Genomic DNA, 57,671 nt, shown 5'->3' with positions numbered 1-57,671 from the left:
GAGGTACGGTTATCCTGGCGACCTCTGCCTTTGATGTTCATCTACAGGGAAGGCTTGCAGCGGTTGAGAAGACAAGCGGATTGGAGGACTGGCTTGCCAGCTATGGCCTGACTCTGGGGCACAGTATGGTGCTTGATCAACAGAATGCGGCTTTTCCCGTACCGGTTGATCGGCAGGTCGGTGGATTCAGTGTACGTGAGACGCATCTAGTGAATTATCCCTACTTTGTTGATATCCGACCTGACGGCATGAATCGAAAAAACGGCCTGCTTTCTGGAATAGATCAGCTCTCCATGACCTGGGCCTCCCCCGTGACTATTGATCCTGCCAAAAATGCAAAGCGCAAGGTGGTGAAGCTGCTGCAGAGCTCGGAAGGAAGCTGGGTTTCCGATCGGAGTGAGATACAACCCGATTTTCGTCGTTATGGTGAGAATGGATTCGCCCAGGGCAAGGCCGTGGGGCGGCAGGTCCTCGGGGTGATGGTGGAAGGGGAGTTTGATTCCTGGTTTAAGGGGAAGACTTCTCCTCTGGTTGTTGCTGCGCGAAAACAGGCTGAAGAGGTAAAGGAGAAAGGTGACGAGCAGGGGGACACAAGCTCCAAAGAAGACAAACCCGCAGTGATTGGGCGCGTCCTCGGACATTCCCCGAATTCAGCCCGCATCATTCTCATTTCCTCAAATACCTTTTTAGCTGATACCAGTCTGGAGCTTGCCTCCGGTGCCGGCGGCACCCGTTACCTCAATCCCTTGCAACTGATGGCCAACTGTATTGACTGGTCACTTGAGGATCGCGATTTGCTCTCTATTCGGGGGAACGGGCATTTCGCTCGAACCCTGGTGCCAATGAGTCAGGAGATGCGAGTCTTTTGGGAATACCTTAATTATGGATTGGCCGCCTGCGGATTATTGATAGTCTGGTTGGTTCGAAAAATGATAGCAAACAAGGTGAGAACGCATGAGCTGGCACTGCTGAGCGGGAGGTTGAACTAATGAAACGATGGATAACGCTCTTTGCTCTCGTCATTCTGGTTCAGGTTGGGCTGACTGTTTACACGCATTGGAATGCAACAGTCCCGCAAGGGATAGTGACTAATGGGCCACTTATCACGATCAAATCTGCTGAAATAGATGGTCTTCTTTTTGAAGATGACCAAGGGAAAAAACTGCATATACAAAAGGTGAATGGTCAATGGCTCCTGCCGGATTCTTTGAATTTTCCCGCTGATTCCATCCGAGTGCAGGCTCTCATTGAGAAAATTACGCAACTCAACCGAGAATGGCCTGAGGCCAGTACCACTGAGGCTGCGTCACGGTTTAGGGTTGCTGCAGACGACTATGCGCACCGATTGAGCCTGGTGGTGCAGGGAAAGACACAGCAGGTTCTTTACTTTGGCACCTCTCCTGGACTGCGAAAATTGTACCTGCGCCTTGAAGGCGACAGTGAAATTCATTCCATGAAAATAGCTGCCCATGATCTTGCGGTTGATCCCGGGGATTGGATTGATACTACCGTTCTGCACCTCAAAGAAAAACAGTTGGCCGAAGTCAAGCTGCCAGAGGTCGTGCTCAAGAAGGGAAAGGAGGGGTTGCTTCCCGTTGGCCTCAAGGAAGGGGAAGAGGTAAATACCAAGAAACTCGGTTCATTGGTGAATCGTTTGACCGGCTTGTCGATCTCCGCTATTCTCGGAACAGAACGCAAACCCGAATACGGACTGGACCGCCCTGTATTGACCTACAGTGTCATCTTGCAAGACGGAAAAACTCTTACCTATAGCTTTGCTCAAAAGGTGCAAACTGCGGCAGAGCAGGAGAAGACACCTCCCGAAGACAACAGCTATATTCTGGAGGTCTCGAGCCTGAAACAACTGGTTCAGGTAGATGGTTGGCAAGTTGAGGTCATTAAAAACGCTAAGCGGGAAGAGCTTGTCCAGATGAAGGCAAAAGCAGCAGATGAACAGGAGAGTGTTCAACCTCCTTCCAATACTGTGCCCAATTAACACAAAATTTAAGACGCGGACGTAAACAAAAATAATGCCTATGTTTCGTCGCAATCACAGTCGACCCTCTGCTTTCTCGGTTCGTCGAGGGAGCAGGGGGTGGTTCGCCCGCCTGTTCAGGCGACTTTTTATTTTTACCCTGGTTGTTGTTCTTCTCCCTGTTTTTACGATTATCGCCTTTCGCTTTTTTCCCGTTCCAATTTCGACTTTCATGGTACTCAGGCAACTGGAACGGTTGCAGCCGGAGAGTTCTCTCCCTCCTTTGCGCTATCAATGGGTGAGCTTGGATAAAATGTCCCCCTTGATGCCTATGGCTGTCATCGCTGCGGAAGATCAGCTTTTTGCCAAACATTGGGGGTTTGATTTTGCCGCGATCAAAAACGCTCTCAACTACAATAAAACCCATAGCCGCCGAATGCTTGGGGCAAGTACGCTTTCGCAGCAAACCGCGAAAAATCTCTTTCTTTGGGGAGGCCGCAACATGGTACGTAAGGGACTTGAAGCCGTACTGACCTTGTGTATTGAGCTGTTCTGGCCTAAAAAGCGTATTCTTGAAGTCTATCTCAATATCGCCGAGTTTGGCGACAATATTTATGGCGTTGGTGCTGCAAGCACCCATCTCTTCAAGACCACACCTGAGCGCATCACCAAGCGGCAGGCTGCTCTCTTAGCCGCCGTTTTACCCAACCCACGTCGCTTCCACGCCAATCATCCGGGTTCATATACACTTTCCCGTGCCCGTTGGATCGAAAAAAACATACGCCGACTTGGAGGCACAAACTATCTTAAAAAACTTTAGGATGTCTTGAATAATTAGATTTTTCAATCAAGGCCAGATAAGCGCAGACTTCGAGGATTGTGCAAAATTTTACCGCAGGCATATATATGATATCGGAGTCTTCGCTCACCTCCGAGGATAAAATTTTAAGCATGACGCTGGGATTGGCAGAAAAAGCAATTATTCAAGATGCCCTCTAGGGTGTGATCGGGGAAGTATTACCCCATCCAACCAAGCGTCACCGAGACCAAAACCAGATAACGACCAAATTTAGCCACGCCTACAAGGACGAGAAAACCGGGTAAGGGTTCGCCCAGAACGCCAGCCACCACAGTGAGTGGATCACCAATTATTGGTGCCCAGGAAAGAAGCAAAGACCAACGTCCATAGCGGTGGTACCAGTTTTCTGCTCGTAAAAGTTGTTTTTCGTCGGCTGGAAACCACCGACAGTGACGAAATCGATCAATTGATCGCCCAAGCCACCAGTTGATCACGGACCCCAGAATATTGCCGCAGCTTGCAATAAGAAGCAAGGCCAGCGGAGAATAACCGTCACTGACAAGAAGGCCAACAAGTACCGCCTCTGACTGCATGGGAAAGATGGTGGCTGCAACAAGGGCTGAGGTAAAGAGTGTGCCGTAGGGGAGCAGATGGGCGTAAGGCAGGGGATCCATGATTATGGTGAGAATGAATAATTTATGCGCTGACGCAGGTGATCGGGCAGTCCCCTGTCGGCACTGTTGCCAATAGCGGCCTAGGTATTCGCCAGGAAAAACGATCAGTCGAATGCAGGTATTATATCGGGGAGAACAGTCAGGGGCAACCAGCCGGAGGGGGAATCTGGCTTTGGGGGACATGATGCAGCGCACCGTCGTACTCCACCGTTGTGTGATCGCTCTTAGTGAAAACCCCTCCTGGCTGAATTGTTATTTCAGCACGGTTTCCGGAAAAGGATCCGGACTTGAGGTGGAGCAGTTGTCATCTACCTGATTTGTGGAGTCTCCGCTTCTCTGTTTTTGCCTGAAAATGTCGGCTGAAGAGGAGAAACAGAGACTCCATTATCCTATACCTAAATCACGGATTCGGGTGATGAAAAAGGTGACAACGATTGGAGCGCGCGAGTTACGCGTCTACGAGGCAGGACTCATCTTTGAGTTGTTTTTTCAGGCGAATGTAATCTCTGATGACATCTCCGGCTAAAAGTTTGGCTTCGACCTTGTGCTCCACAGCCTTTTGACAGGAGCCATCTTTAAGTCGGCTTTGTGTGCGTGTGCCTCCGCCATGTCCTGTGCCTTTACCGTTTCCTGCCCAGACCGGGAGTGCCAAACTGACAATTGCTGTAGTGATAAGTACTGCTAAACAACCAGTTTTAATGGAACGCATTTGAGTCTCCTTACGTCTAATCTGAATGAATGGTCTTGTGTCATGATGCGCATCATGGTGTTAACGATTGAGCCTGTGTTTGGTTACGAAAAAAATACACTGCCTTTCTGGATAATGAAAACCTGAATCCGTGACGGCGGGTGCGACTAAACATATATGAATTTGTAAAAATACGTCGTCTTATTAAAAAGATGCGTTGTTCAGTAACCACCCACCGTCACGGATTCGGGGAAAAATGAGAATTGTGGTAACCTTTTGCCTTAAATAACGTTAATCTCCCAAGCAATGGAAACGTTTCGTCAATTTTATCAGGTGCACAAGGAAAAGCTTTTCGGATATTTAGTTCGAAAATCAGGCAATGGTCCACTGGCTGCGGATCTGGTACAGGAAAGTTTTACCCGCTATATGGAGCGGTACAGCCACCGTGAAAAAAGCGTGGCCCTCCTCTTTACCATCGGGCGTAATCTTCTCTACGATCAGATGCGACGAAACCGTAAAGATGTTGAGCTGCAGGAAGAGACTCTCATCGGTGAGGGGGATGAAGAGGAAAAATATATTCAACGGGAAGAATCGCAAAAGGTCTTGGAGGCTATGCAGCAGCTATCAGAGGAAGATCGCGACATTTTAGCGCTTGTCGTCAGTAGCGAGCTCAGTTATCAAGAGATTGCTTCAATTCGTGGCTGCACTGTTGCGATTATCAAGGTACGAGTGCACCGTGCACGCCAAAAGCTCAGACAGCTGCTTGTTCGGGGTAAGGTATGAATAAAGAAATTCTCATTAGTCAGTATATAGATGATGAACTCTCCTTGGATGAAAAGATCACCTTTGTCAGAACCGTTCATGTTGATTCTGACTTTACCGAGGAGACTCTGGAATTGTTGGAGTTTGAAAAACAAATACAGCAATTACCTGCGCATTATTTGCCCCCTGCACCCGTTGTTGTGCACTCCGCCCCTCAAAGAGACCGGTTATTTGGGCTGGCATGGTGGAAGCCTTTTGCAGCATTTGCCGCCGCCGGTGCAGCAGCGTTGTTTTTTTTCATCTCTCCTCAGCCAAAGCCGATGATCACACAGGAATCGCATCGATTTGTGGTCTATCTCCCGGATGTTGAACAGGCACAAATAATGGGGACATTTACCGATTGGCAACCCAAAGCCATGACTCCCATCGGTGAGAGCGGTTACTGGACCCTGACGCTGAAATTACCTGTTGGGGAACATCGATACAGTTATCTGGTGGGACAGGATAGACAAATTCCCGATCCCACGGTTGCACTGCGAGAGCAGGATGATTTTGGTGGGGAAAACTCAGTTCTGGAGATAGGGAGGGCTGCTATCTAATGGTGCGAATCATCGTGATGTTCCTGGCACTCTGCACAGTAGGATGTACTCCTCAGCATAGAGTTGTGATCCAAAAAAATACAGTGAATATAACCCTTCACCTTCATGAGGTTGATGAGGTGGCCTTTGCCTCTTCGCTTGACCAGTTTCAAATGCATCAGGCGCATCAGGGAAAGCACGGTCGATGGTATGTCTCTGGCTTGCCCAACCAGGAATTTGAGTATTTTTTTCTTGTTGATGGCAACGTGATGGTGCCTGAGTGTCGCTACACTGTGCAGGATGATTTTGGCGCCATGAACTGTCGCTACCTGCCTTGAGGATAATTTCAACTATTCATTGTTACAGGAAAAAAAGCACAATGAACAAATTTATACGGCTACTAATAATCCTGATGATCATCCCGGTTGGTACTATGGCTGGAGAAAATACGGGGATCCAGGCTCGGCATCAGGTCATGAACCGGGAACTGACGCAGGCAGGGCTCAGCGCCACACTGGCACAAGGGGTAACAAGGGCTATGATGCAGGCACAGTTCTCTGAGAATGCGACGCAGCAGATTATAGCTCAGTTTCGCCTGGCCAAACAGAATCAACAGGCGCTGGGCGCCATGGCTGAAAAAGTACATGAGGGCCTGGCAAAACATGCAAATGCAGGGACTATTGCCCGTGCGTTGGCTCGAGTTCGTTCACGACATGCCCTGGCTGCGACCACGGCAAGTACACTTGCCGTCACAAATCGGATGCGCCTTCGACCGGTGATTGCAGATGCCATGGTTTCAGGCCTGTCTACAAATGATCTGGGCCGAGTTGCTCAGGGACTTCATTCTCGTGAGAAGACGATTGGTAAAAAGACTTTAAGTAAACTCTCTCTAGAAACAATGCTGACGGTTCGCGATATGGTCAGGTATGGATTGGATTCCGAAACTGCAACAGCGGTTACGACAACGGCACTTGCAAAAGGCTACAAAGCCGGAGATATGCGCGTTCTCCGCCAATTGATCAGTAATCAGCGTATGCATGTCACTATGAAAACATTGGGGCAGCGTCTACTCCAGGGGCTCAATGAAGGGGTGCGAGCAGGTGATATGCAGGGGTATGCCCAACGAGGAAAGGCCAGCGGTGTTGGTGGAAAACGAGGTGGTTCCGGTGGATCGGGCGGCGGTAGTGGATCAGGGGGCCATGGCGGAAGCGGCGGCCACGGTGGGAGTGGCGGCCATGGCGGTGGACGCTAGAGAGTAGCGAGAGTATTGTGGTTCAAGGAAGAGAGGCCGATGAACAAACCGCAAGATAAGCGTTTACGGTTGGCTCGTAGATTTCGTAAGCAACAAACTTTTTCGCAAAAGAGTTCACCACTTTCTGCTTTTATCTGCGGTTTGGTGGCAGATTTGCTCTCCCCGGAGAGCCAGGACGAAGAGATCGCCTCCTGGCTCCTTACCGCAAGTGAGGGGCAGACCTCATTTGCGGTCCCCATGCTCCTGCTCGCATCAATCCACTATGAGATATTACGCGGTAATCCAGTATTTTCCCGCCTTGCCCGGTATTATCCAACTGTTGGTGGCTACAGAGAAATTGAGCCTGATATCTTTGTCACTGAACTGTACCGTGTACTGCGGGCTCAACAGGAAATTTTAGGAGAATTTATAGCCTCCTCTTCAGTGCAGACCAACGAAACTTCGCGGGGGGTATGTTGGGTGCTTCCTTTGAGCTATGTACACTGGGCAGAGGTGGCGCTAGTAGATCTTGGATGTAGTGCAGGGTTAAACCTTATTGCTGAAAAACGGCGGTATGCTTTGCATGAACTGGACGGAAACCAGCGGCTCAAAGTATTTGGTTATGGGCAATCACCTGAGTTTTCGGTTGTTTCCGAGGGGGAGGTGTTCATGCCTGTTCAGACGCAGCTTCCAAAGATTTCCGCACGTATCGGATGTGATTTGCACCCGTTTTTGTTGCATAACCCTTCGGATGAAATCCGGCTTGCCTCATTTGTCTGGGGTGATCAGCCAGAACGTCTGGACCGATTACAAGAGGCTATTAACGCCTTCCATGTTGTGGCGCAGACTCAAAATCCTGTTCAGCTGTTCGGGGCCAAGCTTCCTGATGAACTCTCTTCGTTTTTATATAGTTCTCTGCCAAAACCGACTACACCAGTTGTTGTCTATAATACCTATCTACGGCCATATATTCGCGAAGGGTGGGAGTCGATTGAATATTCACTCAAAGAGTGGTCAAAAAATCACGAACAACCTTTGCTTTGGCTGCAGTGGGAGTTGGCTCCCAATGGTGTTCAGGGACCGCAATTAGGGTGGCTTGCCTGGACCGCAGAGTTGGTTGAAAATGGGCAATCACGCAAATGGTTACTTGGCTGGGTTCATCCACATGGGGGCCATGTGCAATGGGAAAAAGGAATGAGGGGATGGAACGATTTTTGGACAAAAGAAAAAGGGAAGGTCGAGAAAAAAAAGATTGTAAGTGGATTAATGCAAGATCGTACAGGTGTTTAAACGTCCTCTGTTATTCAATATAAAAAAAAGCCCCCTCAATGAGGGGGCTTTGATCGGCATGTTCTAATTACTCGAATTAGAACATGAAACGTACAGAAGCAACGATGTTGTGACCGTCGAAGCTATCGGTCAGATCATTGTCGGCAAGGCCGAGGTACTCGTAGCCCAAGTCACCAGCAATTTCTTCGGTGAACATGTAACTTACACCAACACCAATTTTGTAGGCGATAGTGTTTACTGATTTCACGGATGCGTCAGCGTAACCATAACCAATACCAACCATGCCGTAGACACTGAAACCATCCTGAATAGGCAGGTCGTAGTAGAGGTTGCCCATGACAGTGGTCAGGTCAGCATCGTCAAAATCGTCGAACTCAAGATCCTCATAGGCAAGTTCCAACTCATAACGGAGTTCATTATAGGTTCGGCCAACAGCAATGGCAGCACCCCAGCCTGTGTCGGAATCGTCACTACCACCACCAATGCCGTTATCAAAATCAGCCTCCGCCCAAGCAAGGCGACCGCCAATACGAACATAATAACCTGGCAGAGCTTCCAGAGCGGTGATGCGGGTCTCGTGGTTGTCAAGCTGCTGACCATGGGCACCCAGTTCTTCATTTTGCTGTGCCTGAGAAGACTGGAGGTCATCGATCTGCTGCTGACATGCTTCCGGGCAAGCAGGATCTACCGGACCAGGTCCACCTGCAAAAGCAACGCCTGCGGTCATTACGAAGGCAGAAACAGCCATTACGCTCAGTACTTTCTTCATATTCTTTTCTCCTACGAAATCTTTTTATGTACTTCAGGCATTATTGCCTATCGAAAAGCCTTTACTTGGTGCAATTTAGAGAGGTTGAAGGTTTCCTCATCTTGTCAGAACAAACTATAACAAAGCTGATGTTGATACGCAATATCCTTGAGTAAAAAAAATACAAATTTTTGAACGTAAAAAGGTGGTAAATTTTTTAACTCGTTGATTTTTTTAAATAAAACATATAAGTAAAAAAGTTGCATTATTTTGTTAAAATGGATGGGATTTTTCTATAAAAATAACATAAAGACGAAGGGATCAGTTGAAATATGCTGTAAATAAAAGAAAATTTAAAATTTTATTGTATGTGTAAAAATTTTTACTCTCAGGGTATATCACTCATTATCCTTTGGTAACAAGGCCCCGCGAATATTTAGGGTAAGATAATATACCCAAAATCTATCCAATATTTCTGGAGGATCTGTGATTCAAATCGGACTGGAAAAAATATGCTGTCAACAGGATCATCGACTGATTGGCAAACGTCTTGCCCTGCTTTCTAATCAAGCATCCACCAATCGTTTTTTTGTGCATGGTCGTGATCTTGTTCGTCAAGCCTATCCGGGGCAACTTGTTTGCCTTTTTTCTCCCCAGCATGGGTTTTTTAGTGAGAAACAGGATAACATGATAGAATCAGAACACCAAATCGACGCTGTGAGTGGCTTGCCGGTTTACTCACTGTATGGCGAGACACGAAAACCGTATCCTGCCATGTTTGAAGGGGTGGATGTCTTACTCATAGATTTGATCGATGTAGGCACTCGCGTCTATACCTTTATCTGGACAGTTCTTTACTGCCTGCAAGTTGCAAAAGAAATAGGACTTGAAATCGTTATGTTAGACAGGCCCAATCCCATTGGTGGGAAGGCAATGGAAGGCAACGTCCTCAATATGGAGTGCAGTTCTTTTGTTGGGCTGCACTCCATCCCCATGCGACATGGACTCACTATAGGTGAAATGGCGCTGTTGTGTAACGAAGAGCTGCAGATAGGAGCACAACTTGAAGTTGTTCGAGTGGAAGGGTGGGATCGCAGCATGCTTTTTCCAGAAACCGGTTTTCCATGGGTGTTTCCATCGCCAAACATGCCAAGCTTTGCAACTGCACTCGTCTATCCTGGCCAGGTGATCTGGGAGGGAACCAACATCTCTGAAGCCAGAGGCACCACTTTACCTTTTGAGCTTTTTGGTGCTCCTTTTGTTGATCATCGGGAAATACATAACTTTCTGGAACAGATTGAATTGCCCGGCTGTCTGCTTAGACCCCTTTGTTTTGAACCGACTTCAGGGAAATGGCAACACCAAACATGCACAGGGTTTCAGGTCCACGTGACAGACCCCGTAGATTTCCTACCGTACAGAACCAGCCTCGCTCTGCTGCAAGCCATGCTGACGCTTTATCCGGAACAGTTCAAATATAAGGAACCTCCCTACGAATATGAATATGAACGCTTGCCTATGGATCTGATTCTTGGGGACCAGCAGGTTCGGCAGGCCTTAGAGCAGGGGGTTCCACTCAAGGAGATTGAACAGGGATGGAAAGATGGACTGGACCGATACAAGGATCGTGCTCAGGCTGTTTTTCTTTACGAGTAAGTTAAAAAGCAGTATTCTCGCCTGCCCGAGGGCCGTGTTAGTGCGTGGATGCATCAGAGGTTTGTTCGACTTCTGGTCAGTCCGGCAGTTTCGTTTATCCCCTGTTGATTGTCACCCAACAGTTTTTACGATTTTCATTATTTCAGGGTGTCTTGAATAATTAGATTTTTCAATCAAGGTCAAGGATTGTGAAAAATTTTACCACAGGCATATAGCTGATATCGGAGTCTTCGCTTACCTCCGAGGATAAAATTTTGAGTATGACGCAGAGATTGGCAGAAAAAGCAATTATTCAATATTCCCTTCAATTCTTCCCACGGAGTGTCACTCAAAGTGGAGCAACAATATACTTTACAACAGCTCGCAGAAATGGTCGGCGGGCAGGTTCAAGGCGACCCCAATGTGCGAATTCATGGGTTGAATGGCATCGAATACGCAACAGAAGGTGAGATAACTTTTGTCCTGGAGTCAAAGCAGTTTCCACTTCCTGATACCTGCAAAGCCTCGGCCTGTATAGCGCCAGCAGCGAGTGATGAAGCCTCGCTTCCTCTCATCCTTTGCGAAAACCCTTCGGTTGCAGCAGCAAAGATTCATTTAGCTCTGGTTACCGTGCCCTTTACAGCGACAGGCATTCATCCCTCTGCGGTTATTGGGCAGGGTTGCACAATCCCTGAGGAGGTGAGCATTGGCCCGCTGGTCAGTGTGGGAAATAATGTGTGCCTGGGGCAACACGTTACCCTTCATCCCGGTGTCGTCATCGAAGATGGTGTCAGTATAGGTGATGATACGGTCCTGTATGCCAATGTAACAGTTACCCATGACTGCATTATAGGAAAACGGGTGATCTTGTATCATGGCGTAGTCATTGGCAGTGATGGTTTTGGTTTTGCCACTGATAAAATGGGGTTTCATCACAAAAAACCACAAGTCGGTATCGTACGTGTGGATGATGATGTTGAAATCGGTGCCAATAGCTGTGTTGATCGTGCGGCCTTTGGTGTAACCTGGATTAAATCCGGCACACGAATTGATAACCTGGCCATGGTCGGACATAATGTGGTCGTAGGCGAAAATTCAGTGCTTGTTGCCCAGGTGGGAATCGCCGGGAGCACAACTTTGGGGCGCAATGTCGTCCTTGGGGCCAAAACCGGAGTTGCCGGCCACCTCCGTCTTGATGACCAGGTGATGGCGGCAGCCATGAGCGGTATCCACAACAGCCAGCCACGGGGAGCGATGCTTGGAGGAATTCCTGCAATTGATGTTAAAAAATGGGGGCGTTCAGCAGCGGCTTACAATCGATTGCCTGAAATGATGAAAGAAATGCGTCGTTTGCGTAAAGAGGTGGAGCAACTGAAAACAATCATTGAGTCCACTGAGCAACCAACAGATACTTAAGGATAAAGCAGAATATGGAAATAGAACTGCCTGTTGATATAAAACAAATTATGGAAATTTTACCCCATCGCTATCCTTTTCTCTTAGTGGATCGGATTGTCGAACTGGACCAGGGGAAAACCATAACCGGAATCAAAAACGTCACGATAAATGAACCTTTTTTCCAAGGGCACTTTCCTGGAGAACCAGTAATGCCCGGGGTCCTCATTTTGGAGGCCATGGCGCAGGTTGGGGGGATTCTCGCCTGTCTTACCGATGAGGCCATGATCGGTCGTCTGGTGTACTTTGCGGGATTGGACAAAGCTCGTTTCCGCCGCGTTGTCCGACCTGGCGATCAGTTGGTACTCAAACTTGAGATGCTCAAGCAGAAAGGAAAAGTAATTAAAATGGCGGGCAAGGCCTATGTAGATGATCAGGTGGCTGCAGAGGCCGAACTGATGGCAAGTTTTGCTTAATGAACGTCAGGCTCTTGATTGGTTGTACCAGTTGAGCGTCGAATATTGAAAACGGAGCCGAGACAAAAGAGCTTCTTCTTGTTTATTTTTAAGGATTTTTTATGACTATACATCCGACAGCGGTCATTGACTCTCAAGCGGAACTTGATTCATCTGTCATCGTTGAACCCTATGCGGTGATTGAAGGACCGGTTAAAATAGGGGCGAATTCACGTATCGGAGCCCACGCAGTCGTCTCCGGCAATACCACCATGGGGGCGAATAACACCATCGGTTCCTTTGCAACAATAGGGGCCCCCCCCCAGGATATCCATTATAAAGGGGAGCCTACCGAACTGATCATCGGTGATGGCAACCAGATTCGTGAATACGTCTCCATTCACCGTGCCACAGTCAAGGCCGATGGCAAGACCGTGCTGGGGAATAATAATATGATCATGGCCTATTGCCATATTGCCCATGATTGCATTCTTGCTGATCACGTTATTATGGCAAATGTTGCAACTCTTGCCGGACATGTTGAGATCGGGAGCCATGCCAATTTAGGTGGTCTGGTTGCTGTGCATCAATTTTGCCGTATTGGTGATTATGCCTATATAGGCGGTATGTCCGGTATTGGTCTTGATGTTCCTCCATTCGTCATCATGGAAGGAACCCGTAACCAGATGAGAATTTCCAGCATCAATAAAATTGGTTTGCGCCGTGCCGGTATTAGTCGTGAGACCATCAAGAAGCTTGAAGAAAGCTTTCGTCTGCTCTTTAGATCACCAGAAATTCTCCTTAAAGATGCTTTGGCGCAGCTTGAGGATGAAATGAAAGACTGTGCAGAAGTCCAAAAAATGGTTCAGTTTTTCCATTCCAGTAAACGTGGTGTTGTTAAACGTACCCTGGATGACTGATCAAGAAAACATGCCCCCCATAGGGCTGATAGCAGGTGGTGGACAGTTTCCTCTTTTGTTTGCAGAGGCTGCCCGTGCTCGTGGGCGCAAGGTTGTAGCCATTGCCCATCAGCATGAAACCGATGTACAGATTGAGGGCAAGACGGACAAACTTTGTTGGGTTAAGCTCGGGCAATTAGGGAAAATTATCAAATTTTTTCATCAGCAGGGAGTCGAGGAAACTGTTTTTGCCGGTACTATTACCAAAACCAGAATTTTTCGTGATATCCTCCCTGATTTCAAAGGATTAACCCTGTGGAACAAGATAGATGCCCGCCAGGATGATGCCATCCTCCGCTCTGTAGCCGGAGCCCTTGAAGCAGAAGGAATTCAGGTGATTCCTTCAACCTGCTATTTGGAACACTTGTTTTTTCCTCGGGGAATACTCACGCGCAAAAAACCCACCGAAAGTCATTGGGAAGATATCAAATTCGGTTGGAAGATTGCCCGCGAAATTGGCAGGCTTGATATCGGACAATGTATCGTGGTCCGTGATCGAAGCGTGCTCGCTGTTGAAGCCATAGAGGGAACCGACGCTACAATACGGCGTGGGGGTGAACTGGGAAAAACCGGAGCCGTGGTTGTTAAATTAAAGAAACCAGGCCAGGACTTTCGCTTTGATCTGCCTGCAACCGGTATACAAACCATCAAAACTTTGGCTTCTGTTCAGGGAGCGCTTCTGGCGGTCGAGGCAGGGCAATCGCTGCTTTTTGACCGTGAGGCTATGGTCAAGGCGGCCAATGATGCTGGGATCATTGTCGTTGGCTTAGTGGAAGATGAGACAGGTAACCTGCTCTCTGTATAAGGATACCGCCCATTTCTAAAAAAGGGCGAAACAAAGAATGAGGGCGCTATGAAACTGCTAGGGCAACAAATAGCCGATATTCTTACGCAGCAACCAGTTGACTCTTCGGTGGTTGTCCAGGGGTGGTTACGTACGCGTCGGGATACCGGCGCATGTTCTTTTCTTGAACTCAATGATGGTTCCTGTCTCAAATCCTTGCAAGTCGTGGTGGATGAGGGGATAGAGAATTACGTATCAACAATCAAAAAACTCACTACAGGCTGTTCGTTGCGAGTGCATGGGATCTTGGTCACTTCTCCTGCCAAAGGACAGACAGTCGAACTTCAGGCGAGTGAGGTCGAGGTCTTAGGTTGGGCAGAACCTGCGACCTATCCGTTACAGAAAAAACGGCATAGCTTAGAGTTTCTTCGTTCTATCGCTCATTTGCGACCAAGAACCAATGCATTGGGCGCCGTGACTCGTGTACGGAGTGTGCTCAGCCATGCTGTACATCGTTTCTTTCAGGAACAGGGGTTTATTCAGGTACATACTCCCATAATAACCACTTCGGATTGTGAAGGGGCTGGGGAGATGTTCACGGTAACGTCTTTGGAGCCGTCTGTTTTTTCAGGCAATGATCCTTTTGGGCAAGATTTTTTCGGGCGTCGAGCTGGACTCACGGTCAGCGGTCAGCTGCAGGCTGAAATTTTTGCCCAGTCACACGGGCGTGTCTACACCTTTGGGCCAACATTCCGCGCTGAGAATTCAAACACAAGTCGTCATCTCGCAGAGTTTTGGATGCTGGAACCTGAGATGGCCTTCTGCGATCTGACTGGCGATATGCAAGTCGCAGAGGCTATGATTAAATTCCTTGTCAGCGCGGCATTGGACGAGTGTGGTGATGATCTTGGCTTATTTGATCAACATGTCTCTCGGGGACTCATTGATCGACTCACACAGGTACGGGACCAACCCTTTGTTCCTATGACCTACACAGAGGCGGTGGACACCCTGTTACAGTCCGGCCAGTCTTTTGAATACCCACTCCATTGGGGAAGCGACCTGCAGGCCGAACACGAACGCTTTCTTTGTGAGCAGGTTGCCAAGGCACCAGTCATCGTTACAAACTATCCATCTGAAATCAAGCCATTTTATATGCGGCTCGATGATGGCGGCAACACGGTTGCCGCTATGGATATCCTGGTTGCAGGTATTGGTGAACTGGTCGGTGGTTCACAGCGTGAAGAACGTTACGATGTGTTGGCTGGACGTATGCAAGCCTCTGGGCTTAATTTGGAGGAGTATGGCTGGTATCTTGATCTGCGTCGCTATGGCTCTGTGCCCCACGCCGGTTTTGGACTTGGCTTTGAGCGTTTAGTTCAGTTTGTCACCGGCATGCAGAATATTCGCGATGTTATAGCTTTCCCAAGGACTCCTGGAAGTGCCCCCTGTTAGTTTTTTTCTGTTAACCGAATAATACTGGGGGGCAGGGGAGCGCTGCAACCAGACGAAGCTTTGTTTATTTTGTTTATATAGAGGAGTGTTTCTCATCGCAACTGTTACTGGCAACACCGGCGGGCTCAAACCCAAGCAACTCAAGGACCTTGAACGGCTTGCCCAGAAAAAGGGGACACCGGATGAAATATTGGGCAGGGAAACCGCCCGTTCTCTTGCTTCCATCTCAACAGCACTCAACCGCCGTATAGGCCTGCTGATTCATCGTTCAGGACAGATAGAATCCGTCATTATTGGGGACTACGATCGCATAGTTATTCCCGCCCTTTCCACTATTCGAACCTCGGGTGGTCGACTTCGTGGTCTTCGCTGTGTTCATACCGTTCTTGGTCCATCCACACCGATCAATGAAGAAGACATTATGGACCTGGCCTGTTTACGCCTTGATCTGATGTCTTCTCTGACGCTGCGTGATGGATTGCCTGACCTTCTGCACACTGTTCACCTCATCCCTAAGCAGATAGATGGGAAAGATTGGGCAAGTCTTGCACCTGTACACCCCGCCCACCAACAGCTCTCCTGCCTTGAACTTATTGAGGCTCTGGAAGAGGAATTTGTGCGTGAGCGCCCCACTCGTCAAGTTGATATGGGGAAGGATCGAGCTATTCTGATTTCGGTGACCACAGGGAATCGATCGCAGGCGGAAGACTCCATGGATGAATTGGTCGAACTTGCTCGCTCTGCCGGGGTTGAAGTGTTGGGGCAGGTCATACAACGCAGAAAATCTATACATCCTCGTTTTATTCTCGGCCGAGGAAAGCTGGTTGAGATTGTTTTAATGAGTTTGCGTTTAGGAGCTAATTTGCTTCTTTTTGATCAGGAACTCAGCCCGTCCCAGATACGCTCGGTCACCAATCATACTGATCTACGGGTTATTGACAGGACGCAGCTCATTCTCGATATTTTTGCCCATCGTGCTCGCTCCCGTGAGGGCAAGCTTCAAATTGAGATGGCACAACTCAAATATATGCTGCCTAAACTTACCACTCGTGACGATGCTCTCTCCCGCCTCACAGGTGGAATCGGCGCTCGTGGCCCCGGTGAAACCCGGTTGGAAATTGATAAACGCCGGATTAACGACCGAATTGCCCGACTGGGGAAAGAGCTAAAATCCGTGGGAGCGCAACGGTATCATCGGCGCAATCGTCGTCGTAAACGAGATGTACCTGTCATTTCTTTGGTCGGGTATACCAATGCCGGAAAGTCAACGTTGCTTAACACACTGACAAAGTCCGATATTCAAGCAGAAGACCTGCTGTTTGCCACGCTGGACCCGACCTCCAGGCGATTGCGTTTTCCCGAAGACATGGAAGTAATCATCACGGATACGGTTGGGTTTATTCGTAATCTGCCCAGTGAACTCCTTAAGGCCTTTGAATCGACCCTGGAAGAACTCTTTGAGGCTGATCTGCTGTTGCATGTAGTTGATGTTTCCAATCCACTTTGGCCGCAACAGGTTGATGTCGTTGAAAAGCTTCTGGCTGAATTGGAACTCGACACCATTCCTTGTTTAAAGGTGTTTAATAAAATTGATCAACTTCCAGCAGATGAGGTGCAAAAATTTTCCCATTTGCAAGATGGAGTGGGGATCAGTGCAATTGATGCTTCGACTTTGGATATACTCCTGCTTCGCGTCGAGCAAGAGCTGCGGCTGATTGTAGGCAAAGAGCTACAAACGAGTTGGGAGACAAAACATGAAGAAGAGAGGAAGGAAGAGTAACTAAAGAGAAGTTGTGAAAAAAAAGAGTTTAAAAAATATCAGTTTTGTAGAAAAAAACCAAGCGCCTTGTCCGTGTCAGTGTTGTAGCAGAACTCACAGCCAATAGAGTTTTTATCAACCGTACGGATTACCGCCTGTTTGTTCAGCACTGTTTTCTTTTTATCGTTGAGCTGAAATTCAACCTGGACCAGTTGCCCTTTTTGAATATCATGCAGGCCTGACACGGTAAATCCCAATCCTCCCCGAGAAATATTGGTAATGTGAATGATTCCCCCTCCATGGGCGCCTTTATTGAGTACCTCATACGTACCATGGAGACTGGTCTGTTTACGAAAGTTCCGACGAAAATCAAGCTGAACGGTAAAAACATTCTGACAGCGGCAACGCACAGAAAATTTATGCCGCTGATGTCGATATTTTCCTGCATCAAAATGTTTGGTCGCTCTACATTTCGGGCAAACAATTGTTGCGATGTTGTTTTCGCGTACGTAAACCTTAATCATTGAAATTCGGATCAATCATAGATTATGCAGGTATAGCGCTCAAGGAGGGCTTCAGTCTCCGGATCCAAATCAGCAGCTACCTCATGGATTTGATACTCTTTATGACAGCCTTGGCAACGGAGCCGCACCTGGCGGCACCGTCGCTCGACCTCTAATCGTTCACCACATTCTCGACAGTTCACGTCTGATTGGCCTTTCCTATGAGTTGTTCGCGGGTAAATACCGCCTTTAAGGGATATCCCTTCTCTGCAAGCACTTCAGCTCCACCTTCCTGGCGATCAACAATCGTTGCCACCAGGCCGACTTTGAAGCCTTCATTTTCAACCCGTTCGATTACTTTGATCAAGGTTCCACCGGTGGTGACCACATCTTCAACAAGGGCGACAAGGCCTCCGGGGTGAAGATTGCTTTTTCCCTCAATGTAGTTGCCGGTACCATGCCCTTTGGCTTCCTTGCGGACAATAAAAGCGGGAATTGGCGATTTTTCCAGGTAACTGACCAGTGATACAGCCGTCACCAGCGGATCGGCCCCTAAGGTCATGCCACCAACACCCAGAATAGGCTCTGTATGCTCTTGAATGAGTTCGTAGAGAAGACGACCACAGAGGTAGCTCCCCTCAGCATCAAGTGTGGTTTGTTTTCCGTCCACGTAAAAGTCAGAAGTTTTACCGGAGGTGAGGGTGAAAGTGCCCTCTCTGTAGGATTTCTGCAGTAAAAGTTCTTTGAGTCGTTGTCGTTCGTCCATAATCCATCCAGTGGCAAAAAAGTATAAATATAAAAAGAGGGTACCCTTTTTGGCGACGAAATCAAATTTTTTTGTATGATTATGCCAAATGGGGAGTTCTTTTACCGTGAATGCTGCTTATATGCACCCAAAAAGGCCAGGATAAACCAAAAAATCTCTATGATTTGTTTGGAAATAATCCTCCTCAGGAGGTGTCGTACTTCTTGCATTTTTCGCGCTGCTCGTTGATAGTGCAAAAATATCAACAAATTCAATACGACCTTTACCAAAGGAATGACTTATGTGTGGAATAGTTGGATACGTTGGCCCAAGAAGAGTTGTGCCGGTTCTCCTTGAAGGATTACGCCGTCTTGAATACCGTGGTTACGATTCAGCCGGGCTTGTCTACCAGCATAATGGCGAACTTGTTCGGCATCGAGCAAAAGGCAAACTGGTCAACCTTGAAGGGGTTGTTGATGAACACATAGGTGTCGCCAGCGGTACCGGGCTTGGTCACACTCGCTGGGCCACCCACGGTGCGCCCACGGAAAACAATGCTCATCCCCATACCGATTGCAAGGGTGAGATTGTGGTTGTGCATAATGGGATTATTGAAAATTACAATGCCTTGAAAAATGAGCTTATTGCCAAAGGCCATACTTTCGTCTCTGAGACGGATACCGAGGTTCTTGCTCATCTGATCGAAGACTGCCTAGATGGGGATTTGGTTGCTGCCGTGCGCACCGCACTTTCTCGAGTTGACGGATCCTATGCAATCGGGGTCCTCTGGGCTCGGGAGCCTGAACTGTTGGTTGCTGCGCGCAATCAAAGTCCTCTAGTGATGGGAGTGGGGGAGGATGCATGTTACATCGCCTCGGATATCCCAGCACTGCTACCTTATACAAGAGAGGTTATCTTTCTTGATGACCAGGAAATGGCGGTACTCCGCAGGGGAGAATACTCCATCCTTCAAATTGAAGATGGGGTACCACTGACAAAAGAAGTGACGACCATAGACTGGAATGCCTCAATGGCTGAAAAAGCCGGCTACCGTCATTTCATGTTGAAAGAGATTTTCGAACAACCCCAGGCGATTCTTAATACGGTCAGCGGCCGAATCGTCCCGGATACTGGTGTGGTGGATCTCCCTGAAATTGGACTTGACCCTGCGACCATTAACACCATCGATCGCATTGCGCTTGTCGCCTGTGGCACTTCATGGCATGCGGCGTTGGTAGCCAAATATTGGATCGAAAAATATGCCGGTATTCCTGTTGAGGTGGATATTGCATCAGAGTTTCGCTATCGGAAGTTGCTCGTCAACGAACGTGTATTAACCGTTGCTATTTCTCAATCCGGCGAAACCGCTGACACTCTCGCCGGTATTCGTCGGGCAGCTGAACTGGGGTCCAAAGTCATCACCGTTTGTAACGTAGTTGGTTCCACAATGACCCGCGAGGCAGATGGCGTTATTTATACCCACGCAGGCCCAGAAATCGGCGTGGCTTCAACAAAGGCCTTTACCTGTCAGTTGGCAGCGCTCTTCCTGCTGACTCTGTATTTAGGCCAAGTCCGTGGCGTCATCGACCCGGTAACGCAGAAAAAATTGGGCAACGCTCTGATCGATGTGGCCAATCTCATTGAGAGTGATCTCCCACGCATGCAGAAGGATGTGCAGGAACTGGTAGAGCGGTACTATGCAGCCAAGGATTTTCTCTTTGTCGGCCGCGGTTTGAATTTTCCCATTGCCCTGGAGGGGGCCCTCAAACTCAAGGAGATTTCTTATATTCATGCAGAAGGGTATGCCGCAGGTGAGTTGAAGCATGGCCCCATAGCGCTAATTGATCAGGAAATGCCTATTGTCGCCTTGGTGCCCAAAGACACGGTGTACCAGAAAACCATTTCCAATGTTGAAGAAATTAAAGCTCGACAGGGCCGTTTGGTTTTAATCGGAACAGAGGGCGATGAACACCTGGCAAGCTTGACGGAAGATGTTGTCTACCTACCTCACGTTCGTGAAGACCTCATGCCAATACTCTACACGATTCCCTCCCAACTGCTTGCGTATGAAATCGCCAATCGTCGAGGGTGTGATGTTGACCAGCCTCGGAATCTCGCTAAGAGTGTAACAGTTGAATAAGAGCCAATCGTCTCCGAGTTCATCCTAAAAGAACTCTTGAATAATTGCTTATTGTTCCAGCCTCCGAATAATGCACTAGATTTTCTCATCGGAGTTTTGCCCGCACCTGACATCGATTAAGATATCTAATTGTTTAAGACACACTAAAGCCCGGGGTACCCCCCTGGGCTTTTTCATTTCTTCACAATATTTGGTTCTTTTTCGCATGCGAAATTGGACCACATTCCCATGAAGAAAGGTTCTGTTTTGCTCATTATTAAGATTTCATTCCCTTTTTCAGGGGGAATGAAAATTATTCTTGCAATATTTTACTCTATGCATAAAATCTGTTTGCATACATTCGTAAATGTATGTATAAAGGCCGCTGTTTGAAATTTGCTTACATTGTCCACTCGCTTAAAAAGATAGCAAATATGGAGTTAGAAGGAACTCAATGGAAAAGATACAGAAACATACAATGATTTGGGTGGTTGCTCTTGCTTTTGGGCTTCTCCTCAGTAGTTGTGAAAAAGGGGATGAGTCGAAACAGTTGGAACAGCCTCCTCAGGAAGTCGGAGTTGTGACCCTGAAAAAAGAACCTGTCGAGCTCTCAGTTGAACTGCCAGGGCGAACGGCCGCATTTCGCATTGCCGAAGTTCGGCCACAGGTAAGCGGTATTATACAAAAACGACTATTCACCGAAGGATCTGTGGTGGAAGCCGGACAGCTCTTGTATCAGATTGATCCGGCAACCTATCAGGCAGCGTACGATAGCGCCAAGGCGGCTCTTGCAAAAGCAAAGGCGAAAGAGCGCTCCGATAAAATCAAAGCCGATCGCTACCGGGTTTTGGTACGAACCAAGGCGGTCAGTGAACAGGAGCAAATAGAGATGGAGGCCACATGGAAGCAGTCGGTCGCCGATGTTGCTGCCGCAAAAGCTGCTTTAGACGCAGCCAAAATCAACCTGAACTATACCAAGGTGACGGCACCTATTAGCGGTCGTATTGGTAAATCCCAGGTGACTGAAGGTGCACTAGTGACTGCCCAACAGGGCTCGGCATTGGCAACAATTCAGCAACTCGATCCCATGTATGTTGATGTGAACCAATCCAGCACCGAATTAATCCGCCTGAAAAGAGAAGTAGCGGCAGGACTGGCCGAAGGTGGAGAACAACCGCATTCCGCTGTCACTGTTATTCTTGATGATGGAACAGAATACGGTGAAACGGGAAACCTGGAATTTTCCGATGTCACTGTCAATCAAACCACTGGAACCGTAACCCTGCGTGCTCTTGTTGCCAATCCACAGCAAGAACTGCTGCCAGGAATGTTTGTTCGCGCGCGTATTGATAAAGGGTTGAAACCGGATGCATTGTTGGTTCCCGCCGTCAGTATCCAGCGGAATGCAAAAAGCGAAGCGACTGTCATGGTTGTCGATAAAAATTCCATGGTTGCCACTAAAATTATCGAAACCGATCAAAACATCGGCAAACGCGTTCTGGTCACAAAGGGATTGCAAGCAGGTGAGCAGATTATTGTCTCCGGTTTGCAAAAAGTTCGTGTTGGTATGCCGGTTAAACCCGTACAGGAGGAAATGAAACCCTCCATCGTGCAAACCGGGCCAGTTCAAACAGGCACACATACGGAGTAAGCCATGGCTCGATTTTTTATAGATAGGCCCATCTTTGCATGGGTTATTGCCATTGTCATTATGTTGGCTGGGGCATTGTCAATCCTTCGTCTGCCCATAGCCCAGTATCCTGAAATTGCGCCACCATCGGTACAGATTTCAGGAAAGTATCCTGGCGCCTCTGCCCAGACCATTGAGGATAGTGTCACCCAAATCATTGAGCAGAACATGAACGGACTTGATCATCTGCTCTATATGAACTCGCAAAGTTCCTCTTCAGGAACCGTGACCGTGACACTCACTTTTGAAGCCGGTACCGATCCCGATATTGCTCAGGTGCAGGTACAAAATAAACTGCAGCAGGCGACCAGCCTTCTCCCCCAGGAAGTACAGCAGGAAGGGGTACAGGTAACAAAATCAAACTCCACCTTCCTCATGATCGTGGGGTTGATCTCCGAAGATGGAACCATGGGAAAAAACGATCTCTCGGATTTCATGGTTTCCACTCTACGGGATCCTTTGAGCCGTACTCCTGGGGTTGGATCAATACAGATTTTTGGGAGCCAATACGCCATGCGCATTTGGCTTGATCCCCACAAACTCAATGCCTATCAGCTGACACCTTCAGATGTAAGCGCAGCGATCCAAGCACAGAACAACCAGGTCACGGTTGGCGACCTCGGTGGTGTTCCCTCTGTTTCCGGGCAGTTGGTGACAGCGAGTATGATGGCCCAAACCAAAATGAAAACACCGGAAGAATTTACCAATATTCTCCTCCGGGTGAACAGCGATGGATCCCAGACCCGCCTGAAAGACGTGGCCCGTGTTGAAATCGGTGGGGAGAGCTACGATACGCAGACCACCTTTAACGGAAAACCCGCGGCTGGTATGGCGATCATGCTGGCGACCGGGGCAAACGCTCTGGATACTGCAGATGCGGTTCGGGCGAAGCTCCAAGAACTCAAGCCCTATTTTCCTGCCGGTGTCTCCATTGTCTATCCCTACGACACGACAACCTTTATTCGTTTATCCATTGAGGAAGTCGCCCATACCCTTGTAGAGGCCGTTATTCTGGTCTTCTTGGTAATGTTTCTCTTTTTGCAGAATTTTCGGGCAACCCTCATCCCGACCATTGCTGTTCCTGTCGTACTTTTAGGAACCTTTGGCGTTATGTCCGCATTTGGCTTTTCCATCAACACGCTGACGATGTTCGGCTTGGTTCTGGCCATTGGGCTCTTGGTTGATGATGCCATTGTTGTGGTTGAAAACGTAGAACGTATTATGGCCAGTCACGGGTTGTCCCCCCTTGAGGCCACGCGTAGGTCCATGGACCAGATTACCGGCGCTCTTATAGGTATTGCCCTGGTGCTTTCGGCAGTTTTTGTGCCCATGGCTTTTTTTGGTGGTTCCACCGGTGCCATTTATCGTCAGTTTTCGCTGACCATTGTCTCGGCCATGGTACTTTCCGTGCTGGTCGCCCTGATTCTTACTCCAGCGCTCTGTGCAACTATTCTCAAACCGGTGAGCAAAGAGCAGCATGCACAGAAAAAAGGTTTTTTTGGCTGGTTTAATCGTAATTTTGAACGCAGTGCCGATACCTATAAGTCAACCGTTGGCTATGTCCTCAAGCGCGCTGGGCGTTTTGGCGTCATTTATCTCTTGCTGATCGGCTGCATGGGATTTCTTTTTACCAAGCTTCCCACCTCCTTTTTACCATCCGAGGATCAAGGTGTCTTTCTGACCATGGTGCAACTCCCAACAGGAGCAACCCTGGAACGAACCCAGACCGTGCTGAACCGGGTTCGGGATTATTATTTGGTTGAGGATAAAGAAAACGTCAAATCCGCCTTTACCGTTGCCGGTTTCAGTTTCGCGGGTACAGGACAGAATATGGGAATGGTCTTTGCCCAGCTACACGATTGGAGTGAACGCAAGGGAGAAGGGCAATCCGTTTTTGACGTGATTCACAGAGCCTTTGGGGCTTTTTCAGGGATTAAAGATGCGATGGTCTATCCCTTTAACCTCCCTTCGATTCCTTCGCTTGGTACATCTTCCGGGTTTGACTTTTACCTGCAGGATCGAGGAGGATTGGGACACGAGAAACTGATCCAGGCAAGAAACATGTTTCTTGGGATGGCAGCACAAAACCCCAATCTTGTACGGGTACGCCCCAATGGCATGGAGGATACCCCCCAGTATAACGTTGATATTGATTTCGAAAAGGCCATGGCTTTAGGGGTATCTGTCAGTGATATCAACACCACCCTATCGACTGCCTGGGGGTCCAACTATGTAAACGATTTTGTGCACAGGGGACGTGTGAAGAAGGTCTATGTTCAGGCCGATGCACCGTATCGTATGCAGCCTGAGGATTTGAAACTCTGGTATGTGCGTAACAGCAGCGGGGGAATGGTCCCCTTTACTACATTCAGCTCTGGGCACTGGAGCATTGGTTCACCACGCTTGGAACGGTATAACGGTAACTCCGCCGTTGAAATCGTGGGTGAGGCTGCTCCCGGAAAATCCAGTGGTGACGCCATGCGGATTGTCGGAGAGTTGGTCGGAAAATTGCCTGCCGGTGTGGGCTATGAATGGACCGGTGCCTCATTTCAGGAACAACAGGCCGGTGCTCAAGCACCTGCACTTTATGCGATATCAATTCTTGTGGTCTTCCTTTGCCTTGCAGCCTTGTATGAGAGCTGGTCGGTACCATTTTCAGTCATTCTTGCTGTCCCGCTTGGCGTTCTCGGCGCCCTTGCCGCAGCCTATTTCAGGGGCATGGAAAACGATGTTTATTTCCAGGTCGGATTGCTCACAACTATTGGGCTCTCAGCTAAAAACGCCATCCTTATTGTCGAGTTTGCCAAACAACGTTATGACAAGGGGGCAGAACTTGTGGATGCAACCATCAAGGCTTGTCGGTTACGTCTGCGGCCTATTATCATGACCTCCATGGCATTTATGCTTGGTGTACTTCCCCTGGCAATCAGTACAGGTGCTGGCGCAAACAGTCGCCACGCCATTGGCACCGGTGTGCTGGGAGGTATGTTTTCCGCCACAGTGCTGGCGATTGTGTTTATACCTTTGTTCTTTGTTCTTGTTCTCCGCCTTTTCAAAACAGAAAGAGCGCAGATTGAAGACACTAGCTCTCCCTCGGAGGTGTGAGATGGTTCTTTCAACATCAAAATATGTCGTCTCCGCAGCATTGTTGGCACTGTTGGGAGGCTGTGCCCTGGCCCCCCAGTACACTCAGCCGACCTTACCCGTGGCTAATACTTTACCGGGAGTCGTTGGGCAGGCAAGCGGTGGGGTAAAAGGCCTGCCCGAAGTCGGTGCTGAAATCGGTTGGCGGGATTTCTTTGTCGATTCCCAGCTGCAGGCCATTATAAAAACTGCACTCGTCAACAACAGGGATCTCAGGGTTTCTGCATTAAACGTAGCCAGTTATCAGGCCCAGTACAGAATTCAGCGTTCTGAGCTTTTTCCCAGTATAAGCGGTAGTGGTTCAGGGACCAAGCAACGCACCTACAGTGGCGGCAACCATGTAACTCTGGAGTATTATAACGCAACCGTTGGGGTGTCTTCCTACGAACTTGATTTTTTTGGGCGGGTTCGCAGTCTCAAGGATCAGGCCCTGGAAAATTATCTGGCCCTGGAAGAGACCCATCGCTCAGCCCAGATCAGTCTGGTCTCAGAGGTTGCCGGCGCCTATTTAACCTGGCTTGCAGATAAAGAGCTGCTGGCCATAACCGAAGACACCATGCGGACAGAAGAGGAGTCGTATCAACTCATTCTGCAGCGATCCGAAGAGGGCATGGCTACTCAGCTCGATCTGGCTCAGGCCAGAACCAGTCTTGAATCGGCCCGGGCCAACTCTGCCATGTATCAACGCCAGGTCGCTCAGGATGTGAATAGCCTGATGTTGCTTACAGGCAGTCCTTTACCTGCGCTTGATGAGTCAGAACATGGGCTTACGGCCCAGGTTGCACCTTCCAGAGCGCCAGCACATCTTTCCTCAGCTGTTTTGCTCCAGCGACCTGACATCCAGGCCGCAGAGCACACGCTCAAAGGGGCCAATGCCAAGATTGGTGCGGCTCGGGCAGCCTTTTTTCCGAGCATCAGTCTTACCGCCTCTGCCGGCAAGATGAGCGGAGATCTTTCAGACCTCTTTGATTCCGGCTCAGGAGCATGGCTGTTTACCCCCAGTATCAGCCTGCCCATTTTTACTGCTGGTCGTTTACGGGCGGAATTGGATTTAGCCAAAATCAGTAAGGATATATCCGTTGCCAACTATGAACTCGCCATTCAAAGTGCATTTCGCGAGGTCGCTGATGCTCTGGTTGCCGGAGAGACCTATGATCGACAGTTAGTCGCCCAGAAGGCAAACCTGGCCGCCAATGAGAAGTATTATACGCTGGCCAAGGAGCGCTATGAACAGGGACTCGATAATTTTTTAACCCTGCTTGATGCCCAACGCTCACTCTATACCGCACGCCAGAACTTTTTATCACTTCAGCTTGCCCAGATGCTCAATCGCATAAACCTCTACAAGGTTCTTGGAGGAGGCTGGCAGGAGCGTACTCAAGAGCTGAAGACCAACGCTAACGTTTTGTGAGGGAGGGAGAATGGCACGGAGAACCAAAGAAGAGGCCATGGAAACCCGCAAAGCAATTATGGAAGCTGCTGTACGGGTGATAGCCAGCAAAGGGGTGGCCCATGCTTCCCTAACCGAGATCGCCAAAGAGGCCGGCGTTACCAGGGGAGCCATTTACTGGCATTTTGCCAACAAGGCGGATCTACTCAATTCGCTCTGGGAACAGGTCCTGGAATTTTATACCCCACTGACCAAGGCCAGTGAGAACGTTGACGAACCCGATCCCCTTGGAAAAATGGAAGAGTTATACCTATCGTTTTTCGCTGGGATGGTCGACGACACGCTGCAGCAGCAGCTCTTTCGGATACTTTTCGATGAGGGTGATCGCAGTAAGGATACCGAAGCCATCCGCCACCGACATCAGCAATGTCGTCATGAGCGCTACCAAGGGTTACAGATTGTATTCAACAATGCCATTAAGCGAGGACAGATACCCCAGGATTTTGATGTAAAGTTGGGAACAGTGACCATCTTTTCCATGATTCACGGTCTTATCGCCAACTGGGTCATGAATCCTGAGATGGTGGACATCAAAAAGCAGGGGCCGATAATCGTTAAAATGGTGTTCGCCATGTTCCGTCATCAACAGCCTCTTAACCAAGCTATCCAAGTGTAACAGAGCACTGTCTGAATGCTTTTGCTTAACGCTCGGTAAGAGCTGAAAACCGTGTCATAATCACTTATTACGTAAGGCCTCCATAGGTAAAATTCTTCCTTGGAGGCCTTTTTTCTGCCAAATCGCATTCACTTTCTCCTATCAATGCGATACCCTGTTAGCAAAGCACGGTAAGCGTTTGCTGGTCAACCCACTTCCTCTTCGCTCGAATTACAGGCGCTGCACTCTTATCGGCAGAACGTTTTTACCACCCTTGCCCATACCCTCATGGGGGACGCCTACAGAGGTGACGAACATTATGCCCGTCAAAACGTCTCAATCTTCTCGCGTTACCATTTGTCAGGGGACTTCCTCTGCCACTGATCCAACCCAGGCTCTGGAGGAACTGTTTAATCAATGTGATATCGGAGCAGGCAGGATGACGGAATCACCGCAACTGACCCAGGTCTTTTTTGCCGATAGTTACGATCACAATGAATTATGCCAAACACTCTCAAAACTCCCCGGACCCGTGATCGGTTGTTCTTCAGCAGGTCAGCTTACCCTGAACGGGTTTCAAAAAGACGGGATCAGCGCCATGCGGCTGCACAGCCATCATTTCAAGGCAGTGCCTTACCTGATCCATCCGCTGGATAACCTGGCAGATCAAATTGAGGTCATCGCCGCTGACGTTCATGACCGCTTACAGTATTCGAAACAACAAGCATTTGGTCTATTATTGGTTGATGGGTTGTCAGCTCGGGAAGAAGCCGTCAGCGCCAGTCTCTATCGTGCCCTTGGCGATGTACCCATTGTTGGTGGGTCTGCTGGCGACAAACTCCGCTTTCAAAACACCTACGTGTATTACGATGGTCAGTTGTTGCAGGACTGTGCGGTTTTTACACTGTGCATGACTTCACTGCCGTTTACAGTGTTTAAACACCAGCATTTCCAATCCACTGAAAAAAGGTTGGTTATTACGGAAGCTATTCCTGAAAGGCGGCTTGTTCAGGAGATCAATGGTGAAGCCGCGGTAAAGGCCTATGCCGATTGTGTAGGGGTTGAAGTCGATGCCCTGAATGCTTCAGTTTTTTCCCGTTACCCTCTGATGTTGCGTATTGGTAACGACTACTTCGTTCGCGGGATTGCCGGGGTGGAAGAAGATGGAAGTCTCAAGTTTTACTGTGCAATCGACAAGGGGCTGGTGTTAACCATTGGCGAGGGAACAGCCGCTGAAGAAGCACTTGAACAATGCTTGCGAAATGTGCGGGAGGAGATTGGAGAGCCTGTAATTATTTTTGGCTGTGACTGCATATTGCGGCGATTGGAAATGGAGGAACGCCATATTGACAAGGCCATTGGTTCGCTCATGGCAGAAAATCATGTTTTTGGTTTTAGTACCTATGGCGAGCAGTATAACTCACTCCATGTCAATCAGACCTTTACCGGCGTAGCCTTGGGAGGCTAAGCATGAATAGGCAGGAAGATTATCTGGCAACGTTACACGCCAAACTCATGGCTCAAGCCAAGACGATCCAGGTCTTGATGGATACCGTTGAACAGCAGTATGCCGGAGGCGGGTCCACCATGGAATTGCTGACGCAAAATCTTTCACTCGAGCGTATTGTCCAACGAAAAACGGAACATCTGCGCCAGCAGGGCGAGGCCTTGAAACAGGCACTGAAGGAATTGCAAGTTACTCAGTCACAGCTGATTCATGCCAATAAATTGGAATCCGTTGGCCAGCTTGCTGCCGGAATTGCTCATGAAATTAATACGCCAACCCAGTTTATCGGTTCTAATATAGATTTTCTCGGTGAATCATTTGAGGGCATGCAGCGAATCATTCATATGCTTAACCGCCAGGTGGAGCGCACGGAAGGGGATACGATTTCACTGAGCAAATCCATGGTCAATGGGCTGATGACCGAGGTCGATTGGGAATATCTGGAAGAAGAAACACCGGCAGCCATAAAGCAGAGTAAAGAGGGGGTTAAACGTATAGCCTCCATTGTCATGGCAATGAAGGAGTTCAGTCATCCCAGCAGTAAGGAAAAGGCCAAGAACGATATCAATAAGCTTATCGAAACCACGGTCATTGTCACCTCCAACGAGTGGAAGTATGTAGCCGATGTGCAGACTGACCTGGATCCGGATTTACCCCTTGTCTCTTCACTGGCCGATGAGCTGGGACAGGTGTTGCTTAATATTTTGGTTAATGCCGTCCATGCCATTGAAGCGAAGATTAAGGAAGGCGGAGGTGCAGAGAAGGGGCTTATCGCAATATCCACCACCTCCCTGGGAGAGGATGTGCAGATTTCTATTCGGGATACCGGAGTCGGCATCCCCGAAGACATTCTCAGCCGTGTTTTTGATCCATTCTTTACCACCAAAACAGTGGGCAAGGGAACCGGTCAGGGGTTGGCTATTGCGCATGATGTGGTCAGTAAAAAACATGGAGGGACCTTGAAGGTCGAAAGTACCCTTGGAGAGGGGGCCACCTTTATCATTACCTTACCCATCGAGGCAAAAGATGATGATAAATCCAGTGATGCAAATCACTGAAAATACGCTTCAATGTCGTTGATTGTGTGAGCAGGTCGGAACAATCAGGTTTCGGCTTGTTCTTTTTTGGGGCCACTCTCAAGATACCAACTATGGCATCTACCGGGGAGCTCCAGAATTACTCTTCCCTGAATCCGTGACGGCGGGTGGTCACTGAAAAGCATATCCAATTAATGGGACAAGGATTTTTAAATTAATTCATTTGTTGTTCAACTTCACCCGCCGCCCCTTGGGACATCCATCAGCACGCCACTTTCATTGCCTGCAACATACCGATAAAGTGTACTTTAATCGGTACGTCACAAACAACGAAACTGACGCACAGATGAATGCTCACGGATTCAGGTCTTTTCCTGGAGCTCCTCGGATTTTGTAGAAAGCGATTACATACAGGATTTGTTGTATCAGTTAGAATTCATAGGTCAACCGGGTGGTAAAACCATAACCATCGTCTTCTGATCCCTGGGCCTGATAATACTCGTCAATAAAGTATTCAAGGGCAACGGTTGTTCCTTCAAATACATTCATTGCAGCTGAACCAATGTATCGTTTTTCCGGAAGTTCTGTGTTATACGCCTCCCAGGTGGTCTGGAATCCGAGCGCAAATACGGTTTCGTTGTCCATAAGTGAAGTGGTGTAGGCCACTTCGACATTCAACGCTTTCGGCTCCGGGGTATCGTTGGTGCCAAGTACACCCGCATTAAAACTGTCGAGAGCTGCAATATATTCGCCAATAACAGAGAATGCGTCATAATGCGCACCCAGGTTGAGTGCTATTGCCGGGGCCTCATTGGCAATGTTTTCATCGACAAATTCTGATATTTCCGCAGCATCCCCGAGATTGCTCACATAGGCAATACCACCATTGTATCCCATGTTCTCTTGCTCGTTTGCATAGCTGAGTGAGGCTCCGTATCCATTAATGGTATCGTTATCCGCATCTCCCTCGTCAATACCATTGTAGCTGAACACTGTTGCGGTCAGTCCATTGGCCTCGTACCCAAGAATTGCACCTTTGGGATTAATTTCACCAAGTTGTTGGGTCAACGGATCCTGGATCATATTGGTGGCAAAATAGCCAAAGGGGACGTACAGCTTACCCGCAGTGAGGTAAAAGGGAAAATCAGCAGTTTTCCCTAAGGTTATATTCGCCTCATCCAGGTAAAAACCTTCCTCGTCATCATCACCTTCGTAATCAATAACAATGGTCCCGCTGGCCCACTCAGTTATTTGCGCTTCTAAAATGAGCTCAACCGTGTCTAGAACAAATTCGCTGGTATTGGCTCCATCCGGCCCCTGTGAGAGTTTGTAATCTCCCTCAATTGACCCGCTGAGGCTGACATAATCATTGATGGATTGACCAGGTTTTTTGGCTTGCATCTGTCGGGAAACTTCTTCTTCAATGGCTGCTTTTGTCGTGGTTGCGTGTGGAGTATTGAGCTCCATCTCCGAAAGCCGTGCATTGAGTTGTTGATTTTGTTCCATCAGCATCAGCACCTGCGCTTTCAGCTCATCGATTTCGCTTTGGGTGGATGGGCCTCCGGCAAGCGCAGGGCCACTCTGGACCAGCAGCCAGGTAGATGCTGCTGCAAGAGCCAGAGTTCTGTTAAACCGTTTGTTCATGATTGTTTTCTCCTTTTGTAATACTTATTGGGAATTTGTAACACTGTTAACTCGCCTAGATAATATGAAAAATTTACTTTTGCAATGCCGACATCCTGACAAAAAAGACGAATCTGCGACAATGTAGTACACTTTTGTCTTGACGGAAAATTTCTAGCAAGGTGTTTTGCTCAATCTACCCACTCATAGACTTCAACCGTAGCAGGATCACATTTGCAGCACCCCTTGCATGCACCTCCGGTATCCAATCGTTTTCGAATCTTTCCTTTATGCAGCCAGACATCAAACAGAGGGCGAATGGCATCGATGTCGACCCTGAAATGATGGGCCGCATCTTGAATAGGAGTGACTTTGCGTGCACGGAGATATTGTTTTAATGTAATAAGATCCATATCCTCTCCTATTTCTTTGCTGCAAGGTTGGCAGGCAACGGCCGCGAGGTAAACTGAACTTGCTGCCGTTGCCTGCGGCTACTTATCACCCTGAGCACAGCAATGACACTGAGTAGGGCGCTCAAATCAAGGCCAATCACCAAAATCGCGTATCCCGGATCGGCGGCATAGTTGACAGCCTGATAAAAAAGTGTTGAGGCAAAATAGGCCAGGAAGGTTGTCCAAAATCCCACGAATACTGTCCATGCCATGTTCGTTTCACGGTAAACAGCGGCAATGGCTGCGCTGCAGGGGAAATACAATAAAACAAAGAGCAGATAGGCAAAGGCGGCACTCTGACTGCCAAAGAGAGTTACCATTGAACCAAAGGTATTGATATTGACATCCTGCTCTTCAGCAGCAGTGTTGGTATCGCTCAGGTCGCCGATGGAAATTCCCAAAGGGTCTGTCAAGGTGTCAAGCACCCCTGCCAGGTTCTCGGGGATGGTGGCAAAGGCTCCTCCAATACCTTCCCAAAAATGAAAACCTTCTTCCTCGGCCACTTCGCCCTCAACGGGTTGCCGGTCGAGCTTGGTGTAAAGCGAGTCCAGGGTGCCGACAACCGCCTCTTTGGCAAAGATGCCTGTAAAAATACCAACTGTTGCTGGCCAGTTCTCATCTGTCACGCCTAGCGGATGAAGGACAGGGGTAATAACCTGGCTCAAGCTGGCCAGGGCAGATTTATCAGTATCTTCGTTGCCAAAACTACCATCGGTGCCCAGAGAGTTGAGTACCGCCAGGACCATGATCACGGGTATCAGTACCTTGCCCGCTTTAAAGAGAAAGCTCTGCAAACGATCGTATGCCCGCAAAATGATAGAGCGAAAAGACGGGAGGTGGTAGGGCGGCATCTCCATGACAAAGGGTGTGGCCTCGCCTTTCAGGAGAGTGTGTTTCAATATCAACCCGGTGAGCACGGCAAAACCTATACCGATCAGGTAGAGCAGAAAGACGAGATTCTGGCCTCCGCTGGGGAAGAAGGCTGCAGCAAAGAGTGCATAAACGGGCAGCCGGGCCCCGCAGGACATGAAGGGGTTCATCATGATCGTCAGGGTTCGGTCCCGATCATTTTCCAGGGTTCGGGTGGCCATGATTGCAGGTACGTTACAGCCAAATCCAACCAGCATAGGGACAAAAGCTTTCCCAGGCAGACCGATAAAGCGCATGAAACGGTCCATGACAAAGGCCGCTCGGGCCATATAGCCTGAATCTTCGAGAAAAGAGAGGAAGAGAAACATAAAACCAATTGGCGGAATAAATGTTGCCATGGTCTGGATGCCGCCTCCAATTCCTGTCGCCAAAACGGCAATCAACCATTCAGGTGCATGTACGGCTCCAAGTATTTCTGCCAGGGCGTCAACAAAAATGGTCCCTGCCAATTGATCGAAAAAATCAATAAATGCACCACCCAAATTAATGGTGAACATGAACATCAGGTACATTGCGAGCAGGAAAATCGGTAGTCCGAAAAAGCGGCTGAGAACGAGTCCATCGATACGATCGGAAAGCGTGCTTGTTATGCGCCCACGCTTCATGATCAGATCTTTGGTGAGCCAACTCACAAACCCATAACGTGCCGAGGCGATGACAATGTCAATATCTTCATCTTCCTGGATTTCAATGGTTTGTTGGAGCTGATGCACCTTTGCTCTGGTGGACTCTGAGAGTTGTACCCTGTCCACTGGGGTCTGATCACCTTCAAGCAATTTAAGGGCAAACCAGTGCGGATCAATCGAGTGTACAACGCAGCTTTCTGTAAACTCTGGAGCAAGTGCGCTTATAGCCTCCTGGACCGTTGGCGGATACAGCACTGTGGCCTGGAAATCCAGGTGGGGGTGATTGCACTTTCAACAGCAACGGCTTTTAGCTCTTTTATCCCTATGTTTTTTGAGGCCACCATGGGAATAACCGGACACCCTAACCGTTTAGCCAGTCCCTGGGTATCGATGACCAACTGCTTTTCCTTGGCCATATCCATCATGTTCAGCGCAACGACAACGGGGAGATGCATTTCTAGGAGCTGACTGGTCAGGTAGAGATTCCGTTCAATATTTGAGGCGTCGACAATATTTACGATAACATCGGCCTTGGAGGTGAGCAGAAAATCGCGCGTCACCTTTTCATCAAGTGAAGAGGTTGAAAGCGTATAGATGCCCGGGGTATCAATGACTTCGACTTGGGTGTTGTCGTGACGAAAGCTGCCTGATTTTCGATCGACTGTCACACCGGGCCAGTTCCCCACCCGTTGTTTCGCGCCTGTGAGACTATTAAAAAGAGTGGTTTTCCCGCAGTTGGGATTGCCCACCACTCCTAGGGTAATGCGCTTCATTTCTGCACCCTCCCAACAACAAGGGCTTTGGCTTCTTCTTTGCGCAGGCTGAGGCTGTAATCGCGAACGACGATTTCGACAGGATCTCCCAAGGGCGCTACACGAGCAACCTCGAATTCCGTCCCTTTGATGAGCCCCATGGCTAAGAGTTTTTGTCTGTATTGTTGGCTTCCTTTTTCAAAGCCGATAATCTTGGCTTTTTGGCCAACAGCTATATCTGCGAGTGTCTGCTCCATTTCAATCACATCTCCTAACATAAATTTTGAACGACATGCCGCCCCCCAGTGCGTAACGGCTGCCTGATTTTTCGATAATTATTCCGCCACCTGGCTGCTTTTTTATCACCGTAACGGTATCATTGATCTGCAACCCCATACTGCCAAGGCGTTCATGCAGTTTTTTGCCGCTCCGGGCTGTGATGATGCGTACAGATTCTCCTTCATCCGCCAGGCAAAGGGGGAAAGAGTCCAAGGGACACCGCCTAACTGGTTCTTGACTTTGTATTTCACACATAATTGTTAGATGGGTTGTTGTGTTTTAGTCATGGCTAACACTCGAGCGAATGTATCGGGTTTTTCGAGAAAGTCAATACTTATATTAGAGGGTCCTAATAGAATTAAAGCTTCATAACAATGGAGGTCATGAATGACTAAGAGGCGAGGGGATAAAGGACAGAGTACTCTTGCTCACCGTGGGACATGCTTTAAAAATTCAGGGTGGTAATGCAAGAATCAGAATGTGAGCAGGATGTTGAATTTCCGACATTTACATGTATGCTGTCGCTTTTGCTTTGTCTTCTTTTATTTACGGAAATGCAAAATGTGCAAAATTATATATCAGGAAAATTGATCGTTAGCGTCGGCAAAATAGATTTTTAATTTATAAGGATCTTTTGTAGATAATCTCAGTGTTTTTAAGCATTTCTTTGAAATTTCATTTTAAATGATCAAAATTATTGATACATAGGCGTGTGGTCGTTGAACGATAATTCTGATAACTAGCAGGATTAATTACTCAATAACAGTTCAAGCTAATTACGTCGCGCCCAAGTTGTGTAGGCTTGGTCATTTTCCAAACGCGAGACAGAATGTGGCAAATTCACGCTGAGTTGTTGTATCAGATATTTTTATTGATGATGGCGCCGATGCAGAACGGGTCGGTGAGGGCTAAAACGAGTGGGTGAGAAAATATGAGTGAGACTAAGTATAGTATCTGCGGTATGTGCGCCGTTCGTTGTCCGGTTACCGTGCAGGTGGAAGATGGGCAACCTGTATGGATCGAAGGCAATGCAAATGACTCTGGAATGGGCCGCAGCCTCTGTGCCAAAGGGGCTGCCGCCTTTGCACAGCGTGATGATAAGCAACGACCTCAATCTCCTCTGATCCGCGAAGGTGAACGTGGAGAAGGGAAGTGGCGCGAGGTGAGCTGGGAAGAAGCCTTTGCATACATCACAGATAAACTCGGTGCCGTCATCAATGAGCATGGCGCCCGTTCAATCATGTTCTCCGACCGCGGCGGCCCTTTTGCCGATCTGCGTAAGGCCTTTGTCAAAGCCCTGGGCTCACCCAACTATATCAATCATGACTGCACCTGCGGGCGTAATGTCCACCATGCTTCCAAATCGGTTTATGGCATGGGCCGAAAGGGATTTGCCTACGATTATGCCAATGCCAAACATATCGTGCTTTTTGGGCGTAACATTACCGAGGCACTTAAAATCAAAGAGGTCAAAAGTTTTCTCAAAGCGGTGAAGAATGGGTGCCATGTCACCTATATTGACCCCCGGGCTTCTGTGACCGCCGGTAAAGCGACCAGGTATTGGCAAAACAAGCCAGGTTCCGATTATGCCCTGTTGCTGGGCATTGCCCATGTTATTATCAAGAAACGTTACTATGACAAAGATTTTGTCGACAAGTACGTTAATGGCCTGAAGGAGTTCCGTTCCTTTATCGAACCATACACCCCCCAGTGGACAGCCGAAGAAACCGGCATCTCCGCAGAGGAAATAGAGGAGTTTTGCCGGGAACTCAATCAGGATCGCCCCAAGGTTATTATTCATCCGGGCTGGATGCTGGCTCGCTATCGCGACTCCTATTATGCCTCGCGCATGATTCATATTATCAACGCACTCATGGGCTCCATTGAGCAGCCAGGAGGCCTGTTTTACCCCAAAACCCCGAAAGACGCCGGACGTTCCGGTTTAAAAAGCCTGGGAGCTCTGGTTCCCGGTGTTGATGAGGAGCGCGCCGATGGCTGCGGGACTCGTTATCCCCAGTGGGATGCTGGTGCCGGAATGCTCCAAACCGCTTACGAGGCTTTAGAAAAAGGAGAACCCTATCCGCTTAAAGCCTACTTTGTCCATCGCCACGACCCCTTTATCGCTCTTCCCGACACCGATGAGCAGATGCGCATCTTAAACAAACTTGAGCTGATCGTTTCCGTTGACATCAACTTCAGTGATACCGCCTGGTTTGCAGATGTCATTCTCCCGGAAAACACCTTTCTTGAGCGTGCATCCATCCTTCGAACTGAAAAAGGCTTGAAACCTGGTTTTGGTCGACGTGAGCAGTGCATCGCGCCATTGAATAACACCAAAGCAGGATGGGAAATTTATCTTGAAATCGCCCGTCGCATGGGCAAAGGGGAATATTTTCCTTTTAACTCTATTGAAGATATCTGGACCTACCAGCTTCAGGACACCGGCCTGAGCGTTTCTGATTTTGACGAGAAAGGCTTTGTCAAGCTCTGTGACGAGGCGATCTGGTATGACCGGGACAACCTGAAATTCGGAACCGACTCAGGGAAGATTGAAATCATCAACGAAAAGTGGGAAGCCATGGGGGTCCCCTCGTTAGTTCCCTACGAGGCTCCCGAAGCACCACCCGAAGGGAGTTTTCGTCTGCTTTTCGGACGTAACGGCTACCAAGCCCACGGCCATCATCAGAATAATCCGCTGCTGAACGACTTGTTACGGGAAAATAAACTTTGGATTAACACCCGGGCTGCAAAAAAATTGGGGATAAAGGATGGGGCACGAGTTATGGTGACCAACGGCAATGAACAGGGCACCATTGTTGCCAAAGTGACCGACCTTATCCACCCCGAGGCAGTCTTCATGCTCCACGGATTTGGTACTCGCGTACCAGCCAAAAAGCGGGCCTATAAACAGGGCTTGGCTGATCAACTCTTTATGAAGGGGAAACTCAGGGAGTGGGACAAGGCCGGAGGAGGCCTGAACCTTGCTGAAAGTTTTGTCACCGTTACCCCCGTTTAACCCTAAGGAGAGTTGAAATGAGTAAATATCTTATTGTTCAGGATGTGGCCGACTGTATAGGCTGTCGCGCATGCGAAGTACATTGTAAATCAAAAAATCATCCAGGCCCGGATGCGTTTTACTGCCGCATGCTCAAAGTGGAGTCTGCTAGTGAGCCCACCCCCAAAATCAATTTCGTGTACCTCTCCTGTTTTCATTGTGAAAAGGCCTGGTGTATTGATGCCTGTCCCACCGGCGCCATGCGTCGTCGTGAAAAAGACGGCATCGTCTATGTGGATGCAAAGTCCTGTGTTGGCTGTAAGGCCTGTATCACCGCCTGTCCCTGGACCGTCCCCCAATGGAATGCGGAAACCGGTAAAGTAGGTAAGTGCGACCTCTGTATGGATCGTATCGACCAGGGCTTAGAACCCGCCTGTGTTGCCAAATGTGTAACCAAATGCCTCCATTTTACTACCCCCTCCGAGGCTACAGAAACTGCCCGTCAGGCGTATGCGGAGCAGTTGATGGAAAACCGACGCTCATAGGAGTTTGCTGATGATGGAAGCGCTGCCCAAGGAATATCTCGGCATCTTGCTGCTGTTGATCTTTGGCGTATTGTTTGGTGTGCTGACCCTGCTTGTCGGCCGTTTTTTTCGTCTAAGTCGGCCGTACAAAGAAAAGCTGGTTGCCTATGAATCGGGTAATGAGCCCACAGAGGCCCCAAGAATGCGTTTTTCGGTCAAGTTTTATTTGATCGCCATTCTTTTCGTGGTCTTTGATGTTGAGGCCATTTACCTCTACCCCTGGGCTGTCAGTTATGATCGGTTAGGACTCTTTGCTCTGGTAGAAATGCTTTTGTTCATTGCGCTTCTGCTGGTGGGGTACGTTTACGCCTGGAAAAAAGGAGTGTTGCAATGGGAGAAATGAACGACGAGACCATGGTGCAACTGGAGGAGGGAGTTCGCTTTATTCCCGGCGCCAACGCTGTGCTTGGCCCATTGAACAAGCTGGTCAACTGGGGGCGCTCCGGCTCGATCTGGCCGGTAACCTTTGGCTTGGCCTGCTGTGCCATTGAGATGATGGATGCCGGTGCCTCGACCAACGACCTTGATCGATTTGGCGTGCTTTTTCGTGCAAGCCCTCGCCAGGCCGACTGTATGGTTGTTGCCGGTACCCTGACCAAAAAAATGGCACCTGTTCTGCGGCGTGTTTACGATCAGATGCCCGAGCCCCGATACGTATTGGCCATGGGCAGTTGTGCCTGCTCCGGTGGTGTCTTTGATACCTATGCCGTTACCCAGGGGGTTGATCAGATTATTCCGGTTGATGTCTATGTCCCCGGATGCCCTCCGCGTCCCGAAGCACTGCTTGAGGGATTTCTCAAGCTCCAGGAAAAAATTAAACAGGAGCAGTTCCGATGGAGCCAGTGGCGATAATCGACCAAGTCAAGGCCGAATTTCCCGACGAAGTTATTGAAGGCTACGTCAATCAGGGCCAGGGCGCGATCATTGTACGGTCCAGTCGCGTCAAGGAGATGCTGCGCTACCTGCGTGATGATGCCTCGTTGCAGATGAATCATCTCCGTTCTCTTTGCGGTGTGGATAATTCCCGCCGTAAAGATCCCGGACTCTCTAAATTTGAGGTGGTGTATAACCTCTATTCTATCGTACTTGGTCATGAAATTCGTCTTCGGGCTGAAGCGGGCGATACGGACCCGGCGATTGACTCTGTGGTTGAGCTGTGGCCTGGCGCTGACTGGCTTGAACGGGAGACCTATGACCTCATGGGGATATCCTTTACAGGGCACCCTGATTTGCGACGCGTCCTCATGCCCGAGGACTGGGAAGGACATCCGTTGCAAAAAAGTTATCCCCTCAAAGGAAAGGTTGAGTGGAAGGGGATGATTGAGCTGCTTGAAAAGGTCAAAGAACTGGATAAGCACGGCTTTGATCCCGAAGGGCATGCCCACGGACAGTATGATCCCAGGGAGAATGATTGATGAGTGGTACTATTTCAAAAACCATTGAAGTGCCGGTGGTCGATGGGGAGAGCGAACGCTATTCTTTACGCATGGGGCCACAGCATCCCGCAACCCATGGTGTCCTTCGCGTTGATCTGGAACTCGATGGTGAAACCATCATGGAGTGCAATCCCCAGGTCGGCTATCTCCATCGTGGATTTGAGAAACTTGCTGAAAGCAAAACCTACGCCCAGGCCCTGATCCTCACCGATCGGCTCGACTACATCGCTGCCATGTCCAACAACATTGGTTACTGCGTTGCCGTTGAAAAGCTTCTGGCCGTTTCCGTGCCCGAGCGTGCACAGTACATCCGCACCATTGTTGGCGAAATGTCCAGGCTCTGCTCCCACCTTTTGTGGTTGGCAACCCATGCCCTGGATATCGGGGCCATGACCGTGTTCCTCTACTGCTTTCGCGAGCGTGAGATCCTGCTGGACCTGTTTGAGGAACTCTGCGGTGCTCGCCTGACCTTCTCGTACCCACGTATCGGTGGAGTCCGCCAGGATGTCAGCCGTTATTTTGTCGATGAGCTCCAGCGTTTCCTGGACATGTTCCCCGCTAAGATGGAGGAGTATGAGACCCTGATCGATACCAATCGCATCTGGCTCAAGCGGACAGTTGGAGTCGGCAAGCTCAGCGGGGCAGAGGCTCTGGGGTTAGGACTGACCGGCGCCTGCCTGCGTGGTTCTGGTGTGGATTACGATATTCGTAAACACCAGCCGTATGATGCCTACGACAAGGTCGAGTTTGAGGTCCCTCTGGCCACCGAGGGGGATATCTATGCGCGCTACCGCTGTCGCATGGAAGAAATGCTCCAATCGGTGCATATTATCCAGCAGTGTATTGATCAGCTGCCTCCTGGTCCCATTGTTGGCCCGGATGCACCGGATCTCGTCATGCCCTTTAAAGCTCCGGCCCGGGTCGAAGCCGATGCCGCAGCCTTTGGTGGGGGCCTGATTAAGCTGGTGCGTGATCAAAAACTCTATATTTCAGGCGATGTTTATGTGGCCACCGAGGTCCCTAAAGGAGAGCTGGGATTTTATTTTATCTCCGATGGCAACAATCGTCCCTACCGCATGCATATCCGTTCTCCATCTTTCATCCATATCGGCGCCCTGAAAGCTATCTGCAAGGGAGAGCTGATTGCTGACCTGATTGCCAATATCGGCAGCCTGGACGTGGTTTTGGGTGAGTCTGATCGGTAATAGCTACAGCGAGTAATGCGCTGTAGCTATTACCAGGTAGACCCATCGATACAGTTACCCAGAGTTGGCATCAACGCTTTCTCTGCGGCTTTATACAAGAGGAACCCAATGAATATCATTATGTTGCTGGTATGGATCCTGATCCTTTTTGCCGTGGTCATGCTCCATGTTGCCTATGCAACCTATTTTGAGCGGAAGATCATCGGTCACATGCAGGTGAGGGTAGGGCCAATGCGCGTTGGCTGGCATGGCCTGCTGCAACCCATCGCCGACGGCGTAAAGTCGTTTTTCAAGGAAGATATCATTCCCGAAAACGCCGACAAGCCGACCTTTCTCGCTGCTCCTATCATCTGCCTGGTTGCCATGATGACTTCCCTGGCGGTACTCCCTTTTGCCAAGGGGTGGGTCCTGGCAGATATTGACATCGGTCTGCTCTTTATCTTTGCCATGAGTTCGCTTGCCAGTTACGGCGTCGTTTTAGCCGGTTGGGCTTCCAATTCAAAGTACTCCTTTCTAGGGGGACTGCGCTCCATGGCCCAGGTGATCAGCTACGAGATTTCCATGGGGCTGAGTCTGGTTGGTGTTATGCTCATGGCTGGTTCCTTGAACCTCACCCAGATAGTTGAAGCCCAGGGTGACTCCTTTCTTGGCATGTACCTCATGCCCCAGTGCATCGGTTTTTTTGTCTTTTTTATCAGTATGCTCGCGGAAACCAACCGCGTGCCCTTTGATCTACCTGAGGCAGAGACCGAGCTGGTCAGTGGTTACTCCACAGAATACAGCGGTATGCGGTACGCCATATTCTTCATGGCTGAATATATCGGCATGATGGTCATGGCCTCCATCGCGACGATCTGCTACCTCGGTGGTTGGAACGGACCCTTTGAGGTTGCTTTGTTCCCGCCGTTCTGGTTCGTGCTCAAAGTCTATCTGTTCATGTTCCTCTTCATCTGGATTCGTGCCACCTTACCCCGGTATCGCTATGACCAGTTGATGGATCTGGGGTGGAAGTTACTCATCCCTCTGGCGCTTGCTAATATTGTCCTCACAGCCTGCTTTCGGGCTATCCTCGCCTAACGAAAGCAAGGGGGATCATTCGAATGTACGTTCAATACAAACCCAAACGCGGCTTACTAGGTACCATCTTTCAGGTCGAGATCCTGCAAGGCATGGCGCTGACCTTGAAGCGGCTCTTCTCCAAACCCATTACCCGTCAGTACCCTGATGTGAAGCCGGTCATTCGTCCTGGTTTTCGGGGACAACATGCTCTGGTTCGCGACCCTGAAACCGGGGACAGTAAGTGCATTGGCTGCATGCGTTGCGCCATGGCTTGTCCCTCGCGGTGCATCCGCATTCGCTCACACAAAGGCAAAGAACCCGGAGCAAAGCGAAAGATCGACTGCTACAGGATTGAGTCGCTTCGCTGTGTCTATTGCGGCTACTGCGAAGAGGTCTGCCCGGTCAATGCCATCGTCTTGACCGAGGTCTATGAATACGGTTCCTACGACCGACCTTCGCTCTACTTTACCCGGGAGCAGTTGTTGGCCAACTGGGATCGCTTTGTGGAAGAGAAGGGGGCGGATATGGAAAACTATGTCAATCCCTTCTGGCGGCCACGTGGTCTGGCTGAGGCTGATCTGCCTGCACCCAAACGGCTTTCGGTATCCGCCGAATGGCGTGGTGAAGAGCAGGTTGTAGGACGCAAATGGCAGCAGCAACAGGCTGCCCAACAAGACTGAGCGGAGAGGAAATCGATGTTTCTTCAATTGTTTTTCATATATTGCGCCCTCATGATCGTGGCCAGTGGTGTGCTTGCCATAAGTTTGCGCAACCCGGTCCACTGCGTGCTCATGGTTTTGGTGCTTTTCTTCCATATGGCTGGGCTCTACCTGACCCTCAACGCCGAGTTTCTGGCCGCAGTCCAGATCATTGTCTATGCCGGTGCGGTGCTTGTACTGTATCTTTTTGTGCTTTTCCTGGTCAATCTGCGCGAGGAATTGCACATTGATGCCTTTATCCCCAGTCCCTGGCTGGGACGAGGAATCGCCACAGGACTGGCGCTGGCACTTCTTGCGGTTTTACCCTCGTTCACTCCCGGAAGTAAAGGCCAGTGGAGTGTAGAAGCGGTGCGCGAGATGACACATACGGTTGTCATGGGACAGGAAATGTACTCAACTTACCTGTTGCCCTTTGAGATTGCCGGTCTGATATTGCTTGTTGCGCTTTTGGGCGGGCTGGTTCTTGCCCGGCGTGAAGAGAACAGTTTTGAAGCTCTCACCAAAGAGGCCATAAGCTCTGGCTGTGCGTGCACACAATCTAAGGAGGTGTCTCAATGATCCCCTTATCCTGGTACATGGCTCTGGCTGTGCTTCTCTTTTCGATAGGGGTTTGTGGTTTTCTGACCCGGCGCAACGTGATCATCATGTTTCTCTCACTTGAGCTGATGCTCAATGGAGTCAATCTGAATCTGGTGGCCCTGAGTTATTATATGGACTCCGTCCGTGGACAGGCCTTTACCTTTTTTATCATCACCGTTGCCGCCGCCGAGGCCGCCATTGGGCTGGGTATTGCCATTAGCCTCTATCGCTCTCGCCGGTCGGTCCACGTCGATTCTCTGAACCAACTTAAAGGATAAACTATGCCGGTCTCATTGCTTGCCATACCGCTTCTGCCGCTGTTGTCCTTCGTCCTGACCTTGCTTCTGGGTAAACGTATGGGGACCAGGGCGCACTGGCTGCCGATCATCACTGTGGTTTTGTCCTTTATTTGCGCACTTATTGCCTTCAATCGCGTACAACACGGCGAGATAATCAACCAGGACATCTACACCTGGATCAGCTCAGGGAGCCTCTCTGTATCCTTTGGTTTTCTGGTTGACCAACTGACTTCAGTGATGCTCATTGTTGTTACCAGTATTAGCTCACTGGTGCATATCTACTCTGTTGGCTATATGAAGGGAGAAGATGGCTATTACCGTTTTTTTGCCTACCTCAGCCTCTTTACCTTCTCCATGCTCATGCTGGTGCTTGGGAATAACTTTCTGCAGCTCTTTTTTGGCTGGGAGGCTGTTGGGCTTTCCTCCTACCTGCTGATCGGATTTTACTACAACAAAAAATCAGCCTCCGATGCGGGCAAAAAAGCCTTCATCGTCAACCGTTTTGGTGATTTTGGTTTCATTCTCGGGCTTTTTCTTGTCTTCACCCAGTTTGGCAGCCTCCATTATGCTGAGGTCTTTTCTCAGGTCTCCCTGTTAGAGGGACAATCCGTTTCCCTCTTAGGCCTGCAGATTGCCATGCCCACCATGATTGCGTTCCTGCTCTTTTGTGGTGCTATTGGTAAATCGGCTCAAATTCCCTTGCATGTCTGGTTGCCGGACGCGATGGAAGGGCCTACACCGGTTTCGGCACTCATTCATGCTGCAACCATGGTTACTGCGGGTGTGTTTTTGATCGCACGCTGTCATCCGATCTTTGAGCTTTCGCATGCGGTTTTGAACCTGATCACTATTCTCGCAGCCATCACCACCCTGTTTGCAGCCACCATTGCCCTGGTGCAGACGGATATCAAACGGGTCGTCGCCTATTCAACCGTCAGCCAGCTGGCCTACATGTTTATTGGCTGTGGTGTCGGCGCCTATTCAGCGGGTGTCTTTCACCTTTTTACCCATGCGTACTTCAAGGCGCTTCTCTTCTTGGGCTGTGGCTCGGTTATTTTAGGGATGCACCATGAGCAGGATGTGAGCTCAATGGGTGGCTTGAAATCGAAAATGCCCATCACTTACTGGACTTTTCTTCTGGCTTCGCTGTCTATCTCGGGCATTCCGGGGCTTGCTGGCTTTTTCAGTAAGGATGAGATCCTGCTGATGGCCTTTAATTCAGAGCTTGCCTCGGGTAAGTTTGCCTGGTTTATCGGCACACTGGTCGCTTTCATGACCGCCTTCTATTCCTTCCGCCTGTTTTTTCTCATCTTTCACGGCGAGTTCCGTGGCACAGAACATCAGCGCGAACATCTGCACGAATCACCGGCCGTGGTTACTATTCCGCTCATTCTTCTGGCAGTTGGTGCGGTCGCCTCGGGTTGGTTCGGTGTTCCTGCCATCCTTGGCGGTGAAAATCACTGGGCTCACTTTCTCGAGCCGGTGTTAGGCCATCCCCATGTGCATGTGACCCATACCACCGAGGCCATTTTGATGGCCACTTCCATTATGGCGGGTATCCTTGGTATTGGCCTTGCCTTTTTTATGTACCGGTTGCAGCCTCAGATCCCTGGTGCAATCGCTACCCGTTTTTCCGGTATCTATCAGCTGCTCCTCAATAAATACTATGTGGACGAGTTCTACATCAAAACCATTGTTGAACCAACGCTTGCTTTCAGCCGTGCGGTCATCCTGAAAGTGATCGATACCTCCATTATCGAAGGAGCGGTCAACGGGATCCCCCGTGCAATCGGTAAAGGTTCACAGCAACTGCGTAAAATTCAGGATGGTCAGGTTTCTCATTACCTTGCCTGGATGGGAGGCGGTGCTTTAGTGGTACTTGTCATTTTGCTGGTTGGCAAATAACGGACTCACCATGAGAACCCGAACCAAACAACTCAACAATGTGGAAGTGTAAACGATGTCCATACCTTTACTCAGCACTCTGATCTTTTTTCCGATCCTTGGCGGTCTGTCGTTACTGGTTATTCCACGGCAACAAACTGCAACCATTCGGACGATGGCGCTGTTGATTAGCTTGATAGAACTTTGCCTCACTCTTCCTGTGGCGCTTATGTTTGACAAGAGTACCGCCAGCATGCAGTTCGTCGAAAATCATCCCTGGATCGCTTCGTTACATATTAACTATACCTTAGGAATCGACGGTATATCTGTCCTCTTTTTGCTGTTAACCGGGGTTATTATCGTTTTATCGATTCTGGTCTCCTGGGAATCGATAATAACCAAGGTCCAGGAATTCTTTATTGCCATGCTCCTCCTGGAAGGCGCCATGATGGGGGTCTTCTGTGCCACGGATCTCTTTTTGTTCTATATCTTCTGGGAAGCCATGCTCATACCGATGTTTCTTATCATCGGTATCTGGGGTGGCCCCAACCGGATCTACGCAACGATCAAATTCTTTCTCTATACCCTGGTGGGCAGCCTTCTCATGCTGGTCGGTATTATCCTCCTCTACCAAAACGGGGGCCATACCTTCGATTTGATCCAGCTTGCCGGACAACAGTATTCACTGAAACTGCAGCTGATACTTTTCTGGGCCTTTTTTGCTGCATTTGCCGTTAAAGTGCCCATGTGGCCTGTGCATACCTGGCTTCCGGATGCCCATACTGAGGCCCCGGCTGCAGGTTCAGTCATCCTTGCCGGTGTACTGATCAAGATGGGGGCCTATGGTTTTCTGCGTTTCTCTTTGCCCATTTTGCCCCAGGCCACCCAAAAAATGATGATGCCCATGCTGGTTATCTCAGTCATCGCCATCGTGTATGGGGCTATCATTTGCCTTGCGCAGAAAGATCTCAAACGACTCATTGCCTACTCCTCTGTCAGTCATATGGGCTTTGTTACCCTGGGCCTCTTTGCTCTCAATCAGCGTGGTCTTGAAGGCGCTATCCTTCAGATGATTAATCATGGTGTGGTCACCGGTGCGCTCTTCCTGGCAATCGGCATGATCTACGAGCGGACCCATACCCGACAAATTGCTGATTACAGTGGACTGGCTTCCACCATGCCGGTCTTTGCTGGATTTTTTCTCCTTTTTACTTTGGCCGCAGTTGGGCTGCCCGGGACCAATGGATTCATAGGTGAATTTCTCATTCTCCTTGGTGGTTTTGAACGGGAACCCTGGGTAACGGTTATTTCCGCCTCCGGCTTGATACTTGGTGCCTGGTATATGCTTTGGCTCTATCAGCGTATTTTTTTCAATGAGGTGAAAGAGTCCATGCAGGGGTTGACGCAGCTTAACCTACGTGAGATCTGTACGTTGGTTCCCATGGTTATATTGATTTTCTGGATTGGTCTCTATCCCAATGCGCTTTTAAGCTTTATGCACACCTCGGTGTCTCATCTGATTGAGCAGGTTCAGGGAGGAGCCACTCTGGCTGGCCCAGTCCTCTCCACCGCTGGATCGCTTATCCCGTAAGCGATACACATCAATTGAATTCTGCACACTGTGAATAAGGAGCAATAGAATGACAACAGCGGCTATACAATGGACCGCAATGGCACCCATACTTCCGGAGTTGTTTTTGGTTGGTGTCGCGGTCATGCTGATCGGGTTTGACCTTTTTTTACCCAGGCAGAGGCAACTGCTGCCCTGGATGACCGTGGTCGGAGCCCTGGCAGCTCTGGGCATGGTCCTTGGAGCACAGCCTGGGGAAGGTTTTGGTGGCATGTTCGTTATTGACGGCTACGCAACTATCTTTAAAATAATCTGTCTTGGGGCAGTGATAATTACCACCCTGATGAGTGAGCATTTTCTCCGCATCATCAACCTCAGGCAGGGGGAGTACTACTCGCTTCTGGTTCTTTCGTTGGTTGGCATGCTGCTCATGGCCTCAGCTGGTGATCTTATGGTGCTCTACCTGGGGTTGGAACTGATGGCTCTCCCCATCTATGCCCTGGTAGGACTACATAAAAAAGACGGTCGTACCAGTGAGGCCGCTATCAAATATTTCCTCATGGGTGGCTTTGCCTCAGCCCTGCTCCTCTTTGGTCTCTCTCTCTTTTACGGCCTCTCAGGCACCACCAACATTGCAGCTATCTCGGAGCTGCTCTCCTCTGGCGATCTGGTGGCCAGCCCGGTTTTCTTGGCTGCACTAGGGCTCATTATTGCGGGCTTTTCTTTTAAAGTTGCCGCTGCACCCTTTCATCTGTGGACACCTGATGTGTATGAAGGAGCCCCAACCCTGGTGACCGCCTTTATGTCGGTTGGTCCGAAGGCGGCCGGTTTTGCCATCTTTGGGCGGGTCGTTTTTTTAGGCTTTGCCGATCTCCAACCGCACTGGGCACCTGTTCTTGCCTTTATGGCCATTTTGACCATGGGTATAGGTAATATCACCGCTTTGAGTCAAACAAGCTTGAAGCGCATGTTGGCCTATTCTTCGGTAGCTCACGCAGGCTATGCTCTGCTTGGGCTTCTTGCCGGTACAGCTGAGGGGATGGCTGCAACCATGACCTACCTGGTTGTCTACCTGTTTATGAATCTTGGTGCCTTTGCTATTCTTATGGCCCTGGCACAACCTGGGCGGCGCTGTGAGTCGCTTGAAGACTGTAAGGGCCTTGCTACACGCAGTCCGCTTGCCGCTGCCCTGATGTTAATCTTTCTTTTCAGTCTGACTGGCATCCCGCCGACGGGTGGGTTTATCGGAAAATTTTATCTGTTAAAATCTGCCTTTATGGCTGGTTATAGCTTGACTGTTGTGGCTGCAGTTATTTTTTCTGCCATCTCCGCGTACTTTTATCTTCGCGTTGTCCGTTATATGTACATGGATGATCCACAGGAGAGTACTCCTGTTGTTCTGGTACCGGGAATGAAGGCCGCCCTCTACCTCTGCGCTCTTGGTGTTCTTGGCCTGGGATTTTTTCCGGGCTCACTGTTGCAGTGGACCCTGTCTGCTTTAAGCGGAATGTAAAACCTGCTCACGGATTAAGGTAAAAAATGAGATAGATGCATACAGCAGTCTCTATCTCACGAGGTTTTTGTATTAAAAAATCCGATATGCACATGGTGTATATCGGATTTTTTTGTATTCATTCCAGTTGCTAAGCACTCCCGACACTGCTATGTTAAGCGTCTGTTAAGATTCATACTCAATAGCTTGAATTTTCCAGATGAAAAAAAAACGGATTTCTTCTGTGGCATCCCCATAACGGGGGCAGGCGTGCGACTACGCAATCAGCAACCAGTCAAAAATACAATTTTTCTGAAGGTGGACGATTTATGAACAACAAAAATATTTTTGCTCTTTGTGCCGTTACGGCTTGTGTGGCAAGCCTTATACCGGCTGCGGCTGTCCAGGCATCCTCCAGTGGTGAGGCACGGGTAGGTGCAGTCTTGCAGGTTCCCTTTGGTCTTGATGGCGGTGGTTTTGATATCGCCAACCTTCGTCTTGGAGCTGTCTGTCAGCTCGCAGAAGTAGAGGACGATTCTGCCACTGATGATGGTGACCGTGCCTATGGTGCTGAATTAGGCGTCTATGTCGAGCCCCTTGGCGGCTGGAATGTCTCCGGTGAATTGCTGGCTTTTTACGGGACCACCGATATTCAGGGTGCAGTGGGTATGGGATATGACATGGCCGATGGAATATTTGCCGATGTCAAGTTAATGGCCCCGTATTCAGAAATTGGTGTGCGGTTTCTCGGGCCACTTGAGATCTATGGTGGTTTGAGGACCTTGGGGGATTTTGACCCGGATAACTATCGGACACCAGCCCCTGCCGAAGGACCAGTGTATGAAGGACCAGATTTTGCTGAAGTCCCAATCTATGAAGGGTCTGCAGGATTCTCTATGTCATCCATTTACCCAGCAGTTGAAGTTGATTGATGTAGATTAAGATTTTTTTTTGTAAATGCGTAGGCAGGTGGGCTGGGCTCTGTATGCCTATAAAAGATAGTCATATTTAGAGAGAGTAGGGGGGTACGTCTGTTTTACCCACCCTACTATCTGCTTTACTCTTCCTTTTTCTCCCCGTTCCCACCTGCAAACCCCGGCAGCCCCATCGGGCTGATTGGTTCTTTTCTTGGTGTGCCGGTAATATCCGTTACCCGGCGTACACTTCGATTGGCCACGCGCTTTCCTTTGGCCCCCACACCTTTAATCAGACAGTCGTCAAATTCCAATTCGATGGCGTTGTATTTTGCCCGCGATGAAGGTGCCAGGCTCACACGAGCACGGACTTCCTTATCACCGACGACTAAAAGCAAAATAGCTGAACGTTTATGCTCATCAAAGAGGCGGTATTCCCGATTCAAAATGAACTTGGGGGTGGTAAAACGCTTTATATAGGCTAAGTTTTCCAACCCGTGTCGGTAGATCAGGTTAAAGGTGAGTTTGTTGTCCACCACGCCCATCCAGTAGAGCTCCTTGCCCACAAAAAGTTTGTCCGTCACCGGCACTACCTTGTAGAGCCCGTCCTTGAAAATCAGGAGGATACGGTCATATTCAGAGCAGTTGAGCTCCATATCCTTCTTATTGTTTTCAGCTTTCACCTTATGGCCGATAAAGCCTGTTTCCTGGTGATACCCAAGGGTCAGGTTTGCTGCGGCCGCTGCCCGCGCATCCACCTCGTCAAAGGCCTTGAGCTGAGACTTTCGAGGAAAGTCATCGCGGTATTTTTCAAGGAGTCCCTCAAGATAGTTCACCGTATAGGCCACCATATCCTTGAGGTGCTTTTTAATTTTGCGAATATTTTTCTCAATATCGCGCAACTCTTTCTGCTGGCGGTTTATATCGTAGCGGGAGATGCGGCGAATTTTAATTTCCAGTAACCGCTCAACATCTTCAAGCGTGACCTCGCGCTTGAATTCACCGGCGAAGGGCTCAAGGGCGGTAATAACCGTTTGTTGGACTTCTTTGTAATCTGTTTTTTCCTCAATCTGTTTATAGAGCCGCTCTTCAATAAATATCTGTTCCAGTTTGCGGGCATGCCATTTGTCCTCCAGGCGTCCGAGCTCAATGCGCAGCTCTTTTTCCAGATTGGCGAGCAAGCGGTCGGTGTTGCGTTGAAGAACCTCTTCAACCTCCATCTGCCGGGGCATGTTATCGGCGATGGTGACCAGGTTCGGTGAGACTGAAAGCTCGCAATCGGTAAAGGCATAGAGGGCGTCAATGGTCTCCTCAGCCATGATACCGCGGGCGAGTTTGATTTCGACCTCTACTTTTTCAGCCGTGTAATCGTTGATCGACGATATTTTGAGTTTACCCGCCTTAGCCGCCTTTTCCACCGAATCAATCAGGCCCTGGGTGGTGATGTTGTACGGGAGCTCGGTGATGACGATAGTCTTGTTGTCGGGCTGCTCCATCTTCACCCGACAACGAAGACGACCGTTGCCATGGTCATAATCAGAGACATCGATGATGCCGCCCCTGGGAAAATCAGGGTAAAGGGTTATCTCTTTTTCCTGCAGATAGTCGACCTGCGCCTGCAACAACTCAATGAGATTATGGGGCATGATTTTGGTCGCCATCCCCACTGCAATACCTTCTGCCCCACTTAAGAGCAGCAGCGGTATCTTGGCGGGTAAACGCACCGGTTCCTGCATACGTCCGTCATAGGAGTCAACAAACTCTGTCAGGTCCTTATTAAAGAGGGTGGTGCGGGCAAGCGGCGATAGGCGGCATTCGATATACCTGGGCGCAGAGGCTGAATCACCGGTAAAGATGTTACCAAAGTTCCCCTGGCGATCGATCAAATACCCCTTGTTGGCAAGGTTCACCAGTGCATCAAATATGGATTGATCACCGTGGGGATGGAGTTTCATGGTCTCGCCAACCACGTTGGCTACCTTGTGGAAACGGCCATCATCCATGTTGTGCAGCGTTTGAAGTATGCGCCGCTGTACAGGCTTGAGCCCATCATCCACATCCGGAATGGCGCGCTCGCGGACAACGTAGGAGGTATAATCAAGGAAGTTGGCGTCAAAGAGCTGGTGCAGTTTGCCGCGTTCGGTTGTTTCGCTCATTCGGGACTCACAATAAGATGATCCATAATATATTGTTTTCGCTCCGGAGTGTTTTTACCCATGTAAAATTTGAGGACGCGGCTGACCTCACTTAAAGAATCGAGGCGTACTTGTTTAATGCGCATATCCTCCCCGATAAACTGCTTGAATTCGGCGGGAGAAATTTCGCCCAACCCTTTAAAACGGGTGGTTTCAACAGCTCGATCTGACTTACTTTTGGCCTTGAGGGTTTTAAAGGCTTTGTCCATATCCTCATCCGAGTAGCAGTAAATCGTCTGTTGCTTGTTGCGCACTCGAAAGATGGGCGTTTCGAGAATGTAGATATGTTCTTTTTTTAAAAGCGACTCAAAATAGTGCAGAAAAAAGGTCAGCAACAGGTTTCTGATATGCAGACCATCCACATCGGCATCGGTTGCTATGATCACCTTATCAAAACGCAGATCGGCAATGGACTCTTCGATATTCAGCGCCTGCATCAGCGAGTACATCTCTTCGTTTTTGTAGAGCACATCCAGCCGTTGACCCAAGACATTCATCGGCTTGCCCTTGAGGCTGAAGACGGCCTGGGTCATGGGATCGCGGGCACTGACAATGGAACCGGCAGCCGACTGTCCCTCAGTGATAAAGAGCATGTTTTCCCGGCCAGGTTTGGATGCCTGCCCACGCGAAGGGTGATATTTACAGTCCTTGAGTTGGGGAATCTTAAAGGCGATCCTTTTGGCCTTGGCCTTGGCATCACGCCGAACGGACTGCAACTCACGCCGAACCCGTTCGTTGCGCTGCACCTTGTCCACCAGGATCTCAGCTGCCTCAGGATACTTGTAAAGGTGGGTAGCCACCGCATCTTTGACCGCATTGACAATGGGACCGCGAACATCGGTGTTGCCCAGTTTATTTTTGGTCTGGGATTCAAACACGGGTTCCTGTACTTTGACGGCGAGAATGCCAACGATCCCGTCACGGACATCCTGACCAGTGAATTTTTTGCCGGTGAACTCATTCACCCCTTTGAGGATACCTTCGCGAAAGGCGGAGAGATGGGTGCCGCCCTCAGAGGTGTAGGTGCCATTGACAAAAGAGAAGTAGGATTCTCCGTAGTCATCTGTGTGGCTGAAGGCAAACTCCAGTGCTGTATCCTTAAAATGAATCGGGGGATACATGGAGTTGTTGCTGACTTCACGGTCCAGCAGGTCCAACAGTCCGTTTTTTGATAAAAAGACCGTCCCGTCAAGGTTCAGGGTTAAACCGGCATTGAGATAGGCGTAGCGCCAGAGTCGCTGATCCACATAGTCTGGATCAAATTTAAAACCAGGAAAGCTGTTTGCGTCTGGCTGAAAAACAACCTGGGTCCCATTTTTTTCTTCGGTGTCGCCTTCTTCCTCCTCAGCCAGTTCCCCTTTGACAAATTTTGCAGTCTTATATTTGCCATCACGAAAGGCGGTGACCGTGAAAAAGGAGGAGAGGGCATTGACCGCCTTGGTGCCCACACCGTTGAGGCCAACAGAAAATTGAAAGACCTCGGTGTTGTATTTAGCCCCTGTGTTGATGATGGAGACGCACTCCACAACCTTGCCTAAAGGGATGCCGCGACCGTAGTCACGTACCCGGCAACAGCCGTCTTCACTGACAGAGACCTCGACCTTTTTACCGTGGCCCATGATGAACTCATCCACCGCGTTATCCAGGACTTCTTTCAACAAAATGTAAATGCCATCATCTGGATGGGAACCGTTGCCCAGGCGGCCAATATACATGCCTGGCCGTTTGCGGATATGTTCCAGTGAACTCAGAGTTTTGATCTTGGATTCGTCGTACTGGTGTTCGGTCATAGGTATGTGAGGGGGAAAAAGAAAATAAGGATGTAAGGTTTACTAGCAGGTTATGGAACAAAGGTAAATGAGTCATTTTCAGTGAGGCAAATTACGACGGAAGCCGGAGTGTCCTTAAGCCTCACTCCATCATATGCACCCGTTCGCAATCCGGGCAGATCCAGGTAGGACCATTACTCATGCCCCATTTATTTTCTTCAAAACACTCCGGGCAGATCTGAAAACCGCAGGTGCAGTTCCAGCAAAAGGGTTTTTCCTGTTTGCAGCAGTGGCAGCGAAATTCCTTGCGGCGCCTCCGCCGTGGCTTGGGCCGTTTGTTCTCCATCAGTTTTCTCCTAAACCTCTTTAAGCTCCCGTTTGAGCCAGTCTCCATAGGCCGCTGAAGCGGCAACAATTGGTGTTGCCAGAATTTCAGGAACATCGTAGGGGTGAGTCGTTGTAATTGCCTCTTCCAACTCTGCAAAAAGGCTGTGGTGACTTTTCATGGTACAAACAACTTCATGTTCCTCTTCAATCTTTCCCTGCCAGTGAAATCTGGACGCACAGGGGCTGAGTTGAACACAGGCGACAAGTCGTTGTTCGAGCAAGGTGGAGGCCAAAACTTCGGCTGATTTTTGATCGGGCAGGGTTGTGACCACTTGAATAAAGGGGAGCATAGCGCATACCTCTTGTCAGGCTGGAATATTTTTATAAAGTGGACTATCTTACCAGTGCTTTTCAAAAAAACAAACCACAGCGTATTCTCTCATCCGTTAGGGGCATGGCATGACCGTGACGGGGACTAATCCAAAACAGGTGATTCTATGCTCTTTGCAGTCGACGTCGGTAACTCTCATACAGTAAGCGGTATTTTTGAGAAAGGCGAGTTGGTCGGGAGTTGGCGGCTTCAGTCGCGTCAGGATCGAACCGCCGATGAACTGGCCATACGGTATCATGGTTTGTTTCAAATGGCAGGAATTGATCCCCGAAGAATCACAGGCTTTGTTGTTGCCTCTGTCGTGCCGACAATGGAAACCAGCTGGTTGCATTTTGCGCGGAGCTATCTCAAAAAAATACGCCAGCCCCCCCTGGCCGTGACAAACGAACTCAAACTGGGGATGCGGGTCGGTACGGAAAACCCGGTCGAGGTCGGGGCCGATCGTATTGTCAATGCCGTCGCTGCCTGGGATATATTCCAGGAGCCCCTGATCGTCATTGATTTTGGTACGGCTATCACCTTTGACTGTGTCAACGGCGAACCTGCCTACATTGGTGGAACCATCCACCCAGGCATTGGTATCTCTCTGGATGCGCTTGCCTTCCGCACTGCTAAATTACCCAGGCTCGATATCGATGTGACCCCGGAACAACCGATTGGCACTTCCACGGTCAAGGCCATACATTCCGGTACACTCTATGGTTTCGGGGGGCTCGTGGACCGGATGGTGGAGGTACTCAGTAAGCAACTGACACCCAATCAGGAGCGAGCCAAAACCATTGCCACTGGTGGAATGGCAAGTCTTATCAGCCCTTATACCACCACTATTGATCGAATTGATCAACAGCTGACGTTAACAGGGCTGCAGCTCATTTATCGGCTTAACTGCAGGGGCAAAAATGGTGAATCCCCCAAGGATAGTCAGAAATGATGCTGTTGACTGTTAAGCAGGCACACCATGACTGAACAACCTCTTTGCCCTCCCTGGCTCCGGCGTGGCCAGACCATTGGCTTGTTTTGTCCAGCAGGTCCGGTTCGGGATCCGGAACGACTGCAGGCGGGTATGCAGAAAATCCATGATTTGGGTTTTGCCACAAAAATTTGTGGGCCAACGCTTCCTCATGATGGCTATCTGGCTGCTGACGATACCCTGCGTGCCTCCAGCCTGCATACGCTCTGGAACGATGAAGAGGTTAAGGCTATCCTGGCAATTCGGGGAGGTTTTGGTTGCATGCGAATCCTGTCGCAGCTTGACTGGGAACTCTTTGGGCGCTCACCGAAATGGTTGGTTGGATTTAGCGATGTCACTGTCTTATTGCAGGGGCTCTTGAAAAAGGCGAATCTGGTTTCTCTGCACGGAGCTGTGGCCACCTCTCTGATGCAATCTGATGAGGCAAGTATTCATTCACTGTTCGCCTTTTTGACCGGATCTTTTGAAACGCGGGTTAAAGTACAAGGGCTCGAAATTTTACGTGGCGGAATAGGGCAAGGGCGTCTGGTTGGTGGCAACTTAACGACATTGGTGCACCTGCTGGCAACACCTTATGAGCTTGATTGGACAGAACATATTCTTTTTATTGAAGATACCAATGAGCCGCTCTACCGTCTCGATCGTCTGTTGACCCAACTGGCCTTAAGTGGCAAGCTGAAGCAACTCGGTGGCCTTATACTTGGTGAGTTCGATCAGGGAGAAGATTCTCTGAACAACCTGCGCCTGCAAGAGGCCGTATGGCAACGGGTGATGGAGCTGGCGGGGCCCAATTTCCCGGTCTGGGCAGGATTTCCCTTGGGGCATCGCCAGCGAAATATTGCTTTGCCCGTTGGGCTGGAGGCTGTAATGGATTCTTCCGCAGGCATTCTTGAACTCAACCCATCTTCTGTGACAACCGTATAAGGGGCAAGGGAAGGAACCAGCGCTATGGTAAAACGATTTTTGCTCACCGTTGTTGGCGTACTTGCGCTTCCCGCGCTCTGTGTTGCCCTGTTGTTGCCCCTGTTGCTCGTGCAGGAGCAGTTGCCCTCACCGTATTTTGAGCAGGTAGCCTGCGGTTGGCTTGCCTGTATTCTTCTCCTGCTGATTGTGCTCGGTAACAGCATGCTCAAGCGTATCTGGTGTCTGCGCGGTAAAGATGTGCTCACTTCGGAGGAACAATTACGACACCGGCTTTTGGAAATACGGACAATGAACTGTCCGGTGAGTGCGGTGGAAAAGCGTGGCAAAGTTATCTTGAGCTGGCGCTACGATGATATTGCCTGGTGTGGGATGATGAGCCGAATGGGGATGGAGAGGCTCTATGAACTTCGCTGCCGTATAGATGCAACCACACGTACGGTGTATCTGATTGATCGAGAACGCTCGATTGATTTTCTCGTCTGCCCGGATAGAGTAAAGACCGGTTTTGCTCGAATCTGCCTGCCTTTTTTACGAACCAGCAGTTTACATCTGAAAAGTATTGATCAGTACAACAGCCTGCAGCCACACGATTATGATTTTGTCGTGGCCGAGATTAAGGCTCCTGTGATTGGGACCATTGTGAACAGTGGTTGGAATGTACGTTTCAGCCTCTTCTAGAGGGACCCTAGCATCAAGCAAACAGGCGAGAAAACGAAATATTGAGTGGTCTTTGGCTGCACAGAGCTTATTGCTCTGCGGCGAAAAGATAGCCGGTGCCCCGAACCGTTTTTATCATTGAGCTGAGATTGGGGTAATCGGCTATTTTCGATCGTATACGGGCAATATACATATCAATGGAACGGTCATAGCCATTGTACTCAATGCCGAACACCGCCCGATAAAGCTGATCCCTGTCAAGCGTTGTACAGGCATTTTTAGCTAGGTACCAGAGCAGGTCGAATTCCCGGGAGGTAAAAGGAATTTCCTGGCCCAGGTAACTGGCCCGACGTAACCCCTGGTTTATCTCCAGACCGTTAAAGAGCAAATTGGCTGGGATTGCACGCTGCTGATTACGGCGAAAGAGTGCACGAATACGCGCTGCAAGAAGAAGATGGTTCATTGGTTTGATCAAAAGATCATCTACTCCCTGTTCGTAGAGCAGAACCTGAAGCATTTCATCAATCTCACCAATAAGGAGCATGAGTAAACCTGTATAAACCGTGCGAATTTTAGGCAGGGTCGAGAGTTCTTCCAGCGAGAAGTGATCAAAATCGAGGATGACCAGCTCCGCCTCAGGTTGAGGGAGTTCAGCCAGGCAATCGTTTTCCTTTTTGGCCAGTCGTATGGAAAACTCTTCCTTCATCAGGTCTTCAACCAACGGTTGATTAGCCTTCGGGGCCTCTGTGAGAAAGAGGATCAAACGATGTCCGTCTTTGGCTCGATGTGACGCAGGCATGGGCTGGGATATGACACTCTTCGCACTTGATGAATCGTATTGGCTGGTACTGACGCTTACCATGGGAGTACCTTAAAAGAGAAACTCTCTTCTTTAGCGGATAACTTTGAGCGTTTGCTTGTAAAGCCTTGGCAAAGCCTGGGTTTACGGGTTGTGGAACACGCCTAGCCGCAAAGCCTTGCCTGGTGGGCGCTCGCGAGCGGTGCCGATTTTGGCGTGTGCCCACAGGTATTGCACTTATTTTTCGAGGGTCTTTATGCCAAA

General features: G+C 49.4%; 56 protein-coding genes (1 of these 56 running past the window's edge). 39 read left to right on the top strand and 17 right to left on the bottom strand.

Translation table 11 applies throughout. The annotated features are described in order from the left end of the window. The 3 genes in view from JWJ90_RS11910 to mtgA are tightly spaced (at most 40 nt apart) and all read left to right on the top strand, a layout consistent with a single transcriptional unit that may run on beyond the window. Positions 1-989 carry the 3' end of a Gldg family protein gene (locus JWJ90_RS11910; protein ID WP_205227449.1) on the top strand. Its footprint begins 1,924 nt before the window's first position, so 989 of the gene's 2,913 nt are visible here — the last part of the coding sequence; the start codon falls outside the window, past its left edge; the stop codon is at positions 987-989. After that, complete coding sequence (locus JWJ90_RS11905) at positions 989-1,996, top strand: DUF4340 domain-containing protein (RefSeq protein ID WP_205227448.1); 1,008 nt, start codon at positions 989-991, stop codon at positions 1,994-1,996. Before JWJ90_RS11910 ends, JWJ90_RS11905 begins: the two co-directional genes overlap by 1 nt. Positions 1,997-2,036: 40 nt before the next feature. Next, positions 2,037-2,795 (top strand): monofunctional biosynthetic peptidoglycan transglycosylase, encoded by a 759-nt coding sequence (mtgA, locus tag JWJ90_RS11900; protein WP_420828910.1) that lies wholly within the window; start codon positions 2,037-2,039, stop codon positions 2,793-2,795. A 197-nt stretch (positions 2,796-2,992) separates the two neighbouring features. Here the strand turns inward: mtgA and JWJ90_RS23740 are convergent, their stop codons facing one another. Together JWJ90_RS23740 and JWJ90_RS11890 are read right to left on the bottom strand one after the other, a co-directional pair. After that, positions 2,993-3,448, bottom strand: coding sequence for a YqaA family protein (locus tag JWJ90_RS23740; protein WP_205227471.1), 456 nt, complete (start codon positions 3,446-3,448; stop codon positions 2,993-2,995). Positions 3,449-3,896: 448 nt separating this feature from the next. Further along, positions 3,897-4,157: a hypothetical protein gene (locus tag JWJ90_RS11890; protein ID WP_205227446.1), complete on the bottom strand. Its 261-nt coding sequence runs from the start codon at positions 4,155-4,157 to the stop codon at positions 3,897-3,899. A gap of 285 nt (positions 4,158-4,442) precedes the next feature. On the opposite strand from JWJ90_RS11890, the gene JWJ90_RS11885 reads away from it, so the two are divergent. The 5 genes from JWJ90_RS11885 (at position 4,443) to JWJ90_RS11865 (ending at position 7,997) form a co-directional block, all read left to right on the top strand. Then, entirely contained in the window at positions 4,443-4,919 is a 477-nt protein-coding gene (locus JWJ90_RS11885) for an RNA polymerase sigma factor (protein ID WP_205227445.1), read from the top strand. Next, positions 4,916-5,497: a glycogen-binding domain-containing protein gene (locus JWJ90_RS11880; RefSeq protein ID WP_205227444.1), complete on the top strand. Its 582-nt coding sequence runs from the start codon at positions 4,916-4,918 to the stop codon at positions 5,495-5,497. Before JWJ90_RS11885 ends, JWJ90_RS11880 begins: the two co-directional genes overlap by 4 nt. A gap of 65 nt (positions 5,498-5,562) precedes the next feature. Beyond that, positions 5,563-5,814: an early set domain-containing protein gene (locus JWJ90_RS11875; protein ID WP_205227443.1), complete on the top strand. Its 252-nt coding sequence runs from the start codon at positions 5,563-5,565 to the stop codon at positions 5,812-5,814. 41 nt (positions 5,815-5,855) lie between these two features. Then, positions 5,856-6,728, top strand: a complete 873-nt coding sequence (locus JWJ90_RS11870; protein ID WP_205227442.1) for a hypothetical protein — start codon at positions 5,856-5,858, stop codon at positions 6,726-6,728. Between the two features lie 39 nt (positions 6,729-6,767). Next, complete coding sequence (locus JWJ90_RS11865; protein ID WP_205227441.1) at positions 6,768-7,997, top strand: DUF2332 domain-containing protein; 1,230 nt, start codon at positions 6,768-6,770, stop codon at positions 7,995-7,997. Positions 7,998-8,073: 76 nt separating this feature from the next. On the opposite strand, the gene JWJ90_RS11860 is transcribed toward JWJ90_RS11865, so the two are convergent. Further along, on the bottom strand, positions 8,074-8,766 hold the full coding sequence (locus JWJ90_RS11860) for an outer membrane protein (RefSeq protein WP_205227440.1): 693 nt from the start codon (positions 8,764-8,766) through the stop codon (positions 8,074-8,076). Positions 8,767-9,231: 465 nt separating this feature from the next. Here JWJ90_RS11860 and JWJ90_RS11855 point away from each other — a divergent pair, with 465 nt between their 5' ends. The 7 genes from JWJ90_RS11855 to hflX all read left to right on the top strand — a co-directional run bounded on the left by JWJ90_RS11855 (position 9,232) and on the right by hflX (position 17,208). Continuing rightward, entirely contained in the window at positions 9,232-10,401 is a 1,170-nt protein-coding gene (locus JWJ90_RS11855; RefSeq protein WP_205227439.1) for an exo-beta-N-acetylmuramidase NamZ domain-containing protein, read from the top strand. A gap of 333 nt (positions 10,402-10,734) precedes the next feature. Then, on the top strand, positions 10,735-11,796 hold the full coding sequence (lpxD, locus tag JWJ90_RS11850; RefSeq protein WP_205227438.1) for a UDP-3-O-(3-hydroxymyristoyl)glucosamine N-acyltransferase: 1,062 nt from the start codon (positions 10,735-10,737) through the stop codon (positions 11,794-11,796). Between the two features lie 14 nt (positions 11,797-11,810). Next, positions 11,811-12,251 carry a 3-hydroxyacyl-ACP dehydratase FabZ gene (fabZ, locus tag JWJ90_RS11845; RefSeq protein ID WP_205227437.1) on the top strand — a complete coding sequence of 147 codons (441 nt, stop codon included), beginning with the start codon at positions 11,811-11,813 and terminating at the stop codon, positions 12,249-12,251. A gap of 101 nt (positions 12,252-12,352) precedes the next feature. Next, positions 12,353-13,150: an acyl-ACP--UDP-N-acetylglucosamine O-acyltransferase gene (lpxA, locus tag JWJ90_RS11840; RefSeq protein ID WP_205227436.1), complete on the top strand. Its 798-nt coding sequence runs from the start codon at positions 12,353-12,355 to the stop codon at positions 13,148-13,150. Beyond that, on the top strand, positions 13,143-13,994 hold the full coding sequence (locus JWJ90_RS11835; protein WP_205227435.1) for an LpxI family protein: 852 nt from the start codon (positions 13,143-13,145) through the stop codon (positions 13,992-13,994). The genes lpxA and JWJ90_RS11835 overlap by 8 nt, the downstream gene beginning before the upstream one ends. 48 nt (positions 13,995-14,042) lie before the next feature. Next, complete coding sequence (gene asnS, locus JWJ90_RS11830; RefSeq protein ID WP_205227434.1) at positions 14,043-15,428, top strand: asparagine--tRNA ligase; 1,386 nt, start codon at positions 14,043-14,045, stop codon at positions 15,426-15,428. An 85-nt stretch (positions 15,429-15,513) separates the two neighbouring features. After that, the gene (gene hflX, locus JWJ90_RS11825; RefSeq protein WP_338032326.1) at positions 15,514-17,208 is read left to right on the top strand and encodes a GTPase HflX; all 1,695 of its coding nucleotides are present in this window, start codon (positions 15,514-15,516) and stop codon (positions 17,206-17,208) included. A 38-nt stretch (positions 17,209-17,246) separates the two neighbouring features. Here hflX and JWJ90_RS11820 read toward each other — a convergent pair whose 3' ends face one another. The 3 genes from JWJ90_RS11820 to pyrE are packed head-to-tail and all read right to left on the bottom strand — an operon-like array spanning position 17,247 to position 18,456. Beyond that, a complete protein-coding gene (locus tag JWJ90_RS11820) occupies positions 17,247-17,711 on the bottom strand; it encodes a PilZ domain-containing protein (RefSeq protein ID WP_205227433.1) in 465 nt (154 codons plus the stop codon). A gap of 11 nt (positions 17,712-17,722) precedes the next feature. After that, positions 17,723-17,893: a dual CXXC motif small (seleno)protein gene (locus tag JWJ90_RS11815; protein ID WP_205227432.1), complete on the bottom strand. Its 171-nt coding sequence runs from the start codon at positions 17,891-17,893 to the stop codon at positions 17,723-17,725. Further along, positions 17,890-18,456 carry an orotate phosphoribosyltransferase gene (pyrE, locus tag JWJ90_RS11810; protein ID WP_205227431.1) on the bottom strand — a complete coding sequence of 189 codons (567 nt, stop codon included), beginning with the start codon at positions 18,454-18,456 and terminating at the stop codon, positions 17,890-17,892. Before pyrE ends, JWJ90_RS11815 begins: the two co-directional genes overlap by 4 nt. Before the next feature lie 280 nt (positions 18,457-18,736). On the opposite strand from pyrE, the gene glmS reads away from it, so the two are divergent. From glmS to JWJ90_RS11775, 7 genes are all read left to right on the top strand, one after another. Continuing rightward, entirely contained in the window at positions 18,737-20,575 is a 1,839-nt protein-coding gene (glmS, locus tag JWJ90_RS11805) for a glutamine--fructose-6-phosphate transaminase (isomerizing) (RefSeq protein ID WP_205227430.1), read from the top strand. 442 nt (positions 20,576-21,017) lie between these two features. After that, the gene (locus tag JWJ90_RS11800; protein WP_420828909.1) at positions 21,018-22,205 is read left to right on the top strand and encodes an efflux RND transporter periplasmic adaptor subunit; all 1,188 of its coding nucleotides are present in this window, start codon (positions 21,018-21,020) and stop codon (positions 22,203-22,205) included. 3 nt (positions 22,206-22,208) lie between these two features. After that, entirely contained in the window at positions 22,209-25,349 is a 3,141-nt protein-coding gene (locus tag JWJ90_RS11795) for an efflux RND transporter permease subunit (RefSeq protein WP_205227428.1), read from the top strand. Position 25,350: 1 nt separating this feature from the next. Beyond that, on the top strand, positions 25,351-26,799 hold the full coding sequence (locus JWJ90_RS11790; protein WP_205227427.1) for an efflux transporter outer membrane subunit: 1,449 nt from the start codon (positions 25,351-25,353) through the stop codon (positions 26,797-26,799). Between the two features lie 10 nt (positions 26,800-26,809). After that, complete coding sequence (locus JWJ90_RS11785; RefSeq protein WP_205227426.1) at positions 26,810-27,454, top strand: TetR family transcriptional regulator; 645 nt, start codon at positions 26,810-26,812, stop codon at positions 27,452-27,454. A 298-nt stretch (positions 27,455-27,752) separates the two neighbouring features. Next, a complete protein-coding gene (locus JWJ90_RS11780) occupies positions 27,753-28,901 on the top strand; it encodes an FIST N-terminal domain-containing protein (protein ID WP_205227425.1) in 1,149 nt (382 codons plus the stop codon). A gap of 2 nt (positions 28,902-28,903) precedes the next feature. Beyond that, the gene (locus tag JWJ90_RS11775; protein ID WP_205227424.1) at positions 28,904-29,998 is read left to right on the top strand and encodes a sensor histidine kinase; all 1,095 of its coding nucleotides are present in this window, start codon (positions 28,904-28,906) and stop codon (positions 29,996-29,998) included. Positions 29,999-30,406: 408 nt separating this feature from the next. Here the strand turns inward: JWJ90_RS11775 and JWJ90_RS11770 are convergent, their stop codons facing one another. The 6 genes from JWJ90_RS11770 to JWJ90_RS11745 form a co-directional block, all read right to left on the bottom strand. Beyond that, complete coding sequence (locus tag JWJ90_RS11770; protein WP_205227423.1) at positions 30,407-31,621, bottom strand: LbtU family siderophore porin; 1,215 nt, start codon at positions 31,619-31,621, stop codon at positions 30,407-30,409. A 170-nt stretch (positions 31,622-31,791) separates the two neighbouring features. Continuing rightward, a complete protein-coding gene (locus tag JWJ90_RS11765; protein WP_205227422.1) occupies positions 31,792-32,013 on the bottom strand; it encodes a FeoC-like transcriptional regulator in 222 nt (73 codons plus the stop codon). An 8-nt stretch (positions 32,014-32,021) separates the two neighbouring features. Further along, entirely contained in the window at positions 32,022-33,863 is a 1,842-nt protein-coding gene (gene feoB, locus JWJ90_RS11760; RefSeq protein WP_205227421.1) for a ferrous iron transport protein B, read from the bottom strand. Continuing rightward, positions 33,830-34,381, bottom strand: coding sequence for a FeoB small GTPase domain-containing protein (locus tag JWJ90_RS11755; RefSeq protein ID WP_205227420.1), 552 nt, complete (start codon positions 34,379-34,381; stop codon positions 33,830-33,832). The genes feoB and JWJ90_RS11755 overlap by 34 nt, the downstream gene beginning before the upstream one ends. Next, positions 34,378-34,617: a FeoA family protein gene (locus JWJ90_RS11750; RefSeq protein ID WP_205227419.1), complete on the bottom strand. Its 240-nt coding sequence runs from the start codon at positions 34,615-34,617 to the stop codon at positions 34,378-34,380. Before JWJ90_RS11750 ends, JWJ90_RS11755 begins: the two co-directional genes overlap by 4 nt. A 1-nt stretch (position 34,618) precedes the next feature. Continuing rightward, positions 34,619-34,852 (bottom strand): FeoA family protein, encoded by a 234-nt coding sequence (locus tag JWJ90_RS11745; protein ID WP_205227418.1) that lies wholly within the window; start codon positions 34,850-34,852, stop codon positions 34,619-34,621. A 718-nt stretch (positions 34,853-35,570) separates the two neighbouring features. Here JWJ90_RS11745 and JWJ90_RS11740 point away from each other — a divergent pair. The 14 genes from JWJ90_RS11740 to JWJ90_RS11675 all read left to right on the top strand — a co-directional run bounded on the left by JWJ90_RS11740 (position 35,571) and on the right by JWJ90_RS11675 (position 49,393). Continuing rightward, a complete protein-coding gene (locus JWJ90_RS11740) occupies positions 35,571-37,655 on the top strand; it encodes a molybdopterin-dependent oxidoreductase (protein ID WP_205227417.1) in 2,085 nt (694 codons plus the stop codon). Positions 37,656-37,672: 17 nt separating this feature from the next. Beyond that, positions 37,673-38,179: a 4Fe-4S dicluster domain-containing protein gene (locus JWJ90_RS11735; protein WP_205227416.1), complete on the top strand. Its 507-nt coding sequence runs from the start codon at positions 37,673-37,675 to the stop codon at positions 38,177-38,179. A gap of 13 nt (positions 38,180-38,192) precedes the next feature. Continuing rightward, entirely contained in the window at positions 38,193-38,561 is a 369-nt protein-coding gene (locus JWJ90_RS11730) for an NADH-quinone oxidoreductase subunit A (protein ID WP_205227469.1), read from the top strand. A gap of 11 nt (positions 38,562-38,572) precedes the next feature. After that, on the top strand, positions 38,573-39,070 hold the full coding sequence (locus JWJ90_RS11725) for an NADH-quinone oxidoreductase subunit B (RefSeq protein ID WP_205227468.1): 498 nt from the start codon (positions 38,573-38,575) through the stop codon (positions 39,068-39,070). Further along, positions 39,052-39,633, top strand: coding sequence for an NADH-quinone oxidoreductase subunit C (locus tag JWJ90_RS11720; RefSeq protein ID WP_205227415.1), 582 nt, complete (start codon positions 39,052-39,054; stop codon positions 39,631-39,633). The genes JWJ90_RS11725 and JWJ90_RS11720 overlap by 19 nt, the downstream gene beginning before the upstream one ends. After that, the gene (locus JWJ90_RS11715; RefSeq protein ID WP_205227414.1) at positions 39,633-40,859 is read left to right on the top strand and encodes an NADH-quinone oxidoreductase subunit D; all 1,227 of its coding nucleotides are present in this window, start codon (positions 39,633-39,635) and stop codon (positions 40,857-40,859) included. The genes JWJ90_RS11720 and JWJ90_RS11715 overlap by 1 nt, the downstream gene beginning before the upstream one ends. A 108-nt stretch (positions 40,860-40,967) precedes the next feature. Then, positions 40,968-41,936: an NADH-quinone oxidoreductase subunit NuoH gene (nuoH, locus tag JWJ90_RS11710; protein ID WP_205227413.1), complete on the top strand. Its 969-nt coding sequence runs from the start codon at positions 40,968-40,970 to the stop codon at positions 41,934-41,936. A gap of 23 nt (positions 41,937-41,959) precedes the next feature. Then, positions 41,960-42,598, top strand: coding sequence for a NuoI/complex I 23 kDa subunit family protein (locus JWJ90_RS11705; protein WP_205227412.1), 639 nt, complete (start codon positions 41,960-41,962; stop codon positions 42,596-42,598). A 15-nt stretch (positions 42,599-42,613) separates the two neighbouring features. Continuing rightward, complete coding sequence (locus tag JWJ90_RS11700; RefSeq protein ID WP_205227411.1) at positions 42,614-43,195, top strand: NADH-quinone oxidoreductase subunit J family protein; 582 nt, start codon at positions 42,614-42,616, stop codon at positions 43,193-43,195. Next, a complete protein-coding gene (gene nuoK, locus JWJ90_RS11695) occupies positions 43,192-43,494 on the top strand; it encodes an NADH-quinone oxidoreductase subunit NuoK (RefSeq protein WP_205227410.1) in 303 nt (100 codons plus the stop codon). Before JWJ90_RS11700 ends, nuoK begins: the two co-directional genes overlap by 4 nt. Before the next feature lie 3 nt (positions 43,495-43,497). After that, positions 43,498-45,420, top strand: a complete 1,923-nt coding sequence (nuoL, locus tag JWJ90_RS11690; protein WP_205227409.1) for an NADH-quinone oxidoreductase subunit L — start codon at positions 43,498-43,500, stop codon at positions 45,418-45,420. A 55-nt stretch (positions 45,421-45,475) separates the two neighbouring features. Next, positions 45,476-46,990: an NADH-quinone oxidoreductase subunit M gene (locus JWJ90_RS11685; RefSeq protein ID WP_205227408.1), complete on the top strand. Its 1,515-nt coding sequence runs from the start codon at positions 45,476-45,478 to the stop codon at positions 46,988-46,990. 49 nt (positions 46,991-47,039) lie between these two features. Continuing rightward, positions 47,040-48,482 (top strand): NADH-quinone oxidoreductase subunit N, encoded by a 1,443-nt coding sequence (locus tag JWJ90_RS11680; RefSeq protein WP_205227407.1) that lies wholly within the window; start codon positions 47,040-47,042, stop codon positions 48,480-48,482. Between the two features lie 308 nt (positions 48,483-48,790). After that, entirely contained in the window at positions 48,791-49,393 is a 603-nt protein-coding gene (locus tag JWJ90_RS11675; protein WP_205227406.1) for a hypothetical protein, read from the top strand. Between the two features lie 125 nt (positions 49,394-49,518). On the opposite strand, the gene JWJ90_RS11670 is transcribed toward JWJ90_RS11675, so the two are convergent. The 4 genes from JWJ90_RS11670 to cutA all read right to left on the bottom strand — a co-directional run bounded on the left by JWJ90_RS11670 (position 49,519) and on the right by cutA (position 54,016). Next, a complete protein-coding gene (locus tag JWJ90_RS11670; protein WP_205227405.1) occupies positions 49,519-51,531 on the bottom strand; it encodes a DNA topoisomerase IV subunit A in 2,013 nt (670 codons plus the stop codon). Next, a complete protein-coding gene (locus JWJ90_RS11665) occupies positions 51,528-53,360 on the bottom strand; it encodes a DNA topoisomerase IV subunit B (RefSeq protein ID WP_205227404.1) in 1,833 nt (610 codons plus the stop codon). The genes JWJ90_RS11670 and JWJ90_RS11665 overlap by 4 nt, the downstream gene beginning before the upstream one ends. 121 nt (positions 53,361-53,481) lie before the next feature. Continuing rightward, positions 53,482-53,685: a hypothetical protein gene (locus JWJ90_RS11660; protein WP_205227403.1), complete on the bottom strand. Its 204-nt coding sequence runs from the start codon at positions 53,683-53,685 to the stop codon at positions 53,482-53,484. A gap of 10 nt (positions 53,686-53,695) precedes the next feature. Then, entirely contained in the window at positions 53,696-54,016 is a 321-nt protein-coding gene (cutA, locus tag JWJ90_RS11655) for a divalent-cation tolerance protein CutA (protein WP_205227402.1), read from the bottom strand. Positions 54,017-54,163: 147 nt separating this feature from the next. Here cutA and JWJ90_RS11650 point away from each other — a divergent pair, with 147 nt between their 5' ends. Genes JWJ90_RS11650 through JWJ90_RS11640 form a run of 3 tightly spaced genes read left to right on the top strand, consistent with a single transcriptional unit; the run spans position 54,164 to position 56,629 of the window. Next, entirely contained in the window at positions 54,164-54,988 is an 825-nt protein-coding gene (locus JWJ90_RS11650) for a type III pantothenate kinase (RefSeq protein ID WP_205227401.1), read from the top strand. A gap of 27 nt (positions 54,989-55,015) precedes the next feature. Continuing rightward, positions 55,016-55,951: a S66 peptidase family protein gene (locus tag JWJ90_RS11645; protein ID WP_205227400.1), complete on the top strand. Its 936-nt coding sequence runs from the start codon at positions 55,016-55,018 to the stop codon at positions 55,949-55,951. 24 nt (positions 55,952-55,975) lie between these two features. Next, on the top strand, positions 55,976-56,629 hold the full coding sequence (locus JWJ90_RS11640) for a hypothetical protein (protein WP_205227399.1): 654 nt from the start codon (positions 55,976-55,978) through the stop codon (positions 56,627-56,629). A 67-nt stretch (positions 56,630-56,696) separates the two neighbouring features. On the opposite strand, the gene JWJ90_RS11635 is transcribed toward JWJ90_RS11640, so the two are convergent. Continuing rightward, the gene (locus JWJ90_RS11635; RefSeq protein WP_205227398.1) at positions 56,697-57,470 is read right to left on the bottom strand and encodes a winged helix-turn-helix domain-containing protein; all 774 of its coding nucleotides are present in this window, start codon (positions 57,468-57,470) and stop codon (positions 56,697-56,699) included. Positions 57,471-57,671: the final 201 nt, after the last annotated feature.

It is taken from the genome of Desulfobulbus rhabdoformis (assembly GCF_016919065.1).
In the GTDB taxonomy this organism is placed as follows: Bacteria; Desulfobacterota; Desulfobulbia; order Desulfobulbales; family Desulfobulbaceae; genus Desulfobulbus; species Desulfobulbus rhabdoformis.
This window is presented reverse-complemented; position numbering and strand designations above follow the sequence as displayed.

Bases quoted from the DNA above. Each gene is read 5' to 3' on its own strand.
- JWJ90_RS11675 (WP_205227406.1), top strand. From the start codon at position 48,791: ATGAACAACAAAAATATTTTTGCTCTTTGTGCCGTTACGGCTTGTGTG.
- JWJ90_RS11650 (WP_205227401.1), top strand. From the start codon at position 54,164: ATGCTCTTTGCAGTCGACGTCGGTAACTCTCATACAGTAAGCGGTATT.
- JWJ90_RS11685 (WP_205227408.1), top strand. From the start codon at position 45,476: ATGTCCATACCTTTACTCAGCACTCTGATCTTTTTTCCGATCCTTGGC.
- JWJ90_RS11835 (WP_205227435.1), top strand. From the start codon at position 13,143: ATGACTGATCAAGAAAACATGCCCCCCATAGGGCTGATAGCAGGTGGT.
- JWJ90_RS11635 (WP_205227398.1), bottom strand. From the start codon at position 57,470: ATGGTAAGCGTCAGTACCAGCCAATACGATTCATCAAGTGCGAAGAGT.
- JWJ90_RS23740 (WP_205227471.1), bottom strand. From the start codon at position 3,448: ATGGATCCCCTGCCTTACGCCCATCTGCTCCCCTACGGCACACTCTTT.
- JWJ90_RS11720 (WP_205227415.1), top strand. From the start codon at position 39,052: ATGGAGCCAGTGGCGATAATCGACCAAGTCAAGGCCGAATTTCCCGAC.
- JWJ90_RS11740 (WP_205227417.1), top strand. From the start codon at position 35,571: ATGAGTGAGACTAAGTATAGTATCTGCGGTATGTGCGCCGTTCGTTGT.
- nuoH (WP_205227413.1), top strand. From the start codon at position 40,968: ATGAATATCATTATGTTGCTGGTATGGATCCTGATCCTTTTTGCCGTG.
- JWJ90_RS11700 (WP_205227411.1), top strand. From the start codon at position 42,614: ATGTTTCTTCAATTGTTTTTCATATATTGCGCCCTCATGATCGTGGCC.
- JWJ90_RS11660 (WP_205227403.1), bottom strand. From the start codon at position 53,685: ATGGAGAACAAACGGCCCAAGCCACGGCGGAGGCGCCGCAAGGAATTT.
- JWJ90_RS11885 (WP_205227445.1), top strand. From the start codon at position 4,443: ATGGAAACGTTTCGTCAATTTTATCAGGTGCACAAGGAAAAGCTTTTC.
- JWJ90_RS11755 (WP_205227420.1), bottom strand. From the start codon at position 34,381: ATGAAGCGCATTACCCTAGGAGTGGTGGGCAATCCCAACTGCGGGAAA.
- JWJ90_RS11860 (WP_205227440.1), bottom strand. From the start codon at position 8,766: ATGAAGAAAGTACTGAGCGTAATGGCTGTTTCTGCCTTCGTAATGACC.
- JWJ90_RS11725 (WP_205227468.1), top strand. From the start codon at position 38,573: ATGGTGCAACTGGAGGAGGGAGTTCGCTTTATTCCCGGCGCCAACGCT.
- fabZ (WP_205227437.1), top strand. From the start codon at position 11,811: ATGGAAATAGAACTGCCTGTTGATATAAAACAAATTATGGAAATTTTA.
- JWJ90_RS11795 (WP_205227428.1), top strand. From the start codon at position 22,209: ATGGCTCGATTTTTTATAGATAGGCCCATCTTTGCATGGGTTATTGCC.
- JWJ90_RS11865 (WP_205227441.1), top strand. From the start codon at position 6,768: ATGAACAAACCGCAAGATAAGCGTTTACGGTTGGCTCGTAGATTTCGT.
- JWJ90_RS11670 (WP_205227405.1), bottom strand. From the start codon at position 51,531: ATGAGCGAAACAACCGAACGCGGCAAACTGCACCAGCTCTTTGACGCC.
- JWJ90_RS11680 (WP_205227407.1), top strand. From the start codon at position 47,040: ATGACAACAGCGGCTATACAATGGACCGCAATGGCACCCATACTTCCG.
- JWJ90_RS11775 (WP_205227424.1), top strand. From the start codon at position 28,904: ATGAATAGGCAGGAAGATTATCTGGCAACGTTACACGCCAAACTCATG.
- mtgA (WP_420828910.1), top strand. From the start codon at position 2,037: ATGTTTCGTCGCAATCACAGTCGACCCTCTGCTTTCTCGGTTCGTCGA.
- JWJ90_RS11870 (WP_205227442.1), top strand. From the start codon at position 5,856: ATGAACAAATTTATACGGCTACTAATAATCCTGATGATCATCCCGGTT.
- pyrE (WP_205227431.1), bottom strand. From the start codon at position 18,456: ATGGACGAACGACAACGACTCAAAGAACTTTTACTGCAGAAATCCTAC.
- JWJ90_RS11890 (WP_205227446.1), bottom strand. From the start codon at position 4,157: ATGCGTTCCATTAAAACTGGTTGTTTAGCAGTACTTATCACTACAGCA.
- lpxA (WP_205227436.1), top strand. From the start codon at position 12,353: ATGACTATACATCCGACAGCGGTCATTGACTCTCAAGCGGAACTTGAT.
- JWJ90_RS11905 (WP_205227448.1), top strand. From the start codon at position 989: ATGAAACGATGGATAACGCTCTTTGCTCTCGTCATTCTGGTTCAGGTT.
- JWJ90_RS11880 (WP_205227444.1), top strand. From the start codon at position 4,916: ATGAATAAAGAAATTCTCATTAGTCAGTATATAGATGATGAACTCTCC.
- nuoL (WP_205227409.1), top strand. From the start codon at position 43,498: ATGCCGGTCTCATTGCTTGCCATACCGCTTCTGCCGCTGTTGTCCTTC.
- JWJ90_RS11750 (WP_205227419.1), bottom strand. From the start codon at position 34,617: ATGGAGCAGACACTCGCAGATATAGCTGTTGGCCAAAAAGCCAAGATT.
- JWJ90_RS11730 (WP_205227469.1), top strand. From the start codon at position 38,193: ATGGAAGCGCTGCCCAAGGAATATCTCGGCATCTTGCTGCTGTTGATC.
- JWJ90_RS11735 (WP_205227416.1), top strand. From the start codon at position 37,673: ATGAGTAAATATCTTATTGTTCAGGATGTGGCCGACTGTATAGGCTGT.
- JWJ90_RS11765 (WP_205227422.1), bottom strand. From the start codon at position 32,013: ATGGATCTTATTACATTAAAACAATATCTCCGTGCACGCAAAGTCACT.
- JWJ90_RS11715 (WP_205227414.1), top strand. From the start codon at position 39,633: ATGAGTGGTACTATTTCAAAAACCATTGAAGTGCCGGTGGTCGATGGG.
- asnS (WP_205227434.1), top strand. From the start codon at position 14,043: ATGAAACTGCTAGGGCAACAAATAGCCGATATTCTTACGCAGCAACCA.
- JWJ90_RS11645 (WP_205227400.1), top strand. From the start codon at position 55,016: ATGACTGAACAACCTCTTTGCCCTCCCTGGCTCCGGCGTGGCCAGACC.
- JWJ90_RS11790 (WP_205227427.1), top strand. From the start codon at position 25,351: ATGGTTCTTTCAACATCAAAATATGTCGTCTCCGCAGCATTGTTGGCA.
- JWJ90_RS11640 (WP_205227399.1), top strand. From the start codon at position 55,976: ATGGTAAAACGATTTTTGCTCACCGTTGTTGGCGTACTTGCGCTTCCC.
- glmS (WP_205227430.1), top strand. From the start codon at position 18,737: ATGTGTGGAATAGTTGGATACGTTGGCCCAAGAAGAGTTGTGCCGGTT.
- JWJ90_RS11820 (WP_205227433.1), bottom strand. From the start codon at position 17,711: ATGATTAAGGTTTACGTACGCGAAAACAACATCGCAACAATTGTTTGC.
- JWJ90_RS11770 (WP_205227423.1), bottom strand. From the start codon at position 31,621: ATGAACAAACGGTTTAACAGAACTCTGGCTCTTGCAGCAGCATCTACC.
- JWJ90_RS11665 (WP_205227404.1), bottom strand. From the start codon at position 53,360: ATGACCGAACACCAGTACGACGAATCCAAGATCAAAACTCTGAGTTCA.
- JWJ90_RS11780 (WP_205227425.1), top strand. From the start codon at position 27,753: ATGCCCGTCAAAACGTCTCAATCTTCTCGCGTTACCATTTGTCAGGGG.
- JWJ90_RS11785 (WP_205227426.1), top strand. From the start codon at position 26,810: ATGGCACGGAGAACCAAAGAAGAGGCCATGGAAACCCGCAAAGCAATT.
- nuoK (WP_205227410.1), top strand. From the start codon at position 43,192: ATGATCCCCTTATCCTGGTACATGGCTCTGGCTGTGCTTCTCTTTTCG.
- cutA (WP_205227402.1), bottom strand. From the start codon at position 54,016: ATGCTCCCCTTTATTCAAGTGGTCACAACCCTGCCCGATCAAAAATCA.
- JWJ90_RS11705 (WP_205227412.1), top strand. From the start codon at position 41,960: ATGTACGTTCAATACAAACCCAAACGCGGCTTACTAGGTACCATCTTT.